This is a genomic window from Maricaulis sp., from assembly GCF_017642925.1.
Lineage (GTDB): Bacteria > Pseudomonadota > Alphaproteobacteria > Caulobacterales > Maricaulaceae > Maricaulis.
In genome coordinates, this window is sequence record NZ_JAEPOL010000002.1 from 229,312 (window position 1) to 286,982 (window position 57,671).

Consider the following 57,671-nt stretch of genomic DNA (forward strand, 5'->3'; position numbering starts at 1 on the left):
GGTCGAGCAGGGCCTCCAGCAGGCTCCGATTGGTCTGGCAGCCCTCGATCCGGAATTCGTGAAGCGCGCTCTTCGCCCGCGCCACCAGGGCCGAAAAGCCGCCGCGCTCGCTGTGGACGATCAGCTTGGCGAGCAAGGTATCGAAGGCAGGGTTCGGCCGGTATCCCGCATGACCGGCCGTATCGATCCGCAGCCCCGGGCCGGTTGGCGGTTCGAACCGGGTAATCTGGCCGGCCGCCGGCCGCACCGCCCCGTCGTCCGATACGATTTCCGCATTGATCCGGGCCTGCAGGGCGGTGCCGCGCAGCGGCAGCGCGCCATCCGCCAGCCCCAGCTCCGCCAGCGTCGCGCCTTGAGCCAGACGCAGCTGTGTCTGGACGAGGTCCAGCCCGGTCACCGCCTCGGTCACGGTATGCTCGACCTGCAGGCGCGGATTGGCCTCGATGAAGGCAAACCGCCCGTCCGGCCGCACAAGGAATTCGAAGGTTGCCAGCCCGAGCACGCCCGACGCTTCGGCCAGGCGCAGCGCGGCGGCGGTCATGGCCTGGCGCTGGTCCGGATCGATTGTCGGGCTCGGGGCGATCTCGACCAGCTTCTGCCGGTTGCGCTGCAGCGTACACTCGCGCTCATGGGCATGGATACAGGCACCGGTGCGGTCGGCCAGGATCTGGATCTCGATATGGCGTGCGTGTTCGACCAGTTCCTCGACATAGAGGTCGGGATTGCCGAAGGAGGCCTGGGCCTCGGCCTGGCACGCCTTGAACGCGGCCTCGATCCCGGCGGCATCGCGCACCGGGCGGGTGCCGCGCCCACCGCCGCCGGCGATCGCCTTGAGCATGACCGCACCGTCCTGGCCCAGTGAGCGAAGGAAGTCGCGGACCGTGGCGGCATCCACCGGACCGCCCAGGCCTTCGGGGACCGGCACACCGTGATCGCGAGCCAGATCGCGGGCGCGGGCCTTGTCGCCCAGCAGGGCGAGTGTGGCCGGCCCTGGCCCGACAAAGATCAGCCCCGCCTGCGCGCAGGCCTGGGAAAACGCCGCGCTTTCGCTGAGAAATCCATAGCCCGGATGGACCGCATCGCAGCCGTGTTCGCTGGCTGCGGCCACCAGGGCCCCTATATCGAGATAGGCCGCCGCGCCCCGCCCCGGCAGAGCATGACGGACATCGCCGAAATCGAGATGACGGGCCGCATCCTCGTCGGACGAATGGACCATGACAATGCGGAGCCCGACTTCGCGCGCGGCGCGGGCGATCCGGATGGCGATTTCGCCACGATTGGCGACGAGCAGACCGGTCATCGGGCCTCCGATTGTTACAGGATCAGTCCTTGTGCATCACGCCGGCGGCCAGGAATCCCCCATCGACGGCCAATACATGGCCATTGATGTAACCGGCTTCGCGACTGGCGAGAAACAGGGCGGCCGCGGAGACTTCCTCCGGCGTGCCGTAGCGATCAGCCGGAATGGCCCGGCGATAGACTTTGCGGGTGGTGTCGCTATGCATGCGGGCCACCAATTCGGTCTCGATGGCGCCCGGCGCCAGTGCATTCACCGTGACGCCGGCTGAGGCCAGCTCGACGGCCAGAACGCGGCTGAGCATGATCACTCCGCCCTTGGCTGCACCATAGGCGGCCCGGCCGGTGCCGCCGGCGACGCCTGCGGTGGATGCCAAATTGACGATGCGACCGTACCCGGCCTCGGCCATGACCCGCCCGGCGGCCCGGTTGATGGCGAACGTCCCCGTGAGGTCGGTGTCGATAATACGCGACCATTCCGCGTCGGTGGTATCCAGAAACGGCCGTTCGATACCGATCCCCGCGCTGTGAACGAGGATGTCCAGACGGCCACCTCCGGCCGCCAGGCATTGCGCCACCACCGCGTCACAACGGGCACTGTCGGTGACGTCGAGTTCGACCCCGTCCACCGGGGTCGACGTCAGGGCGGCAAGTTCGGCGACAGTCTCGCACAGGCGGGTCGCGTCACGGTCGGCTACGATCAGCCGCGCCCCGGCACGGGCGAAGTCGCGCGCGACGGCACGACCGATACCGCTGGCACCGCCAGTGATGAGCGCCGTCTGGCCGGTGAAGTCGGCGATCAGGGTCATGAAACCGGGTCGGCCGCGGGCCGCGGCGTGCCGGCCCGGTACTGCAGCACGGCCGGCACGCTGAGCAGTGCCAGCGCGGACGGGATCAACGCCACCGCGACACGGATCCAGAACAGGGCGCGGTCGGACTGTGCCTCGGCACCGGAGACGAAGCCACCGGTGCTCAGGACCAGTCCGACCACGAGCGGGCCGAGGGCAAGCCCGCCCTTCTCGACGGCCGTCCACACACCGGTAAAGGTTCCGGCGGCATCGCGGCCGTCCTCGCGAGCGTCATGGATGATGTCGGTGAGCATGGCGAAAGGCAGGAGCTGGAGCCCCCCGAAGCCCATGCCGACCACGCCGGTCATGGCGATGACCAGCGTCCAGTCTTCGGGCCCCGCTGCCAGCCAAAGCCCGGCCAGGCCGACGACCGTGATCAGTGCCGCGGCCAGATAGGCAGGCACTTTTCCGGTCAGGCGCGAGATCGCTGCCCAAGCGAACATGGACAGGATGGTGCCGCCCAGCAGGGCGAGGAAGACCGTGGAGATCGCCCCTTCGCTGCGGCCGGCGATCTGGGTGACATAGTAGGGCGTGGAGCCGGTGAACACGCCAAGACCGCCGAGCTGGATGATGTAGGCCAGCGCCAGCATGCGGAAGCGTCCGTCACGCAGCGCGTCCAGGAAATGCGCCTTACGGGCCGCCTTCGGGGCCGGAATGACCGGCGCGCGGGCGGTGCCGAAGAATGCAATCAGCATGGTTGCGGCACAGGCCCCGCCCAGTACCCAGGACATGGCGGCAAAACCGCCCCGTCCTCCGCCGAAGGCCTCCAGCAGCGCCGGCGCTGCGGCCGACCCGGCCAGCACACCGGCCATCGCGAAACTCATCCGGTAGGCCATGATCGAGGCCCGCTCGTCGGGATCCGTGCTCATCTCGGCGGGCATGGACAGATAGGGGACAGCGAACACGGTGTAGGCCGTGGCGCTGAGCACATAGACAATGGTGACATAGAGGAAGTTCCAGCGCTCGCCCGGCAGGTCCGGTGCGCTGAACAGGAAAACGAAGCTGAGCGCGGTCAGGATACCGCCGGCCAGCAGATAGGGGCGCCGGCGCCCCAGCGGGGAGCGGGTCCGGTCGGATACCCACCCCATGAAGGGATCGGTTATCATGTCCCAGACTCGGGGTAGAAAAACCGCCAGACCCGCAAGGGCCGGCGAGACCGAGAGAATTTCGGTCAGATAGTAAAGCAGGAGGACGCCGGGCACGGTGAGATAGATACCGGTGCCGATAGAGCCAATGCTGAAGGCCAGAACTATACGTCGGGGCGTTCTTTGCACTGCGTCCTCCCGGAATGGCCCCGGACGACCGGTGGCCGCTCAAGGTGGGAGAGAACCTTGAATGCGTCCAGACCGGACATCCGCCGCCCCTGTCCATTGACTAAAACTGAAAATGACGCCAACCTCATATTTAGTCAACACGAAGCTTCCGGACAGGATGTGAGCATGAGCGAAGCCGCACGCGAAATCAGCACCTTCTCCCACTTCGCCGCGGGCGACGAGGTCGGAGTTTCCGCCTGGATACCGGTGGAACAGAGCATGATCTCAGACTTCGGACGGGTCACGCTCGACCCCGATCCGATGCACATCGACCCGGACTGGGCCGCGGCCAACGGACCCTATGGCGGCACCATCGCCTTCGGCTTCCTGACCGTCTCCCTGCTCACCCACATGCTGCACGACGCAATGGGCAGCGATCCCCAGCGCGCAACGGGCGAGAACGGCCACTTCCTCAATTACGGCATGGACTACATGCGCCTGCTCTCGCCGGTGAAGGTGGGAAGCCGCGTACGCGGCCGGTTCAAGGTGCTGGAAACGCGGACCGACGCGAAAGGGCGCGACATCGTGAAGTTCGGCTGCGAGATCGAGATCGAGGGGAGCGAGCGCCCCGCACTCGTCGCCGAATGGCTGTCCATCTGGATGCCGCCCGAGGCCGCAGCCTCCGCCTGAGCCCCTCCCTCACGCCATCCGGATATCCACGTCATGACAGCACCCGCCCATCCGCCGCATACGCTTCCGCCGACCTTTCCGCGCATCAGCGACTATGTGGCCCACTACGCTGAGCACACGCCCGACGCCGAGGCCATGGTACTGGACGATGAGCGCATCAGCTATCGCGTCTTCAACGACCGGATCGATGCCCTCGCCAGGGCGCTGATCGCGGCCGGCGTAGAGAGAGGCGACCGGGTGGCGACGCTTTCCACGCCCAGTCCCGACTACTTCCTGGCCTTTCTGGCCACGGCGTCAATCGGCGCGATCTGGGTCGGTATGAACCCCCGCTACCAGCTGGAAGAACTCGCGTATGTCGCCGGAGACAGCGCGCCGGTCGTCCTGCTCGCCCGCTCGCGGATGGACGGACGCGACTATGCCGGCGACCTGCTGGAACTGAAGGCGCGCACGCCCTCGATCCGGCAATTGGTCATCTTCGAACGCGACAGCGATCACATACCGGACGGCGCGGTCGCATTCGGGGACTTCCTGGAGGCGGGCGCGTCGCTTTCAGGTAACGCCCATGTCGCACAACGTAACGCTAGCGGCGGCCGCGATGCCTGCATGATCGTCTACACGTCGGGCTCGACCGGAAAGCCCAAGGGCGCCCTGCTGCATCACGAGGGCATTGTCGGCTTCAGCGTCGAACAGCACGGCATCTGGCCGATCCGACCCATGCGCGCGCTCAACTATTTCCCGATCAACCATATCGGCTGCGTAGTGGACGTCTCGACCCCCACCCTCACCGCCGGCGGTACGATCGTGTTTCTCGAGCACTTCTCACCGCGCCGCTCGCTGGAGCTGATGCAGGACGAGAAGGTCTCCTTCTGGGGCTCGGTGCCCAGCACCTTCCAGCTGCAGTTCGCAGATCCCGATTTCGACACATTCGACCTGTCGTCCGTGCAGATGGTTATGTGGGGCGGCGCGGTCATGCCGCGCGAGCTGATCGAGCGCCTGCTCGGCTACAATGTCCCGCTGGCCACGAATTACGGGCTCACCGAATCCGGCAGCGCCATCACCATCGTACCGCCGAGCCGGGATATCGACCTGTTGTCCGGGACCGTCGGCTATCCCTTCCCCGGCACCGAGGTGCGTCTGGTCGACCCGGAGGGCAATACCGTCGCCGACGGCCAATCGGGCGAGATACTGGCCCACTCGGTCTACAACATGCTGGGCTACTGGAACCGGCCCGAGGCCACGGCGGAGACGCTGCTGCCGGGCGGCTGGCTGGCGACCGGCGATATCGGCCGGCGCAATCCGGACGGCAGCTACTCCATCGTCGGGCGGGTGAAAGAGATGTACAAATCCGGCGGCTACAACGTCTATCCGCGTGAGGTGGAGACCGTTCTGGAAAGCCATCCGGCCGTCGACATGGCCGCGGTGGTCAGCACAGCCGACCCCGTCTGGCAGGAGGTCGGCGTGGCCTACATCCTGCCCGGGGGCGATCTCGACCTGGACGATCTCAAGGCCTTCTGCCGCGGCCGCTTGGCCAATTACAAACAGCCCAAGCGCTTCGTTGTTCTCGACGAACTGCCACTGCTGCCGATCGGCAAGGTCGACAAGGTTGCGCTGAAGAAGCGGGCCGCCAACGACTACCGGCCGGCGGACGAAGGAGCGACGGCATGAGCCCGGTTCTCTACGAGACCGGCGGCCGCGTCGCGCGGATCACGCTGAACCGACCGGCCCGTCTCAACGCCATCAACGGGGCCATGCTGGACGGGCTCAACGCGGCGCTGCAGCAAGCTCATGACGACGCGGAAACAGACATCATCCTGCTCGCCGGATCGGGCACCGCCTTTTGTTCCGGCGACGACCTGGTCGAGCTGGCGTCCAACCCACCCCGGCGGGAAGGGCTGGAAGTCGCGATCGACCGGCTGCAGACCATCACCCGGCTGATCATGTTCGGCCCGAAGACGGTAGTCTGCGCCGTGCGCGGCTGGGCAATCGGCGGCGGCGCCTCCTGGCCGCTCAATGCCGACATGGTCATCTGGAGCGAAACCGCCGGCATCCGCTTTCCCGAAGGCCTGCACGGCCTCTTTCCCAGCGGCGGCGCGACGGTCCTGCTGGAACGCTTCTGTGCGCCGCACCGGGCGAACGAGATCCTGATGCTGGGCCGGCCGCTGAAAGGGCCCGAGCTCGTCCGTGCCGGACTGGCCACCGACCTGGTTCCCGCCGCCGATTTCGACGACCGCGTCTCGGCCTGCCTGCACGGGCTACTGGCCCTGCCGTCCGGCACGCTGGCCCGCTACAAGACGGCCCGCATCGCCTCCTTGCGCGATCCGGTCGAATGCGCGCTTCAGGCGGAAACCCGTCAGCTGGCGGACGCGATCGATGCCCTGATCGCGTCCGGCCATTTCCCGGATATCAAAAGGGCCTGAGACCTACTCGTCCGACCAGGGCCGCATCGGTACGGAGATACGGCTGGCAGCCTCGCCCCCGCGCGCGATCTCGAACACCTCGTCTTCGCCGTTGGAATAGCGCCGGAAATAGGAGGCGTCGGTCCCGGCGATGGCCACGCGCAGCCGGTGGCCGGCCTCGATCCGGGCCGCGACGGGGAAGAGCGCGAACTCCACCGCCATCTGCTCGCCCGGCACGACCGGCAAGGCGTCCTCGCGACGATAGCTGTGCGGCGCCGGGCCCATGTCGTAGGGCAGGGTCTGCGGATCCGCCGGTGCCCGGTGGATGGCGCGGAACTGGCCCTCGGTAAGATAGGTCACGCGGCCGTCCGGCGCGACATCTTCGAGATAGACGTGGAAGACGGGATCGTCGGTCGCGGTGGCGACATGCAGCTCGATCACCGGCGTGCCGGCGACCTCCATGTCCGCCTCGAAGGCCGCGGTATCGAAAGCGATCAGCTTGCCGTCCTCTTCACGCCGGTCCGGATAGGCCGGCGCGGTGCCGAACTGGGTGGACCAGCGGGTGCGGTCGCCTGTCTGCGCCGTGAAGTCGACCTCGTAGACATCGACACCCGCCACGCCCGGCCGGGCGGTGCTGAGCGTGTTGCCGGCGGCGAGGAAAAAGTCCGTATCGGCGACGCCTTCCGGCGGCCAGTCCGCCGTCTCGCGGTATTCGCCCGCGCCCATCACATAGTAGTGGATGATGCGGTCATCGTATCCGCGCTCCATGATACGATTGTAAAAGCCGTCCATCACAGCGAACTGGTCGTCCGGCGCGGGACGGGGGGCCTCGATATCCGGCAGGAAGGGATCGGCCAGCACGCGGTTGGAGTGGTCATTCCCCGTCAGCCAGATCTCCATCGGCACGTCCGGTGCCGAACGCCAGCGCGCCAGCGCAGCCTCAGCGGTGCCGCCATCGACCCAGCTGCCCCAGACCTGGGCCGGCGTCGCCTCGCGGCGGATGCCGTCCAGATGGGCGGCCGGTGCCGACTGGAAGAAGACATAACCGTTGAGCCCGGCATCGTCGTGGAATTCCATCTGGGCGTAATCGTCCGGCGCCCAGCGCTCGCGCCCGGCCAGCGCCTCCCGCAACAGGGCATAGTCGTCATCCCCGTCTACCGGTGCCAGGATCGGCCATAGCGGCGCGCAGTCCTCGGCCCGGGCCAGGCAGTCATAGTCCTCGCCTGGCCGCGGCGAACGGCCCTCGTCGGCGGTCTTGGTCGCCCCACCCCAGTTCTGCAGGAACCACTCATTGGCTACGCCGCCGGGGAAGAAGAGCTGCAGGAAGACGTCGAAGTCCACCTCGCGGATGATCGCCCCCTTCAGCGCCGGCGCTGGCCGGCTGGTGGCGATGTCGGCCGTGTCCGCCATGTAGGACGTGCCCTGCGCAAAGACATTCCCGTCCGACCAGGGCTGGGCGGCGATATGGCCGATCAACACGTCCATATCCTCGATTTCCGCCGGCCCGATATCCACCCGCCGGGGGCCGAAGGAGGAGGTCGAGCCGCGCGTGTCGACCGACGCCAGCACGTAGCCAGCCTCCACGAAGCGTTCGAAGCTGCGGATCATGCCCTCGCGCCCGTAGCGGGTCTGCACCAGGATTGTCGGACGCGGGGTCTCGGGCTCGACCCCGCCGGGATAATAGAGGCTCATCGCCACGCGGACGCCATCCGCCATCTCGACATAATAGGACCGGTCGGAGCGCCGGACCTCGGCCTCGGCGGCCGGTTGCGCCGCGTCTTCAGCGCCCTCGCCTGCCGGCTCCGTGCCCGGGGAACAGGCCGTAAGCAGGAGGACGAGAGCGGTGCCGGCCAGAAGGACGGACGCGCGGCGGGTGCGGGCGTGGATCGGCATGGCTTATCCCCTAGTAGCGCAGGTTCAGGCTGACGCCGACGGTGGCCGGGTCGTTGAGCACGATGAATTTCTGACCGACCACATCCTGACTGGACAGATCAAACAGGCGTTCCTTCACCGTCTCGTCGAAGATATTGCGACCCCACAGATTGATCCGCCAGCGGCCATCCGACGATTCCAGACCGATATTGAGGTTCACCAGAGCGTAGGCGTCGACATGGCCGTCCTCCTGGTTGTCGACGGTGAGATAGCTCTCTCCACGCATCAGCACCTCGCCACCCACGAACCAGTCGGTGCCCGGCGTCAGGGGCGTCCGGTATTCAGCATTCAGATTGGCCGTATAGTCCGGCGCCCGAGGGATGTCGGCAAGCGGTGCACCGTTGGGAAGCGTGCCCTCGTCGAACTCGGCCTCCAGCAGCGCGGCGTTGAAGCCAAGCGTCAGATTGTCGGTCGGCTGGGCAAGGATTTCCAGTTCCAGCCCCTGGCTATGCGCCGCGCCAGCATTGACGATGATCGGATCGTAAACGGGCGTCGCTGGATTGTCGCCTGCGACCTGGATATCACTCCAGTCCATATAGAAGGCCGTGACATTGGCCTGCATCAGTCCGTTGAACAACGTCGTCTTCAGGCCCGCCTCGTAGTTCCACAGGGTTTCCGGGTCGAAAGAGATGCCGTTGGCGTCGCCCAGCGCATCGTTGAAACCGCCGCTCTTGAAGCCGCGGCTGACCGTGGCATAGCCCATGACGTCGGGCGTGAAGCGGAAGCGCACATTGGCACTGGGCGTGAACTCGGCCCAGTCGTCCTCGGCGGAGACGGCGAAGTCGCCGCCCAGCAGGCCGACCGGATCGGACTGGGAATAGTTGATCGACTTTTCCTCGGTCGTGTAGCGACCGCCCAGGGTGAAATCGAGCCGGTCGGAAACGTTCCACGTGCCCGCGCCGAAGACGGCAATGCTGGTCGTGTCCATGGCCGCATCCGAGCCCGCCTGGATACCGGCTAGCGACGGCGCCCCGAGCAGGGTCATCAGATCGCCGCCCAGCTCGATGAAGCTGAGATTGTTAGTCTCCTGCTGGTAATAGTAGAGGCCACCGACCCAGTCGAAATCACCGCTCGACCAGGACAGGCGCAGCTCGTTGGAGAAGCGCGAGACCTCTTCGGGATCCCCGTCATAGGCCCATTCCAGCGCCGACCGGTCGGTGTCGGTGCGGTTGGCATAGTCGTGCGTGCGGTAGGCGGTGATGTTCACCAGCTCCACATCGCCGATCATGGTCATGAAATGGGAGGCCACGCCCCAGGCTTCGGACCGCTCATAGGTGATGTCGTCGGCATAGACATTACGGTCGAACGGATCAGCGTTACGCGGCAGGCCGTACAGATCCAGCACCGTCGCGAAGGTGGTGGCGTCGTTGTAGTTCAGCGTCTCAAAGACCAGCGAATCCTGGTCCACCTCGCGATAGTCGGCGCTCAGCCGCCACTCGGTCTGGTCGCCGATATCAAACAGGAGCTGGCCGCGGGCCGACCAGGAATCCTCGGTGTTCACCTCCTCGTCGAGCACGACATTGTAGGACGTGCCGCCGCGCTGGTTACGCACGAAGGCGAGCCGGCCGGACACACGGTCGCCGATCAGCGGACCGCTGACCCCGCCGCCGATGCGGCGGTGATCGTAATCGCCGATCTCCGCTTCCAGATAAGCCTCGAACTCGTCGGTCGGACGGGCCGTGGTGTAGTGGATGAGCCCGCCGATCGTGTTGCGGCCGAACAGCGTGCCCTGCGGACCGCGCAGGACCTCGATCCGTTCCATGTCGAACAGGTCGATCGTGGCCCCTACCCCCTGACCGAGGAAGACCTCGTCGAGATAGAAGCCGACAGCACCGTCGGCACCGGCCGAACCGGAACCGCCGATCACGCCGCGCAAGGAGGTGGGCGAGAGCTTTTCGTCGCCGTAATTGCCGTAGGCCAGGCCGGGCGTGCGGATCGCGACGTCGGCGATGTCGGTGATGCCGGCCCGTTCGATCATGCCCTCGGTGAAGGCCGTCACCGAGATCGGCGTTTCCTGGATCGACTCCTCGCGCTTGCGGGCGGTGACGACGATCGTCTCGATGCCGCCGCGCACCTGCGTGCCGGCCGCGGCATCGGTGTCCTGCGCCAGGACGGTCCCCGCCGCCGCGGTCAGGGCCAGAACGCTCGCACCCGCGAGTCCCGTTTTATGACAATTCATCCCCTGCCCTCCTCCAAGCATTTTATGAAACTGTCCTCAGTTTCGTATTTTGGGGAGCAGTTTTCCCTGCTGTCAATGGGGGATTTCCAAGCCGCGATTTCGGGCATGAAGATGCGGCCCCGGCGCAACGATGCGCAGGGCAGAAAGACACGTATCAGGGAAGAGTTTACGCTTGGCCGCGTGTCGTCTCTCGCGGCTTGAACTCGAGCGCAGTCAAGGACTTGGCCAGACCTTCCAAGCCGCTCGGCAGGTCGAGGCCAGGGTAGAGGACCCTGAACCAGATGACCGAGAGCGCCTTCGCCAGATCGTCGGCCTCGGGTGCCGCCTTTTCCAGGAAATCGACGAAATCCGTATCCGGATAGACCACGACCCGGCGCATGATCTCGTCCATCATCGAGCCCAGAGCCCAGACTGCGAACAGCGCTGCGCTTGGATCAACCGAACCGTCGGGATGATTCTTCACCACGCTGCGCGCGACGCGCTCGTACCAGGCGCGGTTGGTGGAATGGACCAGACGGCTGAAATCCCCGTCCTCGTCACTCATCTGGAAGACGCTGCGCATCAGGCCGGCATTGGCCCGCACGGTCTCAATCCAGCTGGCATTGGCGTAGTGGATCGAGTCGAAGGGCCCGTGACCGCGGCCGGCCTGATTGGTGCCGACGAGTTGCATACCTTCGAGGAATTCGCGCAGCACGGTCAGCGCCACATCCTTCTTGTCCTTGAAGTACATGTAGAAGGAACCGTCGGACGACTTGGCCGCCTTGGTAATGTCGCTGACCCGCATCGCATGATATCCGGTCCGCTCCAGCACGCGCGCCGTGGCAAGCTTGAAGCGTTCGCGGGTGCGTTCGCCCTTGCGCTTGGGCGGATCGTTCTTCAGGCGCCGCGCGAGCTGCGCCTTGTAGCTTTCGACTGTGGCTTCCATCACTTCCCGCTTGTTCGCCCCGACTGCTCGTCATGCCGCGCGGCGCGGTTGTCGTGGCCGGAACAGGTATCCGGACAGATATGAGGTTCGCTTCATAACCGCTTTCGGCACGTCATGACAAACGGCACATGCGCCGCCACCTCGCCGGCCGGTCAGAACAGCGCGCCTTTGGGATCGTAGGCCGCCACGAAATACAGCATCGCATTGAGCTGCAGCACGTCGCCCGCCCGGAAACGCACCGTATGCGCTGCCACCCGCTCGACGATCGGCAGATAGGCCAGAAGTTCGGCGGCCTGGCGCCGTTTCAGCGTCAGCTCTACCTCCAGCGGCGCCTGCGATAGGGCCGAGACCTCCGCCGACGGCAGGGCCCGCACGGCCTCTTCGGCGGCGGCCCGGATTTTCGCGCGGCCGGCCGCCGGGGTCAGCGACCGGGCGGAACTCGCACCGAAGGCCGCCTTTGTGGTTACCGTGGCGGCGCCCGGCAGGATACGCTGTACATGGCCGGTATAGGCATTGTCGCCGGTGGCCAGCAGGACAGGCACGCCGAAATGCGCGGCGATGGCGGCATTGAGATCGGTTTCCGACCAGCTTTCGCCGTTCACCGTCACATCCGCGATCAGACGCCCGCTCATCGTGTGGGCCAGCACGCCGTCAGACGATCCGGCGCCGGCGTGATGCCCGATGAAGAGCATGCCGTCGAACCGGCCCTGCTCGATGCCCTGCATCATCACCAGCGGGCGCGGCCAGCCCTGGACCAGTTCGACCGCGTCGGGGAAATCCGAAATCAGCAGGTTGCGGCCATTGCCGTGACTGTCGGCGACCACGATCTCGCCGGCCCCGGCGGCCCGTGCGCCCTCGATCGCGGCCAGCACTTCGCCGGTCATCAGGCGCCGCGCTTCGTCATGTCCCGATCCGGACGGCTGGAGCTGGTCGATATCGACCACGCCAGCCACCCCTTCGATATCCGCGCAGATATAGATTCGCATGGCGCTACCCCTCGTCCGCGACTGCGCCGCCACCGGCGGCGCGCAGTTCGAAAATGGCCAGTTTCAGCACCGCCTGGATCATGACCAGGCCGGCATAGAGCGGCAGGATCGCCACGACGATGCCGAGATTCCAGTCCAGCGACTCAGTATGACGGGCCGAAGCCCGCGCCACGAAGCCGAGAGAATTTACCAGCAGCACGCCGAGGAAAACCGCAATGCAGGCGCTGCCCGACCAGGCCCGCAGGCGGCGCAGCCACAGGGGATGCCGATCGGTGACCTGGACCAGCACCGGGTCGGCATCCTGGTGGAACGCCACCACGCCGCCCAGAAGCCCGCTCCACACCATCGCATAGCGCGCGCCCTCCTCGGTCCAGGACGGCGCATCGCTGAACCCGTAACGGCCGACGATCTGGATGAAGACCAGCCCCAGCATCAAGACGAGAAATCCGGCCGCACCGGCCCAGACGACGCGGTTCAGCCCGCCGGCCAGCCGGTCCAGCCCGGCCGCGATCCGGTGTGGGGTGCCGCTCATGCCCGCGTCTCCCGCGCCAGCTCGACAAAGCGCTCGACCGCCTCCGGCGGCGCCATGCGCGGATAGGCGGCGCGCACACGCTCGGCGAAGATGCGGCGCAGGGCCGGGTCCGGTTCGATCACCTCGATATCGATCTCCGCCAGCGCCGCCATTTCCCGCTCCCGGCCATTCAGGGCCCAGTCGCGATTGGCCCGATGCCCAGCCGCCACCGCCCGGTCGACGGCGGCGCGGCGTTCCGGCGTCAACGTCTCCAGCCAGCGCGCCGACAGCATCACGGCCCGGTGGGCGGCGCTCATATTGAGGTCGAGGAAATAGCCGATCTGCGAGCCGTGTCCGAACAGGACCGGCGCCAGCGGCGGGTTGAAATAGCCCTGGGCGATGCCGGTCTGCAGCGCCTGGGGCACCTCCTCCCAGGCCACCTGGACGCCCGACGCGCCCAGAGCCTCTATCATCAGCAGGTCGAGCCGCCCCATCGCCCGCAGGCGCAGGCGTTCCACATCGGCGATCTCGTGGATCGGGGTGCGCGCCGTGAACAGGCCGCTCATCCCGCCCAGCAGGGCGGCGTCGGCAAAGACCAGTCCCGCCGGATCGAGCTCGCTCGCCAGCCAGGTGCGGAAGGCGGGCGCGGCGATGAAACGTTCGAAATGACCGATATCGTCCAACAGGAAGGGCAGGCCCGGCGCGCGATACGCGTCCGAATAGGCGACCAGCTCGGTGATGCCGGCGTCATTGGCATGCAGCAGGCCCAGCCCCGTCATCTCGGTGCGGTCCGGTTCGCTGCCCAGCGCGGAATTGGCCGAGATTTCCACGCTCAGCCCGGCCGCGTCTAGCGTCCGTGCGAAGGCGTCCATCCAGATCCACACGCCGTTGACGGGCGAGTTGGCGGCGCCGGCCAGCGCTGCCAGCACGTCGCGCCGGTGTCCGGGGGCACCGCAGGCCGTCACGGCCAGCGCCCCGCCGGCGGCCAGCACCGCCCGGCGTGTCCGGCCCCGGCTCATGCCAGCCCCAGTGCGCGCGGCAGCGCCAGGGTGAGGTCCGGCGTGAAGGTCAGGAAGAGCAGGATCACGATCTCCAGCAGGATGAAGGGCGCGATCGCCCGCATCAGCCGCCAGTAGGATGCCCCGGTCACCGAGGACACGATCAGCACAGCACCGCCCAGGGGCGGGGTGATGAGGCCCATCGTGATGGCCAGACAGATCATCACGCCCAGATGCACCGGATCGGCGCCGAGCACATAGGCGGCCGGCGCCAGAATGGGCGCGATCAGCACCAGGGCGATCTGGGTGTCCAGTATCATGCCGCTGACCAGGAAGACGCCGACCAGGATCAGCAGGAAAGTGTCGAGCCCGACACCCAGCCCCTCGGTCCAGGCGCGCACCAGTTCCGGCACCCCCATCAGGGAGGCGAGGAAATTCGCGGCGGCCCCGGCGACGAGGAGCGAGAAGATCGCGCCGGTCAGCCGTGTGGCCCCGCCGATGGAGTCGCGCAGCATGGGCCAGTCCAGCGTGCGGTAGACCGCCGCCGCGGCCAGCGCGGCGAGCACGGCCAGCGCCCCGGCCTCGGTCGGCGTGACCAGGCCGAAGACGATGCCCGCTAGGATCACCACCGGCATCAGCAGCGACGGGGCCGCCTGCACGGTGGTTGCGACGGCCGGCGGGCGCCGCTCGGCGGCCGGATGATCGCCCAGCCGCGCGAAGACGGCATTTGCGGCAAACAAGCCGGCAGCGAGCACCAGGCCGGGCACGATCGCCGCGGCAAACAGGGCCGCCACGTCGACGCCCATGATGGCGCCGTAGAAGATCAGGATGATGCTGGGCGGGATGATCGGCCCGATCATGGACGAGGCCGCCGTGATCGCGCCAGCATAGTCAGCCGTATATCCGCGCTCGCGCATGGCCGGGACCAGCGTCGTCGACAGCGCGGCGGCGTCCGCCATAGCCGATCCGGACACGCCGGCGAAGAAGAGCGAGGTGGCGATGTTCACATGCCCCAGCCCGCCGCGGGCACGGCCGACCAGAAGGGCGGAGAAGTCGATCAGCGCCCGGGTGACCCCGCCGCGATTCATCAGCTCGCCCACCAGCACGAAGAGCGGCATCGCCATCAGCGCGAACACGTCGAGCTGGGAAAAGGCACGCCGGGGCAGGGCGGCGAGAAAGGCCTCCTGCCCCAGCGCGGGGAAAGCCAGTATCCCGGCCGCGCCGAGCGCCCAGGCCAGGCCGGCGCCCGCGGCGATCGCGGCCAGGGGCGCCAGAATGGCGAGGGGTTTGAGCACGGGGCTTGGGCTCCCGGGTCTAGAAGCGGCCGCGCAGTTCGACACCCCAGGTCTGCGGGGCGCCGAGCGCCTGGATCTGCTGCCCGGGGATAATCACGCCAGCGCTGCGGCGCACGGCATAGGTCTCGTCGCCGATATTGCGGCCCCACAGCATCACGCTCCACCGATCGTCCTGGAAGGTGAAGCCGGCGCGGGCATTGATCAGCGTCACATCGTCCTGGCTGTAGTCCGGATTGTTCTCCGGGCCGAAGAAGAGCGAGCTGCGATAGCTCAGGTCCGCATGAGCGATGAATTCCATCCCTTCGGCCACCGGCGCGTTGAAGTCGGCGGCGAGGGACAGCGTGTGATCGGGGGCCTGGGGCAGGTCGTTGCCGGAATAGTCGGCGCCGGCCGAGGTGGCGTTGGTGAAGTCCTCGAAGCTCGCATCCAGGAAGCTGTAGGAGCCGGAGAATGACAGCGCGCCGTTGACCTGCCAGAGGCCTTCCAGCTCGATGCCCGACGCTTCGGCAGTCGCGGCATTGGAGGTGGTGAAGGTCGGCACGCCGCCCACATTGATCAGCTGGTTCACCTGCAGGTCGGAATAGTCGAGCCAGAACACCGAGCCGGCCAGATAGACCGCGCCACCGGCCAGCGTGGTCTTCACACCCGCCTCGTAGCTGTTGACGAATTCGGGGTCGTACTCGGCATTGTCGTTCGGCATGATCGAGAAGACGTTGTAGCCGCCCGATTTGTAGCCCCGGCTGTAGGATGCATAGACCAGCCAGGTTGCATTGGGCTCCCAGTTCAACGTGATCGACGGGGTCACCTCAGCGTCGGAGCGCGAGAAGCTGCGCTCGGGCTGGGTCGGGGCGAGAAGCTGGTAAGGATCGCCGATCTGACTGTGTGTGACTTCCTTCTCGTCCCCGGAGTAACGCAGCGCGCCGGTCACGCTGACCGCATCGGAAAAGTGGTACGTGCCCTGTCCGAACACGGCATAGCTGGTGGTCTCCAGATTGCCGAAGATGTCGGCGCTGACCTCGGTGGGATAGATGCCCAGATCCGGACCGATCACCGCGTTGGAGATCGTGTCGAAGGTCTCGTGGCTGAAGAAACCGCCGACGATGTAGTCGAACACGCCGCCGGTATCCGAGGTGAAGCGGATTTCCTGGGAGAACTGTTCGTGATCCTCGCTGATGCCCGAGCGCAGCTGGTTGAGGATGCTGAAATCATTGTCGTTCGAGTTGTACCACTCGAAAGTGCGGAAGGCCGTGAGCGAGGTCAGCACGCCGCTGTCGAAGTCCCAGTCGGCCTGCAGCGAAACGCCCCAGACATCGCGCGTCTGTTCCGAGCCGAAGTCCTGCGCCACCCGCCGGTCTTCCGGATCGGCGTCGGCCAGCGGGCTGCCGGCCAGCACGCCATTGTCGAGGATTTCCGACGCACCGCCATTGGTGTCGTTCGACGCCATGTCGGCGCGGAAGGTCAGCTGCAGCGTCTCGGACGGATCCGCCACGAAGGTCAGGCGTGCGCCGAGCTCGTCCTGGTCGTCCAGCTCGGTGCCGGTGAAGGTATTGTCGGTATAGCCCGCCCGCGTCTGCGAGGACACCGAGATCCGCGCCCGCGCATTCGGCGTGAAGATCACGTCGCCGGCGGCGTAGAGGCTCAGTGCGCTGTAGTTGCCGGCGGAGATGATGCCCTCGAAACTCGGCTCGTCGCCGGGGCCCTGGGTGATCATGTTGAGCGCGCCGGCAATGGTGTTCTTGCCGTACAGCGCGCCCTGCGGACCGCGGATCATCTCGACCCGTTCCAGGTCGTAGAGATTGGTATTGATGGTCGTCGGACGGGCCTGATAGACGCCGTCGACGAACACGCCGACCGACTGTTCCACGCCCGGATTGTTCGGATTGGAGGAGATGCCGCGCACCGTGATGATCGTCGAACGCAGGCCGTTGCCCGTATTGATGTAGACGTTCGGGAAGACCGAGGCGATGTCGTCGAGACGCTCCACGCCCCGCTCCTCCAGTTCCGCCGCGCCGAGCGCGCTGACCGAGGCGGACACGTCGAGGATCGACTGCTCGCGCCGCTGCGCGGTGACGACGATCACGTCGGCCGATACGCTCTCATCGGACTGGGCCTGAGCGGCCGCTGCCGACAGCCCGGCAGCGAGAACCGCGCCCGCGGCGGTCGAGATCAGTTCCTGTTTCCAAATCGTACGGCTCATGGTCAATCCCCCAAGAAAACCTGCTGCGAAACCCGCTTAAACGAAATATGAGATCAGTTTCACTTATTTTGCAAATCTGTCAACAAACTTGCGACCGGCAAAACATCGTCGACCGGCCAGACCGGCCGCTGAAGGTGTTGATAGGGCAGGCTCGCCAAGTCCGGATTCATCGCGGTAGGCGTGCCGACCGACAAGATCCGGTCAGCCAGCGGTGCGAAGGAGGCGCGGAAATGGGTCGAGGATTTCAGGACGATAATCGCGTAGTCCGACGGGTCCGCACCGGTCGCGGTAAACAGGCCCGGCCACAGCGCCTCGCGCCGGCTGCCGCACAGGATGAAATCGGCAAACCCGGTCCTGAACCGGGCCACCGGCCCGACCGGCGGCCCCGCCGCCGCGTCCGCCGGACCCCGCTCGACCCGTTCGGCCAGTCCGGCCACCACCCCGTCGACCCGGATCGGATCGCCGGAGAGCCGGGACATCCGGCCGCCAATATCGAGCGTCAGGCGCGCGCCGGTCCCGGCCTTCAGACACGCGTCCAGCGAGACCGGATCGTTGAACAGGGCCACGCCGATACCCCTGTATCCGGCATCGCGCAGGACCGCGACGAGATGAGTGGCGTCGCCATCGGCGCCCCCGCCCGGATTGTCTGACGCGTCGGCCAGCACGATCCGCTCGCCGGCATGATCGGCGATGCGCGCCAGCCCTTCGGCGATGGATAGCGGCCGTTCCGCCGCCTCTTCCGCGATGGCGGCGAAGTGTTCGGCCAGGGTCAGGGCCGTCCGGCCGGCCAGCTCCCGATCGCCATCCGCATAGACCAGGAGTTTGGCGCCATTGTCGGCACTGTCGCTCCAGGGGAATCCGTGGATCAGCGACACCGAGAGCACACCGCCCGCGCCGGTTTCGGCCTCGCGCATGGCGCGGACGAAGGCACGCATCGGATCGCGCGTCGTCGGAAAGCCGCCCAGGGCCCGGCAGGCCACCACCGCCGCCACGGGTCGCGTTTGCCCCTTCACCAGCGCATGAGCGAGCATGAACAGCTCCCGGCCGCGCTCGGCCACATCGGTATGGGGATACTCCTTGTAAGCATGCAGCAGATCCGCCGCGTTCAGCATAGCGGGGCTAAGCGTGGCGTGCAGGTCCAGTAGGCCGGCCACGACGGTGGCCCGGCCCGCGACCTCGCGGATCGCGGCGAGGAGATCGCCTTCGCAGTCCGGCACGCCATGCGCCGCCATCGCGCCGTGCAGGTCGAGCAGGACAAGGTCGACCGGCAGGCTCGCACTCAGGGCATCGAGGATGTCCCGCTTCAGAGCGGTATAGGCCCCGGCCGTGACAGGCCCGCCGGGCACGGCATAGGCCACGGGTCCGCGGTACACCTCCATCCCGGCTGCCCGTGCCGACTCAATCATGGCGCTACAACCAGGATGGGTCAGGGCGCACACCGGCCCCTCGCCCGCTGCCGAATAGGCACCGGCCCGGAAGTCCGCGAGCGTCGTAGCGCGCGCGACAAAACTGTTCGTTTCCGTCCGCAGAGCGGCGACGTAAGCTCTCATGCCGCAATCCTGACAATTTTATGAGGTTGACGTCAATTTCATTTTTTTTCACTGTTCCGGTCATACAGCCCCTGCTGTCCCCGGACCGGGACAGCGAAAGGAACCGACCCCGTTGTCCATGCCGGAGACCATGAGACCATGAAGACCAGTCACTCCCTGATATCCATCGCCTTGGCCGGCGGCCTTGTCATCACCTCGGCGGCCTGCGCCCAGGACGCGCCCCGGGCCCGCGACATTGGCATTCCGCTGGAAGGCGAGACCGGACCGCTCAATGCCATCACCGATGTGGCAGGCGTCGAGGTCGGCCAGTTCAGCCTGAACGAGGGCGACACCCATACCGGGGTGACAGCGATCTTCCCGCGCGGCCGCACGGCGACCGACGGCGTCCCCGCCGGCATCTTTTCCTTCAACGGCACCGGCGAGATGACCGGCGCGCACCTGATCAACGAGTTCGGCGCCTTTTTCGGTCCGGTCGCGATCACCGGCACACTGGGTGTCGGCGCCGCCCGCGACGGCATCCTGGACTGGACCGCGCAGAATTTCGACGATCCCACCGTGCGCTTCAGCCGCGTGCTGCCGGTCGTGGCGGAAACCTATGACGGCGGGCTGAGCGATGTCTGGAGCATGGCCCTGACCCCCGAGCATGTCGTCGCGGCACTGGATGCCGCCCGGCCGGGACCGGTCGCGGAAGGCGCGGTCGGCGGCGGGACCGGCATGGTCTGCTACTACTTCAAATGCGGGATCGGCACGTCGTCGCGCGTCGTGCACTACGGCGAGGACATCGCCTTTACCGTCGGCGTGCTCGTCCAGGCCAATCATGGCGGGCGCGACCAGTTGCGCATCGCCGGCACGCCGGCCGGCCAGGAGATCGACGACCTGATGCCGCGTCGCGCCAGCCAGGCCGATGCGGCCGGCGAGGGCGACGGTTCGATCATCATCGTGATCGCCACCGATGCACCGCTGCTGCCCGACCAGCTGCGCCGCCTGGCGCGCCGCGCCACGATCGGCATGGGCCGCACCGGCGGACAGGGCGATTCCAGCTCGGGCGACATCTTCCTCGCCTTCACCACCGCCAATCCGGTGACGCTCGGCGCGGGCGCGCCGCTCGACTATCAGAGCATTCCCGGCGAAGCGCTCGACCCGCTGTTCGACGGTGTCGTGCAGGCCACCGAAGAAGCCATTCTCAACGCGCTCGTCGCCGGCAGCGACACGACCGGGCGGGGCAATTCGCACGTCTACGGTCTGCCGCATGACCGGGTTCGCGAAATTCTCGCCCGCTACGGCCGACTCGAAGACTGATCCACACACAAGGACACACGCCATGATCCAGAGACTTGCCCTGCCGGCCGCCATGACGGCCCTCGCCGCCGCCGGCAGCCTGCTCGCCGGCTGCGCCACCGCGCAGCCCGCAGCCGACCCTCAGACCGCCGCCATCGACGCCCTGGTCGCCGACGCCCAGTCGTCGGCGCCCTATCCGGGCCTGGCGGTATCCGTGCGCCGCGGCGACACCCTCATCTACGAGGCTGCCTATGGCGAAGCGGACCTGGAACAGCACGCCGCGGCCACGCCCGACACCGTGTTCCAGATCGGCTCCATCACGAAGTCCTTCACCGCCCTCATGATCGCCCAGCTGGCGGCCGAGGGCCGGATCGACATCGAGGCGCCGATCTCCACCTATCTGCCGGACTATTCCGGGCCGGCCCGCGACGTGCCGGTGCGCGACCTGATGAACCACACGGCCGGGCTGGTGAACTACACCGCCCTGCCCGACTTCCCCCAGGGCAGCCAACGCACCGTCACGCGCGAGATCATGCGCGACTATTTCGAGGATGCCGACCTGCTGTTCGAACCGGGCACGGCCTTCTCCTATTCCAATTCGGGCACCTATACGCTCGGCCTGATCATCGAGGCGGTGACCGGACAGACCTATGACGCCGCACTCGCCGAACGCGTGCTGGAACCGCTCGGCCTCGACCGCACCTATTATGCCGGCTACGAGCGCGTCATCGAGGGCAGGGCCGAGGGCTATGTCGTCGGCGAGGACGGTTTCCTCAACGCGCCCCAGCTCGATCCGCTGGTGCCCTTCTCGGCCGGTGCCCTTCTGTCCACCGTCCAGGACATCCAGGACTATATCGACCAGGTGCAACGCCAGAACGTGTTCGGCGACGCGGTCCGCGACATGCTCTACGAACAGGTCGAACTTGGTGGCGATACGCTGGCCTATGCCCTCGGCGCGCTGGTGATCCGCGACTGGGAAGGCCATCGCAAGATCGCCCATGCCGGCGATATCGACGGGTTCGCGGCCTACATGTCCTACTATCCCGACGAGGATCTTTCGATCATGGTGATGGGCAGCACGCGCGACGTCGCGCCCACGCCGGTGGGCCTTGAACAGAAGATCGCCCGCATCGTCTTCGACCAGCCGCGCCCGACGCCGTCGATCGATCCGCTGGCCGACAGCGAGATCGCGGCGATAGCCGGAAACTATGATGCCAGCTACATGCGGATCGGCATCGACCGTATCGGCATTCTGCCGCGCGAGGGCGGGATCGCCTTCCGCATCGGCGGTGTCGATGCCCAGGGCCCGGCCATCCCGCTGCTTCACCTGGAAGGCCGTACCTTCCTGGCTGCCCATGACGACGAGATGGTGTTCAGCTTCTCGCCCGAGGACGGCGGCACGCCGGAAGACCTGACCGTCGACTGGCTGGGCGGCGGCATTCCCTTCGTCCGCGCAGCCGGGGAGTAGGCGGGATGATCGACGACGACGCGAAGGCAGACTACGCACGCGACGGTGTCTGCGTGCTGCGCGGCGCCTTCGCGCCGGCGTGGATCGAGACCGTGGCCGAGGGGGTTCGCCAGGCGCTCGACGCGCCCGGCCCCCACGGCGAACGCTACGGCCCCGCCGGGGCGGAGCGCTTCTTCGGCGATCTGGACATGTGGACGCGCCTGGACCCGTTCCGGGACTTCGTCATGAACTCGCCCGCCGCCGAGATCGCCGGCCGGACGATGGGGTCGTCCACGGCGACCTTTCTCTACGACCAGATGCTGGTGAAGGAACCGGGCAGCCAGCAGCGCACGCCCTGGCATCAGGACCAGCCCTATTGGGCCGTCAGCGGTTTCCAGGTCTGCTCGATCTGGATGCCGCTGGATCCGGTGCCCCGCGAAGTGTCGCTGGAATTCGTGCGCGGCAGCCATCGCTGGGACCAGGCCTTCAATCCCACCCATTTCGCAGACGGCACTCCCTATGCCGGCACCGGCCTGCCCAGCCTGCCCGATATCGAGGCTGACCGGTCGGCCTATGACATCGTGTCCTGGGATCTGGAACCCGGCGATTGCGTGGTGTTCCAGGCGATGCTGGTGCATGGCGCGCCGGCCAATCCCAGCGCCGGGCGCCGGCGGGTCCTGTCGACGCGCTGGCTGGGCGACGATGCCCGCTTCTGGCGGCGTCCCGGCGAGATCGCCGTACCGACCACCCTGCCCGATCTGGAAGACGGCGCACCCTTTTCTGGACCGCTGCATCCGACTGTCTGGCGCCGCGAGGCCGGCTAGCTCCAGAGTACAGGCTAGCCCCAAAGCACGGGCCGGGGCGGGTCGACCCGACCGGCGTCGAATGTGAGCCCGTTCGGCCAATCGTGCGCAAGAAGCAGCGGCCCATCGATGTCCACGAAATCGCACAAGCACCCCAGGACGAAACTCGGCGCCATCGCCAGCGAGGTCCCCATCATGTTGCCGACCATCAGACCGAGGCCCGCCTCCCGCGCCATGCGGGCCAGGCGCATCGCCTCGGTCAGCCCGCCGGTCTTGTCGAGCTTGATATTGATGCGCTGGTAACGGCCGCGCACGGCGTCCAGCTCGCCCGAATGCAGGCAGCTTTCGTCGGCGCACAGGGGCACCGGCGAGACATATCCGTCCAGTGCCGCATCCTGGCCGCGCGGCAGGGGCTGTTCGAGCATTTCCACGCGCAGGCGCGCCATGGCGGGCGCCACGTCGCGAAGCTGTTCGATCGTCCAGCCTTCATTCACATCGACAACCAGGACCGCGTCGGGCCGCACGGCGCGGATCGCCTCGATCCGCTCGACCGGGCGGTCGGCATTCAGCTTCACCTTGAGCACCGGAACCGGGCCGGCCCGCCGGGCCGTGTCCGCCATCATCTCCGGGTCCGGCTCCAGACCGATGGTGACGGCAGTGGTCAACCGCCGCGGCTCGACGCCGATCAGCGCCCAGATCGACCGTCCGCTCCGCTTCGCATCCAGATCCCAAAGGGCGCAGTCGACAGCATTGCGCGCGCCGCCCGGCGGCAGGACAGTCTGCAGCACATCGCGCGTGATGCCGTCCGGGTACGCAGCGATGAAGGCCCGCACTTCCTCGAGAATGCTCCGCGCCGTCTCGCCGCAATAGAAGACGCCCTCGGCCTCGCCCCGGCCGCGATGGCGACCCTCCTCGGCCGTGACGATGAGCGCATGGGTGGCATCGAAGACGGCGCTTGCAATACGGAACGGGGCCTTCAGCGAAAACCGGTGGAGCTCGACGGTCAGGCGCATTACGCCTCGCCCCTGCCCTGCAGTAGCCGATCGGCGATCGCACCGCCGCCGGTGCGGACCGGATCGATGACCGGCAGACCCAACCGAGCCGCAGTCTCCGCGATCAGCGCCTCTGCCGCCGCAGCGTCCAGGCCCGCGGTGTTCAGACTGACCCCTGCGCAGTAACAGTCCGGACTGGTCAGCCGGGCCGCCTCCAGATTACGGGCGATCGCGGTCTCCAGCGCCGGCGTGGGATAACCGTCGAAGAATGCGATCTTGTCGCGGCCCGCCTGGTGGCAGAGCACGACGGCTTCCGGTTGGGCGCCGTGTAGCAGACCGAGCGACACGCCTGCATAGGCGGGATGAAAGAGCGAGCCCTGCCCCTCGATCACGTCCCAGTGATCCGCTCCGGCCGCCGGCGCCAGCACTTCGGCGGCCCCGGACATGAAGTCACCGATCACCGAGTCGATGGCAAAGCCGCGGCCGGAGATCAGCACGCCGGTCTGGCCCGTCGCACAAAAATCCGCTTCAACGCCCCGTTCGCGCAGGGCCCGCCAGAGGGCGAGGGCCGTATACTTCTTGCCCACAGCGCAGTCCGTACCGACAGTCAGCACACGATGCCCCGGACGCGGCAGTCCGCTGCCGATCGGCAGACCCGGCGGCGGGTCGCGTAGGTCCGTGAGCTTACACCCCGTCGCGTCGGCCAGAGCACGCAGCGCGCCGAGTGCGTTGAGCCGGATGTGCAAGCCCGCGGCAATATCCAGACCAGCCTCGAGCGCGGCACGGAACACATCGAGCCAGCGGTCGTCCATCGCACCGCCCGGGCTGGCTGTGCCCACCACGAGCGTTTTCACGCCCGCCGCCCGCGCGGCCTCGATCGTCATGTCGGGCAGGCCGAGATCGACAGCCCCGGCGCTCAGGCGCAGCTGACCCGCACAGCGTTCCGGCGCCCAGTCGGCGATCCCCGCCCCGGTCTTGGCGATCAGGCGGTCCGGCGCATCACCGAGAAAGATGAGATAGGGTGGAAGGACCTTCATGCTCGCAATCGCTTTGCAATCTACGCCCGCAAACGGGCCATTTTAATAAATACGATATCAGTTTCATTTTTTCAGACAAGGCCGTAAAGTGCTTGCACGACACGTCCCTTGCAAGCGAACGCTGCAAACGCCTGCACAGCAGAAACTCTCAGGATCGAAAGCCATCCGTCACACCGGCGGCGTCACGGCACTTGCCGCGCCGTCGGTCGGTCTTCGCAATGCCAGGGAATAGTAGCTGCTGTCATATGAGCGTGGGCGGGGCTCGCAGGGCCTAGCGTCTGTACGACGATTTCGCGAAGATCGGCTCGAACGGGTTCCACCGGAACCGTACCATCGCGCCCGCCCCTTAAGGTCAGTGTTCGTGCCGCGACCTGCATGGCGGCCATGGGAAAGGCCCGGCGCCTATCTCGCAGAGCCCCCGGTCGCCGCAGGCGCACAAGCTCTGCGACGTCTGATTGCGTTGAGCGCTCGACACCTGACTGAATTGGAGCGATCAGCCCGCCGTGGCCTTCAGGGCCTCAGAGAACACATCCAGACCCTCGTCGAGTTGCTCCATGGGGATCGTCAGCGGCGCCAGGAAGCGGATGACATTTCCCCGCACACCGCAGGACAACAAGAGCAGGCCGCGCTTTCGGGCTTCGGCCACCAGCGCAGCGGTTCTCGCGGCATCCGGCACATCCGCATCACCGTCCACGACAAGCTCCACCGCCGTCATGGCCCCCAGCGTCCGGACTTCGCCGACACCCCGGTCGGACTGACGCAGGGCCTCGCAATGGCGCACAATCCGGTCACCGATCTCGATCGCGCGCTGACACAGGTCTTCCCGTTCGATGGTCTCCAGCACGGCGAGGCCGGCTGCACACCCCAGCGGCGAACCGCCATAGGTACCGCCCAGCCCACCCGGCCCGGCAGCATCCATGATCGCTGCCTTGCCGATGACGCCGGAAATCGGAAAGCCGCCGGCCATCGCCTTGGCGACCGTCATGAGATCCGGCTCGATGCCGGCGTGCTCCACGGCGAACATCGCCCCGGTGCGCGCAAAACCGGTCTGGATTTCATCGGCGATCAGGAGGATGCCATGCGTGTCACAGAGGCCGCGAAGAGCCTGCATGAAGGCCGGCGATGCCGCATAGAAACCGCCCTCGCCCTGCACAGGCTCGATGATGATTGCCGCGACCCGCGAGGCTTCGATGTCGGACTTGAACAGGCGCGCGATCGCATCCAGCGAGGCGGCTTCGGAAATGCCCAGATAAGGCGCCGGGAAAGGCACGTGGTATATGTCTGACGGGAAGGGACCGAAACCGGTCTTGTAAGGCACCACCTTGCCGGTCAGCGCCATGCCCATCATCGTGCGGCCATGAAAACCGCCGGAAAAGGCGATCACGCCCGGCCGCCCCGTTGCCGCACGCGCAATCTTGATCGCGTTCTCGACCGCCTCGGCGCCCGTGGTCAGGAAGATGGTCTTTTTCGGCGTCTCGCCGGGGGCCAGCGCATTGAGCTTTTCGGCCAGCGCCACATAGGGCTCATACGGCGTCACCTGGGCGCACACATGGGAGAAATTGTCCAGCTGGGCAGCCACGGCGGCCTTGATGGCCGGGTGATTATGCCCGGTATTGGTCACGGCAATGCCGGCCGCAAAATCGATATAGCGGCGGCCTTCCGCGTCCCATATCTCGGCATTGCTGGCGCGTGTCGCGAAGACCGGGTGCATCATGCCAAGACCGCGCGGAATGGCGACCTCACGGCGTTTCCAGAGCGTTTCGTTGTTCATACGTGTGTGCCGCCGGATTAAGCCGACAGGCCTCCCATCAAGGTGTATTTCATATCCAGATAGTCATCGAGGCCATGGCGCGATCCCTCGCGGCCAAAACCGGATTGCTTGACGCCGCCGAACGGCGCGGCGGCCGACGACAGGATGCCCTCATTGACACCGACCATGCCGTAGTCGAGCGCGTCGCTGACCCGCCAGGCCCGGCCCAGATCGCGGGTATACAGATAAGCGGCCAGACCATATTCGGTGTCATTGGCCATGGCGATAACGTCCGCCTCGTCATCGAAGCCGATCAGCGGCGCCACCGGGCCGAAGATCTCCTCCTGCATCACGGACATGTCCGGCGTCACGCCATCCACCACGGTTGGCGCATAGAAGAGCTCCCCGGCGGCATGCTTGGCTCCGCCTGTCACCAGCCGCCCGCCCTTGGCCAGGACATCCGCGACCAGGCGTTCGGTCTTGGCAAAGGCCGCCTCGCTGATCAGCGGACCGATCTCCACACCCGCCTCGTCACCACGTCCGACCTTGAGCGCCCTCACCCGCTCCGCCAGACGTTCGGCAAAGGCCGGCCGGATGGCATTGTGGACGAAGACCCGGTTGGCACAGACGCAGGTCTGACCGGCATTGCGGAACTTGGATGCCATCAGTCCTTCGATTGCAGCGTCCAGATCGGCATCGTCGAACACAATGAAGGGCGCATTTCCGCCCAGCTCCATCGACAGGCGTTTTACCGTCGGCGCGCATTGGGCAATGAGCTTGCGGCCCACCGCGGTCGAGCCCGTGAAAGAGAGTTTGCGAACCGTTGCGCTGGTCGTCAGCACGCCGCCGATCGCCGCCGCATCGGTGCCGGTGACAACATTGAAAACGCCAGCCGGGATGCCGGCTTCCACGCTCAGCCGGGCGGCCAGTAGCGCCGACAGCGGTGTTTCCGCCGCCGGTTTGGCGACCAGCGTGCAGCCAGCCGCCAGCGCGGCCGCGGCCTTGCGCATCAGCATGGCATTGGGAAAATTCCACGGCGTGATCGCCGCACACACGCCAACCGGCTTGCGGGTCACCAGGATGCGCTTGCTTTCGGACGGGGCGGGAATGATCTCGCCATAGACCCGGCGGGCCTCCTCGGCGAACCAGTCCAGATAGGAGGCGCCGTAGAGTATTTCGCCGCGCGCCTCGGCCAGCGGCTTGCCGTTCTCAAGGGACAGCACCCGCGCGAGGTCGTCCGCCTGTTCCACCATCAGATCGCGCCAGTGCCGCAGGCGCGCCGCCCTCTGGTCCGCGGGAAGAGCGGACCAGGCTGCAAGCGCCGCGGCGGCGGCATGGATTGCTGCCTGCGTTTCCGCCTCGCCGCAATCGGCGACGGACGCGATCACACGTCCGGTGGCCGGATCATGCACATCGAACCGGCGTGCCGAAGCCGCATTACACCATTTGCCGTCGATGAAGGCCTGCGTCGGCCAGTCCGGACCCACATCCAGCATGGAACCATCCCCTGTCACTGTTATGGGGCCAGATTGCCGGTTTGCTCACTCGCGTAATAGGGCCAGTTAGGCGCGATCCGTCGAACCAGTTTCCAGGTCCTGCCCGCGGGCCTGTCCTCGCGCCTCATCGAGGCACCGCGCCGGCCAGAGCATGAAGACCAGGCTGAGGAACAGGCCAAGGATGGCGATATTGACCAGCATGCCGAAGCCCGCCCCGCCACCCAGAATGGTGCCCGCGATCATCGGGCCGGACGCCAGTCCCATTTTGGAGATAAAGCCGGCGAAGGCTGAGGCCCGCCCTGCGGCATCGAACTCGGCCGTCATGCCGAACAGGTAGGCGATGACGAAACCCCAGGTAATGCCGGTTCCGCAATTGGCGATCATGTAGGCAGCCGGATGACCGCTGAAATGGAACAGCGCCGTGCCGGCAAAGGTCAGAAGCATGGACACCCCCAGCAACCAGAACCGGCCAAAGCGCAGACCGCATACCATTACAAGGAGGGGCCCCGCCAACGCGACCCAGGTCGCCAGGCCCAGGGCGGTCGACACGTAGGACCGGTCCAGGCCGTAGTCGATGCCCAGGCGGATGATGTAGGCGAGCAAGCCCATATTGGCCGCCTGGAACAGGAAGATCGCCACATAGGTCAGCGCGAGCGGCGGCCAGTCGATGCGGCTGTTCGCGTGCTTGGCAGTCTCGCGCGGCGGGTATTCAGCCAGAAAGGGCAGCATCACCAGCGTTGCGGCGCTGAACAGGGCCAGGGCGATGAACAAGGCCTGCGTTCCAAAGACCGGTGCCAGCGGCGGCAGAACCATCACGGCCAGCCCGCCCAGACCGAACTGGACGAAAAGCAGCATGCCGAAGGTCCGGTCCGGGTTTGCGGTCCGGGCGATAACGGCGAAAGCCGTACCCGTGAGCACTCCCCCGACAACCCCATGGGCAAGGCGCACCGGCAACAGCACCTCGAAACCGGCAATCCAGATCGAGGCTATGTCCACGGCAATCAGGATGACAAGACATATCCAGGCCATACGCCGCCACGGCCAGCGCTTCACCAGGAACACGGCCGCCAGAGCCCCGATGGCAGCACCGTAGATATTCGCCGACCCGATTTGACCGGCCTGCTCGTCAGACAGACCAAGACCACTGACGAGACCGTCGACGATGGCGGCCATGATGTTGACGTAAAACAAGCCCGCCGTTGCCAGAAAGGCCAGCATGACCGCCGCAATCAGCCCGTCGGGCGCGGCCGTGAAATGCGAAAAAGGCATGCGCGGCGTCTGGCTGTGAGCGGTCATCTTGCGTCCTCGCAATAGGGTTGGATGGCATGGGATGCGACGGCTGCGCGCCGCCAGGCGAACTCGCGGCCGTCGCTGACATAGGCATAGACCTGGCCATTGGGGATCAGCGCGAGGGTTATGCCGCCATAGCCGGAAAGCGCCGGGATCCACACGTCCGACGCACAGCCCAGCGCCGGACCGGCATTCCAGGCCCAGAATCCGTTCTGATAGCGTTGGACATCACTTCCGGCGGCCAGACCCCGATCGGCCGGATCGCGCTGCAGCGCTGCGGCCAGCATGGCCGGATCGGCCCACGCATCCCCTCCGACCTGACCGCCCTCCTGCAGGAAGCGGCCCAGCCGCATCATGTCGTCCAGCGTGAGGGTCAGCCCCCAGCCGCTAACCGGTTGGCGGACCCCGTCATAGGAACGCCGGGTCGTATCCATCAACCGCGACAGGTTCAGTTCCCGCCAGAGCGGGACCAGGAGATCGTCATAGAAATCGGCATCGGCGCGGCCGGTCTGCGCCCGCCAGAAGGCCTGCATGGCTGTGCCCAGAACATAAGTATCGGTCGTGTGGTACACCCAGCGCGCGCCGGGCTCGGACTGGCGCGGGTGCTGATTGCAGGCCAGGTCGATGCGTTCGGCGTGGGTCGAGCGGGACATGAATTCCCAAAGCTCCGGCGCGCCTTCATCCGCATCGAACTCTGCCGACGTGTAAAGCCCGGTGGCCATATCCAGGGCGTGCTCGAAAGTGACACCGGCCCAGCGCTCTGCGTCGCACGCATCGACATAGTCGGAAACCAGCGACGCGCTCGCGCCGGGATAGAGATGTTCCAGGCGCATCAGCGCCAGGCCGGCGACGACAGATTTGGCCAATGAATAGGATGGCAGGGCGAGGCCCGCACAGAAGGGATCCGGGCCGAAGCGCGTCTGGCAACCGCCCGCGTAGACAACGTCATCGATCAACACGCCGAATACACTCATCGCCTCCGGCGACACTTCGAGCGGCGAACCGAAACCGGCCGGATCGGCACCTTCGAAACCTTCGGCGAGCGCTGCGATGTGCCGTCGCTCGAACGGCTGATCCTCGCGCGGCAGATCGGCCGGCAATTCAATCGGCTCGACCGAAACACTCAGCCGGCTCCAGAGATCGAACTGGTGGTAGGCACACGTCTCCGCCCCTATCTGCAACACGCCCTGCGCGTCTTCTCCGGACGCATCGGCCCCGATGGCCAGCCAGCCGGTGTGAAGACAATTGGCATTGCGTTCCTGCAGGGCCACGGGGAAACGGACCTGCCAACCTCCCGCTACCAGCCAGACGTGCCCAGGCTGGACAACCCATTCCCAGTACGGGCTGTCCCCGGGCTGCGGTCCCCGCTGCAACGGCCAGGCCCGCCCGTCCCGGCCGACCCAATCCACCTGCAAAGGTGGAATGGCCGTGATGCCGGGTTCGCCTGCATAGTCGAACTCGTCGTGGACAACCCGGAAACCGTCGGGGGTCTCCCGTCCGCCCAGCCGGATTTTAAAGGACATCACCGTTTCGGGCACTACTGCACCGGCCGGCATGGAAAAAGCCTGCGCCGCCAGAGGGGCCGACAAGGGTCCAGAGCCTTCCGGGATCTCCTGCGCCAGCTCTGCAGCAGGCCTGGACCAGCCCACCCGCAGGCCATCAGCCCAGCAGGTATCATTGCTGGCATTGCCATCAATACGCACGCGAACGGCAATCCACGGACGCCCGGCAGCGTCCGGCACATCTGCCCCCACGCGATGCAGGCTGACCGCATCATCCAGCCCGTCGCCGATCTCCCCCGCCAGGCGCCACGTCTGGCCGTCGATCGAGGTTTCCAGCCGGCAGGTGTCCGTGCCTTCCAGATCATCCGCGGCAAAACTGGCGGCCACGCGAACCTGAACCGCGTTCTCGGGCAAAGCGACCACTGTCGCAGCCCAGGCATTGCGCTGCAGCCGCAGGGAGTGATTGCCGGCATATTCGGTAAGACGGATATCGCCGCGCCCCGCGTCACCGCGCCAGCGCTCTCCCAGCCCGGACTCGAAGTCGTCCTCGAAGCCCCCTTGCGCCCACGCGGCCGTGCCACCGAGAAGAACCAGAGCCGCAGCAGCGAGCGACACCGTTCTCATGAGACACCCAATTGGCGGGCCAGCGGCGCAAGCTGCTCGGCATAACGCCGCCATAGCCCGACCGAGCTGCTGTAGAGCGGCTGACGCACCTGCGCGGCGCTGTGCGTGGCCGATGGGCTGGCATTGCGATGAAAGTCGAGGCAGGCCGGTTCAAACGCCACACCGACTGCGTCGAGCAGCCGCCGCGTCTCGCCGTCCTGATCGGCGATGATGTCCTCGTAGCGCACATCATGGACGCGGCCGGGCAGAACGGCATGCCAATGCGTCATCAGCCGGTCCTTGGCCTGCATGTAGGCGGCCAGATCGGCGAAGTCGTAGGAATAGGGGTAGCCCATTCGGAACAACGCCTTGTAGAGCGATTAGGCATTATCCATCGGGTCGCGATGGACATGGATGATGCGGGCGCCGGGCAGGGCGGCCGCGATCAGTCCGATATAGAGAAAGTTCGCCGGCGCCTTGTCGACGAAGAAGCGGGCATCGCCCCGCCTTCCGGCAAGACGCTCAAGATAGGCCGTCCCCAGTACCGCCGGATCCAGCGCTGCCGCGGCGTCGATCAGCTGCGCCTTTCCGCCAGCCTGCCGGCACAGCCCGGTCAGGGCGAGCGGAAAGTCATTGAGTTCACCCAGGCTCTCGATCTCGCTGTGAGCACTCAGGATACGGTCCGTCAACGTGCTGCCGCTGCGCGGCAGGCCCAGGATGAAGACCGGACCTTCGGTTTCAACGCCGGTCCCGGCTCCGTCCAGCCACGTCCGGTCGAACCGTTTTGCAAGCGCGTCCATGATCGCGACGTCGCCACGGACGTCATAGCGCATCATGGCGCGCCGGGCGTCCGCCCCGGCCTTCAGGGCTTCAAAGCTTTCGGTGTCACGGCCGAGATCCTCCAGCTCCTTGGCGAGGGCGAAATTCAGCTGCACGGGCGCCAGCGCGGTACGGTGCGGCACCCGGAGCATTCGGCGCAATTCATCGACATGATTGCGGGCGGGCGTCTGCGTTCGCAACGTCGAACGGTTATAGTAGGCGTCATAATCATGAGGCGCGCGCCGGATAGCCGTATCGAAAGCCTGTTCAGCCTCGTCGAGCCGGCCCACGGCGATGAGATGCGTGGCGCGCGCATAGTGCAGCTCCGCGGCCCCTGGCTTCAGCGCCAGCGCCTGGTCAAAACAGTCCAGGGCTGCCTCCGGAAGACCGCACTGACCCAGACCTTCCCCTATCCTGGCAAGCCAGTTGGCGTCGTCATCTGCATCGGCTCGCATGTCCCGGAAGGCCGACGCCGCTTCTTTCACCCGCCCGAGGTGAACGAGGGCCTCGGCATCCATCAACCGCGCCAGGGGAGAGGCCGGGTCAAGCTTCAGGGCCGCCCCCAGCGCCTCGCGCATCCCGGCATGATCGCCGGCCATCTGGAGGCAGCGGGCAAGTGCCAGCCAGCCATCGATATAGTCGGGAAACTCGGATGTCAGCGCACGCGCTTCGGGCAAGCCGGCATCCACCCGGCGGGTTCGCAGGGCCTGGTCAATCCGGGCGAGCCGGGCTTTCGGGTCGGCAGGAGAAATGGCGGCATCCATGATGAAAAATCGGGGCAGCCCGGCCGGACCGCCCCGATCCTATCCGATCAGAAGGAATAGCGCAGCGTCGCGCCCAGGGTGCGCGGCAAGGCAATCATTTCCTTGTTGCCATTGCCGAAATAGCCCTCACCCGGAGCCGTGCCCATATAGGCTTCGGTAAACACGCCGGTGACGCCTTCCTCATTGGTGATGTTCTTCACCCACAGCGACAGGTCGAGGTTATCGCGCGTCAGCGTGGTGGTCAGGTTCCAGATCGAGAACCCGTCCAGCGGCACGTTGAAGGTCGGCGACGTCGACACTGCATTGCGGGTCTCGGACTGGTAGTAACCGTCCAGCCGGGTGAAGGAGACCCAGTCACCCAGGTCGCGGGTGTAGTCCAGTGACCAGTTCAACTGATGCTCCGGCGTTCCCGGCAGCATGGCACCGTCCAGGGCGATCGGCAGGGCCGGTGCCGGACGATCAGGGGCGTGGAAGTCGGCACTGAGCTGTGCGTCGATGTAGGCATAACCGAGCGCGTAGTGCCAGGCGTCACCGACAAAGCCCTCGAGAGACGCTTCAAGACCGTAGGTTCGGGCGGCATCACCGTTCTGGACCGCGAAGAAACCCCAGTTGGTCGTCGAGGTATTGAATTGCGGATCCGACCAGTCGACGTAGAACAGGCTGACATCATAGATGAAATTGCCCCGGTCTCCCTTGATGCCGATCTCGTAGTTGATCACCGAGTCAGACCCATACATCTGCCAGGCCGGATCCTCGGCATAATAGCCGGACAGCGGCACGGCATTGGCGCCCCCCCGGCGATAGCCCTCCGAGATGGTGGCATAGAGCATGTCCTCCTCGGAGAAACGCCAGGCACCGTTCAGCTTGAACAGGATGTCGTCTTCGGAGGTTTCGAAATTGGCGTTCACGTCCGGGAAGAGGCCGGCCCACAAGGGCAGCGCCATATAGGTGTCGTTCTCGGACTCATTGTCGAAATAGCGGCCGCCGAAGGTGATATCGAGATCGTCAGCGGCATGCCAGGTCAGTTCGCCGAACAGGGCTGTTTCGGTGAAATGCTCGGTCTGGCGATAGTCCCAGTCCTGATCACCGCTGACTGCACCGGCCGCTCCCGGAAGCAGGGTATCCCACCAGTTCTTGAAGCCGACCAGATAGCTCTGCTGAGTCATTTCGCGTTGCTGGCTGCGATAGAATGCGCCCACGACGTAGTCGAAATTGCCGCCATCATCCGACACCAGACGCACTTCCTGGATCACCGCCTCGTCGGCATAGGAGCGCACGGCCTGGGCCATCGGACGCGGATAATTATAGTAGAAACCCAGCCAGCCTGCCTGGGCATAGAAGCCGGTATTCTCGCTGATGCTGTCACCGGAATGGTCGTAATGGGAGGTCGAGGAGGTCAGGGTCGCAAAACCCAGATCCATTTCGGCCTCCAGCGAGGTCATGTTGATGTCGCGACTGGACGGCTCGAGCTGGATCGAGCCGTTCTCATACTCGTCATAGGCATTGCCAAAACCGTCAAAGCCAACGGTTTGCTGCCGGCGGCCACCGACGTCATCCGACTGACGCGCATGCACGATGCGGATCGACGCATTGTCGGTCGGCTCCAGCAGCAGCGTTGCACGGCCCATCCAGGTATCGAACGTGTCTGCGTCTTCCTCGACACGATACGAAGCAGCCGGGTCCAGCACGCCATTGGGTGCGACCGGCACCCCATTGGCGTCGAGTTCATAAAGGTTCACATAGTCGGTGATGCCAGGATAGTCGCCGAAACTGCCCACAAGACGCAGCGCCGCGCGTTCGCCCAGCGGAAGGTTCAGCACCGCATCGGCCGCGATACCGAAATCGTCCGACCCGTTGACGTGGGACAGCGAGCCGGTAACCGAGCCGCCGAACTCACCCAGTTCCGGGTCACGCGTGATGTAGCGGATCGTGCCGCCCAGGGCGCCGGACCCGTAGAGCGTGCCCTGCGGACCGCGCAGCACTTCCACACGCTCGAGGTCGCGCAGCGCGAAGTTGGCGAAGATCGGTGTGTCATTGACATAGGTCGAGACCGAGGCGACCGACGAGACGGCATAATCGCCCAGCGCATTGCCATCCACGGCGAGCCCCCGGATACGGGCCGCGTTCATTGTGCCGGAATTGCGGGCGCCACGGTCCACCACGGTCACCCCCGGGATCGAGCGGAGCAATTCCGCCTCATCCAGGATTTTGCCGGCTTCGATCGCCTCACCGCCGACGGCGGAAATATTGTAAGGAACGTCCGACACGGTTTCCTCACGGCGCGTCGCCGTCACCGTGATCACGTCGCGCACGGTGGCGCCTTCCTGAGCCAGAGCGACACCGCCCAGCCCGGTAGTGGCGAGCGCTGTTCCGCCCATCAGCAGGGCCATCAGCCCGCCTTGTGTCGAGATCTTCATATTTGTCTTGCCCATGATGCTCCTCCGGCCCGAGCCGGTCCCCTTTTGTCTCCGCGGCCCTGTCCGGCCGCCCGTCACTAATCGATGATCGTCAGCCTGGGCTTGCGATCCGCGCCCTCGTCCGCAGCGTCTTCGGTTGGTTCTTTGCGTTCTTTTTCCGGCATTTCGAGCGGACCCATCGCTTGCATGACCTGGCGCCGGGCGCCCACGGTTTCGTGCAACGGGAAACGCACATCGCTGTCGCGGAAGCTCTTGAGCACCTGGCCCAGCCCCTGCCAGCCCCGATGGCGCATGCGGCTGACCTGGTCGAGATCAAGGTCGAGGGCGATAATTTCGCGGCCGGCGCCGGTTTCGCAGATCACATCGCCACCCGGACCGTAGACGGCCGACCGGCCCACACCGAGATCGCCCGCCAGGTTCACATCGACGAAGTAGCACTGGTTGATCGCGGCGTTGGCCCGCGCGATCGACAATTCCACATCGCGATCGATCGTGTTGGTCATGGTCGGCAGGAGGATGACTTCGGCCCCCATGCCAGCCAGCGTCCGGATCATTTCCGGGAACCACATGTCATAGCAGATGGCGATGCCGACCCGCCCCGCGCCGGGAATGTCGAACACGACATAGTCGCGGCCCGGCTCAACCCCCGCCTCGTACGGCAGAAACGGAAACATCTTGTCGTAGCGGGCCACGACCTCGCCGGACGGATTAAAGACCGGGGTTGTATTGAAGATCGCGTCACCCCGGCGTTCATAAAGTGAGCCGGGCACCAGCCAGAGACCTGTCTCCACTGCGAGCGCGGCCAAGCGTTGTTCGGTCTCGCCGCCCGCAGGCTCGGCGAGATCCACGCTGGCCCCATGTATTGCAAGCTCTCCGATGACAACCAGGTCGAGCCAGGGGAACCGCTTGGCCACGGCCCGCACTTCACGCTCCACCAGTTCCAGATTGCCTGTCGAACCAGCGGCCAGTTGCAGAGCAGCGACGCCGAGTGATGCCATGAATCCGTTTCCTCCCGCGGCCTCCCGGAAGCAGGCCCTGTCCATTCAGTGACGGGAGCATGACAGTCAGGCCAGGCCGCGGTTAGAACCAGTTGATCGCGGGGTATAGGGCCAGATCCGGCGCAGAACTCGCTTCTGATGAGGCCAGGTCAGACCGTTGAGGGCGCCGACGCCAGCACGGCCTGATCGACGACATGCCCTGCCTGGTCGAGCCAGAGCAACAGATCGCCCTCGATCGCGACGGAGAACCCGAGCACTTCCCCGAAGGCCCAGTTTCGCCACTGGCGGACCCATTGGTCTCCGTCCACCCACCAGCGGCCTGCATCGCGATCCTCTCCGGCATAGCCGGCCTGGCCTGTCATCCGGCCGTCCGCGTGCAACTCGATCGTGCAGGGATCGCCGTAGACCGTCTTGTAGAGCAGGGTCGCACCGGCAAGACGGTCGTGCAGCTCCGAGGCTGCAAGCACGTGGAAGGATGGATGATCGTCAGAACCCGCTTCAGCCAGAGCCCGCATCGCCATCGACAGTTCCGCAATACCCTTGCGGATCGCCGGCGCGGCCAGCGATGTGACGCCCAGCCGGAACATGGTTTGTGCCTTGGGTGCCTCGGCAAACCAGTGGTCGGCTGGCTCGATCAGAATGCCGCGGGCTTCCGCGGCACGGATCACCGCCTGTGCATCCATGCCTTCGGGGCCGCGGACCCAGTAGGAGGTTCCTCCTTCCACTGGTGCGACGGCTATGGACAAGGGGCGGTAGTGGTTCAGCGCGTCGCGCAAGGCGATCAGCCGCTCAGCGCAAACCCGGGTCAGGCGCCGCATCATGGCATCATAGTGTCCAAGCGACAGGAAGAAGGCAGCCGCGCGCTGATTGTTGGGGGAGGGCCGTCGCGTGGTGAGATCACGCAGCCTGCGGGCCTCGGCGATGATCTCGGGCGCTGCCACCATATAGCCAAGCCGCACGCCGGGCGCGAGCACCTTGGAGAGAGACGCGACGTAGACCACCCGCTCCCCGCCGTCGAGACTGCGCAATGCAGGCACAGCGCCGCCCAGATAATTCATCTCGCACTCGAAATCGTCTTCCAGGACCAGAAAATCCCGGGCTTCGGCCATGTCCAGCAGAGCCCGGCGACGATCCGCCGACAAGGTGACGCCGGTCGGACGTTGACGGCTCGCGGATACGCAGACGAGTTCACAGCCTTCGAGGCTCGAATCGACAAGAATTCCCTTGTCATCCACGGGTTGATGGACCAACTCCGCTTCTCGCATGGCCAGCAAGGCGCGCAGTTCCGGAAGGCCGGGCTCCTCGACAGCGACACGGCTTGCCTTGTTGACCAGCAGCTGGATGGCCAGGAACAGCGCCTGCTGTTCGCCGACCGTGATCAGCAACTCGTCCGGTCGCGCCGTAATTCCGCGTCTCGGCAGCAATTTGGTCCGGATTTCTTCGACAAGCGCCGGATCATCGACCTCGCCATTGTCCAGGGACCACTGATCCACCTCCGAAGCCGCCAGGGCCAGCCGGCTGGCTTCGCGCCATTCGGCGATGGGAAACAGTGAGCGGTCATACCGGCCTTCAATGAAGGGGTAGCGGAATTTCTGCCAGTCAGGCGGGCACTGAAACCCCGGAGAACCGCCCGTCCGCTGCGGCAAGCGCCGCGCGATCGCGCCGGAAAGGGCCGGCGCCCGCGTCTTGTTCGATTGTGACGGGGCGACCAGGCGACGGGCCTGGGCGGCCTCCGGCACATACAATCCGGATCGCTCGCGCGCTTCGATATGTCCTTCCGCGATCAGCTGTTGATAGGCCAGGAACACTGTATTGCGCGACACACCCAGTTCGCTCGCCAGCTTGCGGGACGAGGGCAACCGCTTTCCGGGCGGAAACACCTCCGCATAGATCGCTTCGATCACCCGGCGCCGGATCTGCTCCTGCATCGACATCTGGCTTCGCTTGTCGATCCGGAAGAGCGGAGCAAGTGATTGGGAGTGTTTGGCCACGGCACGTCCGGTCCATCCAAGATCGACCTCATCTCACAAGAGAACCTTCTGACCAGCAAGCCTGTTCCTGCACCCCGGCAGTCGCGGCGCGCCTTTCCATGCAATCGGAGCGCGGGTGACTTGCCGATCACGCCCGGTGGCGAGGGCGAATTTCACATACCGCGAACCAAGCGCGATTGAGCTGCCAGCTCTCCATACTAGCCCGCTTCGGTCTGAGCGAAATGGCTGCACTGTCAGACAATGGCGGACGGGTCTCGAAGCGGTCGCGACCGGCGGACATGGCTAAAGTGCGCGGTTCGGCCTTGCCGTCCGAAAGGCCGTTGACGCAGGTCAAACCCTTGCGGGGCCGGCGCTGCAATACTGCTGCCGCAGAGCAGGAGCGAGCGATGAGCGGGTATGAAAAGCAGCGCGCTGCGATGGTAGAACGGCAGGTCCGCAGTCGCGGCGTGCGCGATCCCCGGGTGCTCGCGGCCATGATGCGTCTGCCGCGCGAACGCTTCCTCGCGCCGTCGGACGCCGCGATCGCCTATGAGGATATTCCGCTTCCCATCGGCCATGGACAGACCGCCACCCCGCCCAGGCTTGTCGCCTTCATGGCGGAAGCACTGGATTTGTCCGAAGACGAAACCGCGCTCGAAGTCGGCGGCGGATCAGGCTACACCGCTGCCGTCCTTGCCGATCTTTGCCGGCATGTCTCGGTGGTGGAGCGGATCGATGCGCTGGCCGATCATTGCAGGACGGTCTTCCACCAGTTGGGTATAACCAATATCGATGTGCATTGCGGCGATGGACGCAAGGGCTGGCCGCGCCGGGCCCCGTTCGACGCAATCCTGGTCTCCATGACCGTCGCCGATATCCCGCAGGCCCTGCTGAGCCAGCTCGCACCCGGCGGGCGGCTCGTCGCACCGGTGGGCGCGACCCCGGCCGGTCAGGAACTGGTCCGCATAACCCGGACCGGAGAGGACAGCTTCATCCGGGAGGATATTGCCGATATTCGCTATGTGGCGCCATTGGGCGGCGCGGACGAAAGGGAGGAGCCGCCCTCCCCGGACACCTCGCCGTCCTGGTCGCCGCGCCTCATCGAACGGCGCCCCGTGACCGACCTGTCGACGGTGAGCGTGATCGCGGCCCATGGCGAGACCGCGGCAGCACCGGAGGCGATCGACATCCGGCCCCTGCTCGACCGCATCGGCGACGCACGGGTTGTCCTGATCGGCGAGGCCACACATGGCACGCATGAATTCTATGCCTTGCGGGCGCGCATCAGCCGGGCGCTCATCGCAGAGCGCGGGTTTGACTTCGTGGCCGCCGAGGCTGACTGGCCGGATGCGGCCCGGATCGATCACTATGTCCGCCACAAGGAGGCCGTGCCGGCCGAGTGGACCGCCTTCGCCCGTTTCCCGACCTGGATGTGGCGCAATGAAGAAACCCGCGATTTTGCCGACTGGCTGCACAGCTGGAACAAGGAAAGAGAGCCGGATCGCCGGGCCGGCTTTCACGGTCTCGATCTCTATTCGCTCTATCTCTCGGCCCAGCAGGTCCTCAATCACCTCGACACGGTCGGCCCCGATATCGCCGCCGTTGCGCGGCAGCGCTATGCCTGCCTGACGCCATGGGAAACAGACCCGGCCGCTTACGGCCATGCGGCCCTCACGGGCGCCTACCGGGATTGCGAGCAGGATGTGCTGAACGTCCTGGTCGACCTCCTGCGCAGCCGCAGCGCATGGCAGGCGATGGCAGAAGGCGCCTTTTTCGACGCCGAGCGCAATGCGCGGCTGGTCGCAAGCGCCGAGCGCTATTACCGCACGATGTATTACGGATCGCGCGCGTCCTGGAATCTGCGCGACACCCATATGTTCGAAACGCTGGAAAGCCTCCTGGACCACTACGGTCCGCGCTCCCGCGGGATCGTGTGGGCTCACAACTCCCATCTCGGGGACTCGGCTGCGACGGAGATGTCGGCCCGCGGCGAATTCAATATCGGGCGCCTCGCCCGGGCAAGATGGGGGTCGAAAGTCTATTCGATCGGTTTCGGTACCGATCACGGCCGGGTCGCTGCGGCAAGCGACTGGGACGGCCCGCTACAATACAAGACGATCCGTCCGGCACACCCACAGAGTTATGAACGCCTCTTTCACCTGAGCAATCAGCCCTGCCTGCTTCTGCCCTTGCGCAAGGGCAAGGCTGTTGTTCGCGAACGCTTGTCGTCACCGCGGCTGGAACGCGCGATCGGCGTCATCTACCGGCCGGAAAGCGAACGGTTCAGCCACTATTTCGAAGCCGATCTGACGCGCCAGTTCGATGAATATGTCTGGATCGACGAAACGAGCCCGATCCGGCCGCTGGACACCCGCGCGCGCGAGGGCCTGCCCGACACCTACCCCTTCGGCCTGTAGGGCGGCTGGCAATTGACAAAGGTCAACGCCGGGCCGGACCGGCCATCATATCCTTGCCAACGCTGCTACCGGCCTCCGGCCGGCTACTGGAAGAGAGGTATGAGACCATGAGAATGCAATCCCTCCTGAACCCGCTCAGCCTGCGCCGCCAGAATGCGGAATCGCGACTCTGGCCCGCTGAAATGCGCCGGATTCACGATGAAGTGGACCGCGTCTTCGGCGATCTCTTCGCCAACACGCAATTGCCGCTGACGAATGGCGACGGGACCGAAGCCTTTTTTGCCGACATGGATGTCTGCGAGAGCGACGATGCCGTGGAGGTCGCGCTGGACGTGCCCGGCCTCAAGCGGGAAGAGATCGAGATCGACCTAGCTGGAGACCGTCTCACCGTCTCCGGCAAGCGCGAATGGAAAGAGGAAAAGAAGGACAGGAATTATTACCGGGCCGAACGCGGACATGGTGAATTCTCCCGCTCCGTCCGCCTGCCCGACGAAGTCGATCCTGCCAAGATCAAGGCTGACCTCAAGGACGGGGTGCTCCGGATTCACCTGCCCAAGGCGCCCCAGGCCAAGCAGACCCGCAAGAAAATCGAGATCCACACCAGCTGACCGGAAAGCACCGAACTCCTAGAAAGGAGGTACACCATGCAGGTCAAGGATATCATGACGCCCAATGCGACGACCATCCAGACCGGCGCGTCGCTGACACGGGCGGCCCACCTGATGCGCGATGCCAATATCGGCTTTGTTCCCGTCGTCGACGGCAAGCGTCTCGTGGGAATTCTCACTGACCGGGACATCGTCATCCGGGCAGTTGCCGACAACCGGCCGGCCACGGAACAAACCGTCGGCGACTTCATGAGCGACAGACCGGTCTGCTGCCAGGAAGATGACGATGTGAATGATGTCGTTCGCAAGATGGAGAAATACCGGATCCGCCGCCTTCCGGTCATCGATGACAATCACACGATCGTCGGCGTGGTCGCCCTCGGCGACATCGCCCAGCGCATGTCACACGCGGTGTCGGGAGAGGTCCTGAGCACGGTTTCCCGCCACGGCGACCTGGTAGCCTAGACTTCGCTTCGCCCGAGAAGTCGCCCGGGAGGCGGGACCGGTCCCGCCTCTCGTTTCATGGGTTCATATTCCGCTACTCCCCACCGCCTTCGCCGCCCCATTCACGCCAATGGGTCGGATCGACATCGATGCGCTGGCCGGTCGATGCATCGTGCCAGCCGGCACTGCCGCGGCGGCACGGAAAGACAAGCGGATGCGCCTCCCCTCCATCAATCACCGCGAGCTCGATGTCCCGATCGTCCGGAGCCGTCCCGATTTCACGCCACATACAATATATTTCCATAATCCATAATAAAGATACGGTTTCTATCCCGAACCCCATACCAGTCCAGAATCCGGAGCAGATAGCGGGCTGCTACAGGTAACTGCGTTCGCCACACTGGCAGCAGGCCGGACACGGACGCCCGGAAAGATAGGTCACGAAGCGCGCTTTCCAAGCCGTCGCAGCATCCACGCACGGCATGGGCAACGTCTTGACCGGACGGTCCTCACGGCCCGGTCGGGCCAGGATGCAGAAGTCCGGCCGTGCGTCGGCCAACAAGTTTTCGATGAAAGCAGTCAGCTCTTTAAAGAGACATGCATGGATGCCGCCCTTGGTGGCCAATGTCATCATGTCATCAGCCGGAGCGGGACCGGACTTGGGAGCTATGCCGACGTCCTTGGCGCCAGCCTCCCGAGCTTTAGAAAACCTATAGCACAATTCCTGAAGCGGGATCGACAGAGATTCCGCCCGGCAGGACAGATCGCTCATCTCCATCGGCCAGCCTCCCTGCTCCCGAAGCGACCGATACGCGTTCAGATACGGCGCGCCACTTCAGGCCACAACGCGCGCAACGGGACCGGCAGATGGTCGATCACTTTGCCGATCTCACCGGCATCAACCCTTGTGGCAAGCGTGGCGAAAACACCTCGTGCGACTGTCTGCGCATCCATGGGAAAGTGCGGCGGCAATTCATGACCGACATGCTCGCAGAAAGAATCGATGGAGCGTTCGCCCGTCGGCTTGCCCGCCAGGCGCCACCCCTCGAAGAACAGCCCCCGGATCAGCATGGGCAGCTGCGCGCCGAAATGCACCGCCCGCTCCGGCGGCAAACGATCGCGCAGGGCATGTAGCGTGGCACGCAGAGCGGAGTAGGCATGCCGCATCTCGTCCATGTGCAATTCGCCGGCGACCGCTTTGAGCCAGAGGTTTCCTTCCTGCAGGGTGTGATCGAACGTAGGATGGCTCATGTATCGCTCCATGGCAGATGTTCATCCGTCAATTTCGACTTCCGTCGGCCACCGGGCATTGATGCAGGTCAATGCCGCGCGCTTCAGGCTGTGGTGAGATGATCATGTCGTACCGGGGAGGTGAGACCGGAGAAGCAAGGCCGTGAAACGTCGCCAGGCGCGGATCGGACCGAAGCGACGGACCGGCCCGCCGCAGAACCGGTACGAACGGGCCCGCGGTCAGGCGCGTTGGTCGCTCAGGAGGAGACTCTCGAGTTGAAAACCGCCGCCGCGGGCATCGTTCGCCCACATTTGGACCCTGTGGTTGGTTGAAAAGGCCGCCGGACCTCGCAGTTCGGCGGCCTCTTTTTGTCCGGCGTTTCAACCCGCGCGCTCGGAGGTATCTGTCCGGGCCCGCGCAGCCGCCAGCAATCCAGCGACCTCATCATCACTGACCTGGTGGAAGTCGGCATAGTGAAGGCTGAGCGCCCGGAGGAACGCTGGCTGATCAAGGCAGACAATATCGTCGACAAGTGGACGCAGGGCCTCGACCGTCTCGGGCGGGGCAACCGGCGTCGCCAGCACGATGGCCGCCGGGTTGCGCTGGCGGATCCCCCTGATGGCAGCCCTTGTCGTTGCGCCCGTAGCGATACCGTCATCGACAAGGATGACCGTGCGCCCCGTCACCGGAACGGGCGTTTGTCCCGCCAGATAACGCTGTCTGCGCCGCTCGAGTTCATCGAGCGCCTTGTTGTAGGCGCGGCTGAAGTCGGCCGGCGTTACGCGAGCAAAGCGGATCACATCCTCGTTGCGCACGGCGATCGGATGAACGCCATCGATCACCGCCCCCATTGCCAGCTCGGCATGCCCCGGAACGCCGATCTTGCGCACCAGCAGCAGATCCAGCGGCGCATCGAGATGCCGGGCCACTTCTGCGGCAACCGGGACACCACCACGCGGCAGAGCAAGAACGACAATTTTCTGATCCCGATAATCCTTCAGGGCCAGGGCGAGCAGGCGCCCGGCCTCGTTGCGATCGCGAAATACCATCAGCCAGATCCTTTCCGGTCTTGAGGTCTTGTGCAGAAACGCCGGAACCAGACGGTCGCCGCATTGATGACCATGTCCAGCGTGCCGGGTTCGGAAAACAGGTGCGAGGCACCCGGAATGACCTGCAACCGCTTGGGCTCCCGGAGCCGGGCGTGGGCCATCTGGTTGAGCCGGAGCACTTCGCCGTCGCGGCTGCCGACGAGAAGCAGGGTCGGGGCCTGGACCTTGTCCAGTACCGCCATCGCGAGATCGGGGCGTCCGCCACGCGACACGATCGCGGCCACGGCATCAGGGCGCTCGGCCGCCGCGGTCAGTGCAGCCGCACTGCCCGTGCTGGCCCCGAACAGGCCGATCGGCAGCCCGGCCATCGGCACCGCAGCGACAGCCCAGTCGATGGCATGACAGACGCGACGGGCCAGAACCGGGATGTCGAAGACATTGCGCCGGTCCGCCTCCTCACCGGGCGACAGGAGATCGAACAGCAAGGTGGCAAAGCCGGCACGGCCAAGGGCTTCGGCCACGTAATTGTTGCGTGGACTGAAACGGCTGGATCCGCTGCCATGAGCGAAGATGATCAGCCCGGTCGCCGTTTCGGGCATCCGCAATATCCCCGGCAAGTCCAGCGGCGGAATGCTGACATCAACACGACGATGCGCGGGACCTTCTGCGTCCGTGGCGGACAGGGTTGGCGCAATCATGAGGTCTGCCTCCTTCGTCGACACGAAACCCGTTCGGGCGGCAATCGGCATTGACGTGCGTCAATGCCGGACCTTCGTCCGGCGCCGATGCTGTCCGGGTTCGCAGCATGAAAGGAGTAACCGCCATGGCCATGCTCAAGGTAATCGAGGTTCTTGCGGAGTCGTCCGAAGGCTGGGAAGACGCCGCCCGGCAGGCTGTTGCCGAGGCCGTGTCCAGCGTGCGGAATGTGAAGTCGATCTATATCGAGAACTTCGAGGCAACCGTCGAGGACGATGCCATTTCGAGTTTCCGGGTGAACGCCAAGATCAGCTTTGTCCTCGACGGCCGGGACTGAGATCGTGGAAACGCCGCTTCAGGTCGATTTCCAGGGCATGGCCGCCGAGCCGAAATGGCAGGATGTCATCGCCGAGCGCATGGCCGAACTGGAAACCCGCTTCGGACGGATAACGGCCGGTCGGATCGTCGTGCGCGCGCCCGGCGGCCATCACGCCACAGGCGGGCTCTACGAGGTGCGCATCCACCTGGACCTCCCCGAAGGCCGCTCGGTCGAGGTAAGCCGCACACCGACGCCCGACGAGCGCCACGGACAACTGGCCTTCGCGATCAATGACGCCTTCAAGCGCGCCCGCCGGCAGCTGCAGGCCAAGGCGCAACAGATGCGCCCCCATGCCGGCGATCGCGAGCACCCGCCCATCGGCACCGTCATCGCCATCGACGGGTCCGGAGAATTCGGCTTTCTCGAGTCGGTGGACGGCCGCCGGATCTATTTTCATGCCAACAGCCTGCTCGGCATGGACATCGATGACCTGGCCCCTGGCGAGCGCGTCGTGTTTCACGAAGAACGCGGCGATGAGGGCCCCCAGGCCAGTACCGTGAAACCCCTGGGCAAGCACGCCCTGCGCTGAATGCCGGCCCAGCTGTCGGCCTCAAATGGAAAGCCCCGGCCCTTGCGGCCGGGGCTTGTCATGCGAACGGGCGAGGGCTTGAAGGGACCGTTCACAGACCTTTGCAATACTTGCGGGCTCAGGCGAAGAGCCTGTCATGTGCGCCGAGGCACACGCGCCGGGCCCCCTCCAGCCGGATCGCGCCTTCACTGCGCAACTGGGTAATCGTGCGGGACACGGTCTCGATATTCAGGCCAAGATGATCGGCGATATCCTGGCGGGACATCGGGATCTCCACCACGCCCCGGCTGTTGAGACGATCGGCGGTCATGCGGAAGAAGGCGAGAACCCGGTCGGCGGCATTGGCCCGGCCCAGCAGGAATAGCTGCTCATGCATACGGTGCAGCGCGTCACAGGATGATCGCCACAGCGCATTTGCCAGCTCGCCATCCCTCCGCGCTCTGGCGAGCAGCTGCGCCCGGCCGACGATGCTGACCCGGCAATCGGTAACCGCTTCGGCGCACGCGGAACGACGCGAGCCGTATTCCAGTCCGAATACGTCACCGGAAAAGTGGAATTCGCCGATCTGGCGGCGGCCATCCTCGGTGAACTTGCAGATGCGTACGACACCTTCGGTCACCCGGTAGACCGCATCCGCGGCCTCTTCCTCGGCGAAGATCTCGTCATTGGCCCGGAAGCGCGCCGTTGCTCCGTCGTTCTCGAACAGCTTGGCAAGGGGACCCCTCGCCTCGGCAGCGATCCAGGGCAATCCGGACACGGCACAATGCCGTGTGTCCGTCGGAAGAGTGGCATTCAGCATGGCAACCCCCGAATTGACAGGACAGGCCTCATCCCTAGCGCGCACCCTGTCGGGGCGATATTCGGATATTGTCCCTAAGGGAAATTGCGTAATCCGGATCCGGTCACGCGAGCGGCGTCAGAGGTCCGGACCGCGCGCGACGAAGGCGATACGGACAACATCGGAGAGGCTGGACGCATCCAGCTTGCTCATCACATTGGCCCGGTAGATCTCGACCGTACGGGCGCTTATGCCCAGATCGTGAGCAATCACCTTGTTGGGCCGCCCGGCAACCAGGCCGTCGAACACCTGCCGCTCGCGGGCTGTGAGCGCCTCGATCAGCCCGGCGGCGGCCTCACGACTGTGCTTGCGGCGCTCCGCATCGCTACGGTAGGCCAGTGCATCGCGCACAGTCTGGATCATCTTGCTGTCGTCGAAGGGCTTTTCGATAAAATCGAAGGCACCGGCCTTGAGCGCCTTGACGGCCATCGGAACATCGGAATGCCCCGTGATCACAATAACCGGCAAGGTGTCGTCGATCTCCTGCAAGCGAAGCAGCAAGTCGATGCCGGACAGGCCGGGCATGCGGGCATCGGTGACCACACAACCCGGAGGCGTGTCGGGCAGCTCCTCCAGAAAGCCTTCCGCGGACGCGTGCCCGGTCACGTCCAGCGACGCAGCGCCCAGCAGAAAGGCCAGCGAATCCCGCATCGCTTCATCGTCATCAATGACATGAACGCGTTGCCGGTCACTCATCGCGACCCTCCGGGTCTATAGTTCCTAGCGTGAACACGAACACTGTACCGCCCCCCGTATTGGGCTCAACCCAGATACGGCCTCCATGCGCTTCTACAATCGTGCGGCAAATCGACAATCCTACGCCCATGCCATGGGGTTTGGAGGTAACGAAAGGCTGGAAGAGTTTCGACGCGATGTATTCGCTCAATCCCGGCCCCGTGTCGCTGACCCGGAATTCGATGTACTCGTCGGCGCGCAACCGTGTGGACACGGTGAGCGCCCTGCGCTCGCTGCCTTCCATCGCCTCCAGCGCATTGCGCATCAGATTGAGCAGGACTTGCTGGATCTGGATCCGGTCGGCCAGGACATGGCTGGCGCGCGGATCGAGATCGAACCGCACCTGGACGCCCTGGTCCTGCGCGCCGACGAGCGCGAGGGCTCCCGCTTCCTCCACCAGCTTGCCGACCCGCTCGACCCGGCGCTCGCTTTCGCCATGCGCCACGAATTCACGCAGCCGGTTCACGATCTGGCCGGCACGCATGGCCTGGTCGGCCGCCCGGTCGAGGGCCTGCACCAGGACCGCGGTGTCCGTGGCATCCCCCTGCTCTATCAGCCGCCGACATCCCTTGAGATAGTTGGTGACCGCCGCCAGCGGCTGGTTCAGCTCGTGTGCGAGGCTCGACGCCATTTCGCCCAGGGCGGTCAGTCGCGAAATGTGGGTCAGCTCGGACTGGAGCTCCTGCATGCGGACCTCCGCCTTCCTGCGCTCGGTAAGATCACGGATGAAACCGGTAAAATAGCGCTGCTCGCCGGCTCTCGTTTCCCCGATATTGAGCTCCATGGGAAAGGTCCCGCCATCCTTTCGCTCGCCCGTCACCACCCGCCCGATACCGATGACCCGTTTCTCGCCCGTTGCGAGGTAGCGGGCGAGATAGCCATCATGTTCTTCGCGATAGGGCGCCGGCATCAGGATCGACACATTGAGCCCGACGACCTCGTTTGCGGCATAGCCGAACTGGCGTTCCGCATTCCTGGAAAAGGCGCGGATGATGCCGCTCTCATCGATCGTGACCACGGCCGCGGGTACCGCCTCGACGACGGCGCTGAGATGCGCTTCGCGCAGACGCAGCACATCGACGGCCGCATCGATATCCGCCCGGTCACAGACCAGTTTGACGAAGCCGTTCAGCCCGCCATCGGCCTTTCGTACGGGCATGGTCATGACGGTCGCAAGGAACCGGTTGCCATCCCGTGTCATCCGGTCGCCATGGTCCTCGTGATAGCCCACCTTGGCAGCATCCGAGAGATGCGCGTCCAGCCGGGCGTCCGCCGATGTATCGGGCGGGTAGAGGAGCGAGGCGCGCCGGCCGACAATCTCGGCCGGGGACCATCCGGTAATGCGCTCGAAGGGCATGCTGACGCCTGTGATCCGGCCGGCCACATCAAGCGCGAGAATGCCGCATCGCCTCGCTGCATCCCCCAGTTCGCGAGGATCGACTGGCTCGCGCTGCAGGAAAGAGGGAATGTTGCTGACCATTTTTGCCCGTTGCCCCGGCCCGTTTTGCCGCGGGGCCGGTGTCCGGAGCATCCGCGAGCCCGTCTTGTCGGACATCATCCTAGATCAGGAACAACCCAGCGGTCCAATTGCAACAGATTGCACGGTAAAGGCCAAGTATGGCAAAACTCTTCAGGCAGCGAGCGGCTCGGGTTGCTCCAGGCAGGCTGCCAGTTCCGTCAGGAAGCGGCCTGCGCCAGCCCCGTCGACAGCACGATGGTCATAGGTCAGCGCGAGAGGCAGACGCAGACACGACGCGATCCCCCCGGCCTCGGGCACGATCCGGCGAGACGCCCGCGCAATACCCAGAATGGCTGTTTCCGGCGGAAAGACGAGAGGCGTGAACCCGGTCCCGCCGATCCGGCCAAGGCTGGTGACGGAAAAGGACGCGCCTTCCATGTCTGAAAAGGGCAGCCGTCCATCGCGCGCGGCCCCGGACAAGGCTGCAAGCCGCCGGGCGATGTCCAGCCAGCCCAGATCCGCCACACCCTTGATCACCGGTCGCATGAGGCCGGCGGGCGTATCCACGGCGACGCCCAGATTCACATACCGTTTGAGGATCAGCGCCCCGGCCTGCGCATCGAAGGCCGCATTGAGAGCCGGGTGCGAAACCAGCGTCCGGGCGCAGGCCTTGAGTATGAAGGGCAGCCAGGTCAGTCTCACTCCGGCTTCGCCCGCCTCGTCTGCCAAGCGTTGCCGGAGACGTTCGAGCGGCTCCAGATCGATCTCGTCGAACTGGGTGACCTGCGGGATGTCACGCCAGCTTGCCGCCATGCGTTCTGCCACGACGCGGCGCACCGGCGTGAGGGGGGCGCGGTCGACCGCGCCAAAGAGCGCGGCCTCCGTCTCGACGGCGGATGAGGGCGTGTCCGGCTGGGCCATCAGTGCAGCTCGACACCGCCGTCCACATTGAACGCCTGGCCCGTGACATGCGGTGCCGTCGCAAAAAAGACGGCCAGCTGGCCCATGTCCTGCGGCGTCTGGGCGATGCCCTGGGGGATAATCGTGTCGATATGCCGGGCCCAGGAGTCCTCGACCCCCTCCTGCGGCGCACGCCACTCCTCGGAGAGATAGTCCCACATCCAGGTGCGCACGATGCCGGGGCAGATCGCGTTCACCGTGATGCCGTCGCGGGCAAGTTCCTTGGCCAGCGTGTTGGTGAAACCGACCACGGCGAACTTGGACGCGCAATAGTGCGCCAGCGTCGTGAAGCCGTTCTTGCCGGCGATCGAGGCGACATTGATGATCCGCCCGTCGCCGCAGGCCTTCATGTGCGGGATGACGGCCTTGGAACACAGGAAGGGGCCCTTGGCATTGACCGCCATGATCCGGTCCCACTCGGCCTCCTCGAGTTCCTCGACCGGAGCCGCGCTGAGCACGCCGGCATTGTTGACGAGAATGTCGACCGCACCGAGCGCTTCGATAGTCCGGTCGATCATGAAGGCGACCTGGTCGGCCTTCGAGACATCCGCCTCGATCTCGACCGCTTCACGCCCCAACGCTTGTATGTCCGACAGGGTTTTCTGGGCATCCGTTCCCAGCCGGGCATCGGCAATGGCAATATCCGCACCCTCGCGGGCAAGTTCCAGGGCGATGCCGCGCCCGATACCGCGACTGCCTCCCGTGATCAGTGCTGTCTTCCCGCTCAGTTTCATCGGCCTGTCCTTTCCTGTCGCCGGCGCTGTCACGCCTTCTTCTGCGGTTGATAGTTCTTGATGAAAGCCGACACGTCGGCCTCCGATGCCTTGCCCGTCACAATCACCCCGATCAGGGCTCCGACGGGGAGTTCGACCCCGGTCCCGACGACAATCCGCGACAGCACGCCGCCGGCCGGCGCCTCGCACTCATTCGCGCTCTTTGATGTCTCGACGTCGAACAGGTGTTCGCCCGTCCTCACCGTCTCGCCCTCCTTGCGGAGCCAGCGGCTGACCGAGCCGGTTTCCATGGTCAGCCCCAGCTTGGGCAGGGTGATCGGTACCAGCCCCTCAGGCATCGGCCCGCTCTTTGACAATCGCGCGCACCGCCTGCTCGATATCGTCCGGACCGGGGATGTAGGCGTCCTCGAGTTCCGGGGCGAAGGGGACGGGGCAATGCGGCGGCGTGACCTTGCGGATGGGCGCCGTGAGACTGTTGAATGCCTCTTCGGCGACGAGGCTGGCGATGTCGGCCGCCATGCCGCAGCGCGGATGCGCCTCGTCGATGACGACCAGCCGGCCGGTGCTGCGCACGCTCGCCAGTATCGTCCCGGTATCCAGCGGCGAAGTGGTGCGCGGATCGATCACGGTACACTGGATACCGTCCTTGGCGAGCCGGTCGGCGGCCGTCTTCGCGAACCCGACCATGCGGCCCAGGGCTACCAGCGTGACGTCCCCGCCCTCGCAGACGATACGGGCCTCACCGAAGGGAATCGCGTAGGGCTTGTCCGGCACCTCCCCGGTGTCGTCGAACATCGCCTTGTGTTCGAAGAAGATCACCGGATCGTCGTCGCGGATAGCCTGGGTCAGAAGCCCTTTCGCCTCGTAAGGGGAAGACGGAACGGCCACTTTCAGGCCCGGAAAGTGCGTGAAAACCGGGTAGAGCATCTGGCTGTGCTGACTTGCAGCCCGCACGCCGGCCCCGCACAGGGTACGGATCACCACCGGGGTCTTCGCCGTGCCGCCGAACATGTAGCGGAACTTGGCGATCTGGTTGAAGATCTGGTCGCCGCACACGCCAAAAAAGTCGACGAACATCAGCTGGGCCACAGGCCGCAGGCCGGTTACAGCCGCGCCGCCGGCCGCACCGATGAAGGCGCTTTCGCTGATCGGCGTGTCGAACACCCGGCCGCGGCCGAATTCGTTGAGCAGGCCCTTGGTGGCGCCGAGCACGCCGCCCCAGGCATCCTGGGCACCGCGCGCGCCCATGCCTCCGGCGATATCCTCGCCCAGAAGCACGACCTTGGGATCGCGGTGCATTTCGTCGCGCAGGGCCTCATTGATGGCCTGGCGGAAGGATTTCACGGACATCGCATTTCTCCCCTCAATAGGCGGCGTAGACGTGGGTCGTCAGGGTTTCCGGCGCGGGCGGCGGAGCCGCCCTGGCCTGGGCCACCGCATTCTCGACCAATGCGCGCACCTCGACATCGATGGCGTCGAGTTCGGCAGTGTCGAGCTGGCCGCCCTGGGTGGTGCGGGCCCGGAAGAAAGCCAGGCAATCCAGGAAGCTGCGCTCCTCCTCCACCTCGCCGGGCGGACGATAGGTCATGGCATCGCCCTCGAAATGTCCGTAGTAGCGGGTGAATTCGATGTGGATGAAGCGCGGTCCGGCGCCATTGCGGATTGCTTCCAGTGCTTCCTGTGCGGCGCGGTAGACGGCGAAGAAATCATGCCCGTCCACCTTCTCGCCCTTGATGCCGAAGCCTTCGGCACGGCGGACCGGATCGTTGCCGCCGATCGACCAGTCGCTCGACGTGCTCTCGGCATAGCCATTGTCTTCCAGCACAAAAAGAACCGGCAGGTCGTAGACCCGGGCGAAGTTCAGCGATTCCAGCGTCGTGCCCTGGTTGAAGGCACCATCGCCGAAGAAGGCGACAGCCACCCCGCCATTGTCGAGCACGCGTGCCGACAGCGCCGCGCCGCAGGCCAGCGGCGGACCGCCGCCGACAATGCCATTGGCGCCCAGCATGCCCTTGGAGATATCGGCGATATGCATCGAGCCGCCCTTGCCATGGCATAGCCCGTCCGCACGGCCGAAGATCTCCTTCATCATGGCCGTCACATCGCAATCCTTGGCGATGGAATGACCATGGCCGCGATGGGTCGAGGTGATCTGGTCTCCCGGCTGCAGATTTTCGCACACGGCCACGGCCGCGGTTTCCTCGCCGGCATACAGGTGTACGAAGCCGGGAATGCCGCCGCTCGCGAACTCCCGGTGCACCCGCTCCTCGAACTCCCGGATGGTGCACATGCGGCGATAGGCGCGCAACAGGTCTTCACGCTCTAGTCTCATGACCGGATCTCCCCGACAGCTTGGTATCGGAGCGATCCTGAAGGGCAGGACCGCTGCACGCTTTGACATTCGTCAAGTCGGTGGCGGGAAACCGCTATCAGCTCATCTGGACATAGCTGCCCGGGGCCGGCTTGAGGGGCGCATAGCCCTGCTCCGGCGCGCCCATCCGGGGCGGGGCGACACGGCCTGGTGAACCGCGCTCGGCCAGCCATCCGGCCCAGGCCGTCCACCAAGACCCCTCCTGCGGCTCGACGCTCGCCTTCCAGCGCTCCGGACTGAGATAGTCGTCTTCCCGCTGGCGCGTCGCAATGCGGAAGGACCGGCCGGCATGACCCGGTTCGGAGACGATGCCCGCATTGTGTCCGCCGCTTGTGAGCACGAAGGTGATCGGCGCCCGAGCAAAGAGATTCAGCTTGTAGACCGAAGCCCAGGGCGCGATATGGTCCTTCTCGGTCCCGACCAGGAAGATCGGCGCGTCGATATCGGACAGCGCCACTACCCGTCCCTCCACCGCGAACCGTCCCGCCGTCAGCCGGTTCTCCAGGAACAGGCCACGCAGATATTCCGAATGCATCCGGGCCGGCATGCGGGTCTGGTCGGAGTTCCAGATCGACAGGTCGAAGGGCTTGTCGCGTTCGCCGAGAAAATACTCCCGTGCCGCCTTCGACCAGAGGAGTTCGTCAGCCCGCAGCAGGGTGAAGGCGCCCGACATCTGATGGCCTTCCAGCACGCCCTGGTCCCACATCATGTCTTCCAGGCACGCGATCTGTGCATCGTCGACGAAGAGCAGGAGGTCGCCGGCCTCGGCAAAGTCGACCTGGGCGGCGAGCAAGGTGATGGTGGCAAGCCGGTCGTCCTGGCGCCGCGCCATTTCCGAGGCAGCGATGGCAAGCAGCGTGCCGCCAAGGCAATACCCGCAGGCATGAACCTTCGCGCCGGGCTGGACAGCACCGATCGTGTCGAGCGCGTCCATGATCCCGAAGGTGCGATAGTCGTCGAGCGACAGGTCGCGGTCCTCCGGTCCCGGATTGATCCAGGAGATCATGTAGACCGTGAAGCCCTGGCGGGTCAGCCAGCCGACCAGCGAGTTCTCGGGCGACAAGTCGAGGATATAGTATTTCATGATCCAGGCCGGCACGATCAGGATCGGTTCGGCATGCACGCTCCCGGTCTGCGGCACGTACTGGATGAGCTCCATCAACCCGTTACGGTAGATCACCTCTCCCGGCGTCGTGGCCAGGCTGTGACCGACCGCTTCCCGGGCGGCCCGATCATGTCCTTTGCCGCGGGTGACGCTGACCATGTCCTCCAGGAAATTGGCGGCGCCCTGCCAGAGATTCCGGCCGCCCGTTTCCGCCGTGCGGCGCCATATGGCGGGATTTAGCATTGGGTTGTTGGCCGGACACACGGCGTCCATCGCGAAATCGGCCATGACGCCCGTGCGCCGGACATTGCGTTCGTGCATGCCGCGGACGGGGCCGGTCGCCGCGTGCCACCAGCTGTCTGCGGCGGCCCAGGACTGGGCGTAAAGATCGAAGGGCAGGTCGCGCCAGCCCGGATCGGCGAAACGGCGATCCCTGCCCGTTTCGGGAAACGGCGGCTCGACATCGGACAGGCCCGCCAGACGCTGCAGCGCATAACTGCCCAGCGCCCAGCCATCGGCCATGGCCTTCAGCCCCAAGGCTGAGCGGTGCGTAGGCGCCGCGGCCAGATTGATCGCCCAGTCGGCCCAGGGTGCCAGAACGGCGGACGGTGAAACACCCCCGGTCAGGCGCGCCATGGCCGCGCGGGCTGCACGGTCAGGTGTGCGCGGATCCTCCAGAGCACCCCCACCGACCGGGCGGGGCGCCGGATCGGCATCGGCTTCAGGGCCCGCGCCGCTCTCAGGCCGGCCCGTTTCCCGCCGGGTCTTTTCCATCGCGCTTCCCTCCCGCCGGTGCCGGCAGGGCTCAGCGCTTGGAGGCGCCGCCCTTGCCCGCATCCGGCAGTCCCGACATGGCGATCTGGGACAGGCGCCCGAACTCGTCCATATAATCCTGGAAGGCTGTTTGCGCCGCGCGTGTCGCGACCTCGCCGGCATCAACCGGCGACTGGCAGGACGCCAGTTCGTCGAAATACTCCCGGTAGTGCCCGGCCCTTACGCTGGCGAGCCGAGCGGCTTCGCCATTGAAGGCCATCGCCCGCTGCCAGAAGCCATTGGTCGCGGCTTCCACGACCGTCTTGATGTTCGAGGCGGCTTCGTCGACGGCGGCCGCAGCTGCCTCCGCCCGGCCATCGGCCTTGATGGCCGCGGGTGCCTTGTCTCTACCGGTCGAGGTCCTGGTTTCGGTCTGGTTCGTGGTTGTGGTTGTCATGGTCGAAGCTCCGTGACTGGAAGCGCTTTGCTGTGCTGTGACAGGCCTGCGGACGCATTGGCCCTGTATTCTATTGAGCCGTTCCGGACCCCTTCGCCGCAACCCCGCAATTCTACGTAGCTGGCCCGGTTTCGCTTGGAGAGAGGCCTGTCAGACCGCTAAATTGCCACCATGTTCCACTGGCCTGCCGCGATTTCCCGGCGTGTCTGGGAAGACAAGTATCGTCACACCGATGCCGATCCGGCCGAGACCGCACCGGACGATAGCTGGCGGCGTGTCGCAAACGCCCTCGCAGCGGCGGAAACGCAGGACAGTGAGACATGGGCAGGTCGCTTTTTCGGCGCGATGTCCGATTTCCGATTCCTGCCGGGCGGCCGCATACTGGCGGGTGCAGGCACAGGGCGCGATGTCACCCTGTTCAACTGCTTTGTCATGGGCACGCTGGAGGACTCGGTCGCGGGCATATTTCGCGCCCTGGAGGAGAGCGCCCGGACCATGCAGCAGGGCGGCGGCATCGGGATCGACTTCTCTCCGCTGCGTCCCCGCGGCATGCCGGCACGCCGGACCGGAAACATCGCAACCGGACCGGTTTCCTTCATGCGGATATGGGATGCCGTGTGCGTCACCATCCTGTCCGCCGGCGCCCGCCGCGGCGCCATGATGGCAACCCTGCGCTGCGACCACCCCGACATCGAGGCGTTCATCGATGCCAAGCGCGAACCCGGGCAATTGCGTCATTTCAACCTGTCGGTCCTGATCACCGATACCTTCATGGAGGCCGTGCGCACGGACGGCGACTGGCCGCTCGTCTTCCCCGCGCCCGGCGAAAAGGCCGGTCGGGGGCCGTGCCACATCCTGCGCCGGATCCGGGCCCGCGAGCTCTGGGCAAGGATCACCGAAACCGCCTACGACACCGCCGAACCGGGCGTACTTTTTGTCGACCGGATCAACCGGCTCAACAATCTGGCCTATTGCGAATGCATCACGGCGACCAACCCGTGCGGCGAAATACCGCTGCCGCCCTATGGCGCCTGCGCTCTCGGCTCCATCAATCTGACCCGCTTCGTGCAACATCCTTTTACGCCCCGGGCCCGGCTCGACACCGGCGCTATCGAAGCGACCGTGCCGGTCGCGGTACGCCTGCTCGACAACGTCTTGGACGTCTCCCGCTTCCCGCTAGACGCCCAGGCCGAAATGGCCCGACAGACCCGGCGCATCGGACTGGGAATGACCGGTCTGGCCGATACCCTTCTCATGCTGGGCCTGGATTATGGTGAAGACACCGCCAGGCAATTGGCTGCCGAAACCATGCGCCGCATCTGCCACGCCGCCTATCGCGCCTCCATCGCACTCGCCCGGGACAAGGGCCCCTTTCCCCGTTTCGAGCGCGATGCCTATCTGGCGGGCGGCTTTGTCTCGGCCCTGCCTGCCGATATCCGCGATGCCATCGCCGCATACGGCATCCGCAACAGCCATCTTGTCGCCATCGCACCGACCGGCAGTATCAGCCTCCTGGCCGGCAATGTCTCCAGCGGGCTGGAACCGATTTTCGCCGGGCGGGTCCGGCGACGTGTCATCGGTCCGGAGGGCGAGCCGGTCTCGCTGGATCTGACCGATTACGCGCTGGCAGTGTGGCGCGGAATGGTGCGTCGCGAAGACGGCGTGCCCGACGCTTTCGTGACCGCCACCGACCTGCCGGCTGAGGCCCATCTCGACATGCAGGCTGCGCTGCAGCCCCATGTCGACAATGCCATCTCAAAAACCGTCAACGTTCCGGCCGACTGTACGCGCGAGGCCTTCGCGAGCCTGTACGAACGTGCTTTCGCCCTGGGTCTCAAGGGGTGCACCGTATTCCGGCCCAATCCCGTGACCGGCGCAGTCCTGACCCGAGAGGACGGACCGGAGGACCAGCATTGCTGCCGGATCGAGGCGTGACGAATTGGCCGCTGCGCCCTGCCGTGTCCGGCGTATAGGATAACTGCAGCCGCCAGCGCAGGGGGATGACCGATCATGCAGCTGCCCGTCGACGAAAGGCTTGGCGGAGAGACCGCCCCGCCTGCGCCCAGCCCCGACTGGCATGCCCTGCCGGTCGAACAGGTGTTCGATCGGCTGACGACCGGTCCGCAGGGCCTTTCCGGTGATGCGGCCCGCGACCGGCTCGACCGCTACGGTACAAACCGCCTGGACGATCGCCGCCGGATCGGCTGGCCCCACCTGGTGGTGCGACAGTTCCAGAACGTGCTGATCCTTATCCTGGTGGTCGCCGTTGCGATCTCCCTGGCAATCGGCGAACGTGTCGATGCCGCGGCAGTTGCTGCCATCATCCTGCTCAACGCCGCCCTCGGCTTCATCCAGGAATGGCGCGCTGAGCGGGCGCTCGATGCCCTGCGCCGGATGCTGGCGCCGACCTCCACCGTGATACGCGACGGTCGCCGCCAGGAGATCGATCGCGGCGACCTCGTGCCCGGCGACATCGTCTGCCTGAAGCGCGGCGACCGGACCCCGGCGGATATCCGTCTCATCGAGACCGTCGATCTGCGCGCCGACGAGGCTGCCCTGACCGGCGAAGCGGCGCCGGTGAGCAAGCATCCCGCACCGACATCTCCGGAGGTGCACCTTGCCGCGCGCACGTGCATGAGCTGGATGGGCACGGATATCGTGGCGGGACAGGGCCAGGGCGTGGT

49 protein-coding genes and 1 pseudogene (2 of these 50 only partly in view) are annotated in these 57,671 nt (G+C 65.7%); 13 read left to right on the forward strand and 37 right to left on the reverse strand.

All coding sequences use genetic code 11. From position 1 onward, the window contains the following. The 3 genes in view from JJ918_RS02630 to JJ918_RS02640 are tightly spaced (at most 22 nt apart) and all read right to left on the reverse strand, a layout consistent with a single transcriptional unit that may run on beyond the window. Window positions 1-1,300, reverse strand: partial view of a carboxyl transferase domain-containing protein gene (locus JJ918_RS02630; protein WP_291882857.1) — the beginning only. It extends 1,943 nt beyond the left edge of the window; the window shows 1,300 of its 3,243 coding nt (coding positions 1-1,300); it begins with the start codon at window positions 1,298-1,300; its stop codon lies beyond the left edge, outside the window. A 22-nt stretch (window positions 1,301-1,322) separates the two neighbouring features. Continuing rightward, window positions 1,323-2,105 carry an SDR family NAD(P)-dependent oxidoreductase gene (locus JJ918_RS02635; RefSeq protein ID WP_291882859.1) on the reverse strand — a complete coding sequence of 261 codons (783 nt, stop codon included), beginning with the start codon at window positions 2,103-2,105 and terminating at the stop codon, window positions 1,323-1,325. Further along, complete coding sequence (locus tag JJ918_RS02640) at window positions 2,102-3,418, reverse strand: MFS transporter (RefSeq protein ID WP_291882862.1); 1,317 nt, start codon at window positions 3,416-3,418, stop codon at window positions 2,102-2,104. The genes JJ918_RS02635 and JJ918_RS02640 overlap by 4 nt, the downstream gene beginning before the upstream one ends. A gap of 165 nt (window positions 3,419-3,583) precedes the next feature. Here JJ918_RS02640 and JJ918_RS02645 point away from each other — a divergent pair, with 165 nt between their 5' ends. The 3 genes from JJ918_RS02645 to JJ918_RS02655 are packed head-to-tail and all read left to right on the forward strand — an operon-like array spanning window position 3,584 to window position 6,504. Then, the gene (locus JJ918_RS02645) at window positions 3,584-4,087 is read left to right on the forward strand and encodes a MaoC family dehydratase (RefSeq protein WP_291882864.1); all 504 of its coding nucleotides are present in this window, start codon (window positions 3,584-3,586) and stop codon (window positions 4,085-4,087) included. A gap of 33 nt (window positions 4,088-4,120) precedes the next feature. Then, window positions 4,121-5,752, forward strand: coding sequence for a class I adenylate-forming enzyme family protein (locus JJ918_RS02650; protein WP_291882867.1), 1,632 nt, complete (start codon window positions 4,121-4,123; stop codon window positions 5,750-5,752). Beyond that, complete coding sequence (locus JJ918_RS02655) at window positions 5,749-6,504, forward strand: enoyl-CoA hydratase/isomerase family protein (RefSeq protein ID WP_291882869.1); 756 nt, start codon at window positions 5,749-5,751, stop codon at window positions 6,502-6,504. Before JJ918_RS02650 ends, JJ918_RS02655 begins: the two co-directional genes overlap by 4 nt. Window positions 6,505-6,507: 3 nt before the next feature. Here the strand turns inward: JJ918_RS02655 and JJ918_RS02660 are convergent, their stop codons facing one another. The 9 genes from JJ918_RS02660 to JJ918_RS02700 form a co-directional block, all read right to left on the reverse strand. Continuing rightward, window positions 6,508-8,376 carry a CocE/NonD family hydrolase gene (locus tag JJ918_RS02660; RefSeq protein ID WP_291882872.1) on the reverse strand — a complete coding sequence of 623 codons (1,869 nt, stop codon included), beginning with the start codon at window positions 8,374-8,376 and terminating at the stop codon, window positions 6,508-6,510. A 10-nt stretch (window positions 8,377-8,386) separates the two neighbouring features. Continuing rightward, the gene (locus JJ918_RS02665; RefSeq protein WP_291882874.1) at window positions 8,387-10,594 is read right to left on the reverse strand and encodes a TonB-dependent receptor; all 2,208 of its coding nucleotides are present in this window, start codon (window positions 10,592-10,594) and stop codon (window positions 8,387-8,389) included. A 166-nt stretch (window positions 10,595-10,760) separates the two neighbouring features. Next, the gene (locus JJ918_RS02670; protein WP_291882877.1) at window positions 10,761-11,519 is read right to left on the reverse strand and encodes a TetR/AcrR family transcriptional regulator; all 759 of its coding nucleotides are present in this window, start codon (window positions 11,517-11,519) and stop codon (window positions 10,761-10,763) included. A 152-nt stretch (window positions 11,520-11,671) separates the two neighbouring features. Further along, on the reverse strand, window positions 11,672-12,505 hold the full coding sequence (locus JJ918_RS02675) for a M55 family metallopeptidase (RefSeq protein ID WP_291882880.1): 834 nt from the start codon (window positions 12,503-12,505) through the stop codon (window positions 11,672-11,674). Window positions 12,506-12,509: 4 nt separating this feature from the next. Then, a complete protein-coding gene (locus JJ918_RS02680; RefSeq protein WP_291882883.1) occupies window positions 12,510-13,037 on the reverse strand; it encodes a TRAP transporter small permease in 528 nt (175 codons plus the stop codon). Beyond that, window positions 13,034-14,035 carry a TRAP transporter substrate-binding protein gene (locus JJ918_RS02685; RefSeq protein ID WP_291882886.1) on the reverse strand — a complete coding sequence of 334 codons (1,002 nt, stop codon included), beginning with the start codon at window positions 14,033-14,035 and terminating at the stop codon, window positions 13,034-13,036. The genes JJ918_RS02680 and JJ918_RS02685 overlap by 4 nt, the downstream gene beginning before the upstream one ends. Next, complete coding sequence (locus JJ918_RS02690; RefSeq protein WP_291882889.1) at window positions 14,032-15,309, reverse strand: TRAP transporter large permease; 1,278 nt, start codon at window positions 15,307-15,309, stop codon at window positions 14,032-14,034. Before JJ918_RS02690 ends, JJ918_RS02685 begins: the two co-directional genes overlap by 4 nt. A 19-nt stretch (window positions 15,310-15,328) precedes the next feature. Continuing rightward, window positions 15,329-17,506: a TonB-dependent receptor gene (locus JJ918_RS02695; RefSeq protein WP_291882891.1), complete on the reverse strand. Its 2,178-nt coding sequence runs from the start codon at window positions 17,504-17,506 to the stop codon at window positions 15,329-15,331. Window positions 17,507-17,565: 59 nt separating this feature from the next. Then, window positions 17,566-19,056, reverse strand: a complete 1,491-nt coding sequence (locus JJ918_RS02700; protein ID WP_291882894.1) for a M81 family metallopeptidase — start codon at window positions 19,054-19,056, stop codon at window positions 17,566-17,568. A gap of 138 nt (window positions 19,057-19,194) precedes the next feature. Between JJ918_RS02700 and JJ918_RS02705 the strand changes: the two genes are divergently transcribed. Genes JJ918_RS02705 through JJ918_RS02715 form a run of 3 tightly spaced genes read left to right on the forward strand, consistent with a single transcriptional unit; the run spans window position 19,195 to window position 22,605 of the window. Beyond that, the gene (locus JJ918_RS02705) at window positions 19,195-20,355 is read left to right on the forward strand and encodes a P1 family peptidase (protein ID WP_291882897.1); all 1,161 of its coding nucleotides are present in this window, start codon (window positions 19,195-19,197) and stop codon (window positions 20,353-20,355) included. 22 nt (window positions 20,356-20,377) lie between these two features. After that, entirely contained in the window at window positions 20,378-21,802 is a 1,425-nt protein-coding gene (locus JJ918_RS02710; RefSeq protein ID WP_291882900.1) for a serine hydrolase, read from the forward strand. A gap of 5 nt (window positions 21,803-21,807) precedes the next feature. Further along, the gene (locus JJ918_RS02715) at window positions 21,808-22,605 is read left to right on the forward strand and encodes a phytanoyl-CoA dioxygenase family protein (RefSeq protein WP_291882902.1); all 798 of its coding nucleotides are present in this window, start codon (window positions 21,808-21,810) and stop codon (window positions 22,603-22,605) included. Between the two features lie 14 nt (window positions 22,606-22,619). On the opposite strand, the gene dgcA is transcribed toward JJ918_RS02715, so the two are convergent. The 10 genes and pseudogenes from dgcA to JJ918_RS02765 all read right to left on the reverse strand — a co-directional run bounded on the left by dgcA (window position 22,620) and on the right by JJ918_RS02765 (window position 38,243). Further along, window positions 22,620-23,597, reverse strand: coding sequence for an N-acetyl-D-Glu racemase DgcA (gene dgcA, locus JJ918_RS02720; RefSeq protein ID WP_291882905.1), 978 nt, complete (start codon window positions 23,595-23,597; stop codon window positions 22,620-22,622). Further along, window positions 23,597-24,613, reverse strand: a complete 1,017-nt coding sequence (locus JJ918_RS02725; protein WP_291882908.1) for a DUF1611 domain-containing protein — start codon at window positions 24,611-24,613, stop codon at window positions 23,597-23,599. Before JJ918_RS02725 ends, dgcA begins: the two co-directional genes overlap by 1 nt. Window positions 24,614-25,106: 493 nt before the next feature. Then, window positions 25,107-26,384 carry a 4-aminobutyrate--2-oxoglutarate transaminase gene (gabT, locus tag JJ918_RS02730; RefSeq protein WP_291882910.1) on the reverse strand — a complete coding sequence of 426 codons (1,278 nt, stop codon included), beginning with the start codon at window positions 26,382-26,384 and terminating at the stop codon, window positions 25,107-25,109. 17 nt (window positions 26,385-26,401) lie between these two features. Further along, a complete protein-coding gene (locus tag JJ918_RS02735; protein ID WP_291882913.1) occupies window positions 26,402-27,859 on the reverse strand; it encodes an NAD-dependent succinate-semialdehyde dehydrogenase in 1,458 nt (485 codons plus the stop codon). Window positions 27,860-27,925: 66 nt separating this feature from the next. Further along, window positions 27,926-29,155 carry an MFS transporter gene (locus JJ918_RS02740; RefSeq protein ID WP_291882916.1) on the reverse strand — a complete coding sequence of 410 codons (1,230 nt, stop codon included), beginning with the start codon at window positions 29,153-29,155 and terminating at the stop codon, window positions 27,926-27,928. Further along, the gene (locus JJ918_RS02745; protein ID WP_291882918.1) at window positions 29,152-31,275 is read right to left on the reverse strand and encodes a serine hydrolase; all 2,124 of its coding nucleotides are present in this window, start codon (window positions 31,273-31,275) and stop codon (window positions 29,152-29,154) included. The genes JJ918_RS02740 and JJ918_RS02745 overlap by 4 nt, the downstream gene beginning before the upstream one ends. Beyond that, a pseudogene (locus JJ918_RS02750) lies at window positions 31,272-32,837 on the reverse strand (sulfotransferase). The gene JJ918_RS02745 and the pseudogene JJ918_RS02750 overlap by 4 nt, the downstream one beginning before the upstream one ends. A 47-nt stretch (window positions 32,838-32,884) precedes the next feature. Next, window positions 32,885-35,269 carry a TonB-dependent receptor gene (locus JJ918_RS02755; RefSeq protein WP_291882921.1) on the reverse strand — a complete coding sequence of 795 codons (2,385 nt, stop codon included), beginning with the start codon at window positions 35,267-35,269 and terminating at the stop codon, window positions 32,885-32,887. A gap of 62 nt (window positions 35,270-35,331) precedes the next feature. After that, window positions 35,332-36,252, reverse strand: coding sequence for a carbon-nitrogen hydrolase family protein (locus tag JJ918_RS02760; protein ID WP_291882924.1), 921 nt, complete (start codon window positions 36,250-36,252; stop codon window positions 35,332-35,334). A 149-nt stretch (window positions 36,253-36,401) separates the two neighbouring features. Further along, a complete protein-coding gene (locus JJ918_RS02765; protein ID WP_291882927.1) occupies window positions 36,402-38,243 on the reverse strand; it encodes a PLP-dependent aminotransferase family protein in 1,842 nt (613 codons plus the stop codon). Window positions 38,244-38,629: 386 nt separating this feature from the next. On the opposite strand from JJ918_RS02765, the gene JJ918_RS02770 reads away from it, so the two are divergent. The 3 genes from JJ918_RS02770 (at window position 38,630) to JJ918_RS02780 (ending at window position 41,712) form a co-directional block, all read left to right on the forward strand. Beyond that, window positions 38,630-40,639 carry a protein-L-isoaspartate(D-aspartate) O-methyltransferase gene (locus JJ918_RS02770; protein WP_291882930.1) on the forward strand — a complete coding sequence of 670 codons (2,010 nt, stop codon included), beginning with the start codon at window positions 38,630-38,632 and terminating at the stop codon, window positions 40,637-40,639. A gap of 107 nt (window positions 40,640-40,746) precedes the next feature. Then, window positions 40,747-41,247, forward strand: a complete 501-nt coding sequence (locus JJ918_RS02775) for an Hsp20/alpha crystallin family protein (protein ID WP_291882933.1) — start codon at window positions 40,747-40,749, stop codon at window positions 41,245-41,247. 36 nt (window positions 41,248-41,283) lie between these two features. Next, on the forward strand, window positions 41,284-41,712 hold the full coding sequence (locus tag JJ918_RS02780) for a CBS domain-containing protein (protein ID WP_291882935.1): 429 nt from the start codon (window positions 41,284-41,286) through the stop codon (window positions 41,710-41,712). A 73-nt stretch (window positions 41,713-41,785) separates the two neighbouring features. Here JJ918_RS02780 and JJ918_RS02785 read toward each other — a convergent pair whose 3' ends face one another. The 5 genes from JJ918_RS02785 to JJ918_RS02805 all read right to left on the reverse strand — a co-directional run bounded on the left by JJ918_RS02785 (window position 41,786) and on the right by JJ918_RS02805 (window position 44,570). Next, window positions 41,786-41,980: a hypothetical protein gene (locus tag JJ918_RS02785; RefSeq protein ID WP_291882937.1), complete on the reverse strand. Its 195-nt coding sequence runs from the start codon at window positions 41,978-41,980 to the stop codon at window positions 41,786-41,788. Window positions 41,981-42,067: 87 nt separating this feature from the next. Then, window positions 42,068-42,469, reverse strand: a complete 402-nt coding sequence (locus tag JJ918_RS02790; RefSeq protein WP_291882940.1) for a hypothetical protein — start codon at window positions 42,467-42,469, stop codon at window positions 42,068-42,070. Window positions 42,470-42,507: 38 nt separating this feature from the next. Continuing rightward, complete coding sequence (locus JJ918_RS02795; RefSeq protein WP_291882943.1) at window positions 42,508-42,942, reverse strand: DUF2267 domain-containing protein; 435 nt, start codon at window positions 42,940-42,942, stop codon at window positions 42,508-42,510. A 360-nt stretch (window positions 42,943-43,302) separates the two neighbouring features. Beyond that, window positions 43,303-43,971 carry a phosphoribosyltransferase gene (locus JJ918_RS02800; RefSeq protein ID WP_291882945.1) on the reverse strand — a complete coding sequence of 223 codons (669 nt, stop codon included), beginning with the start codon at window positions 43,969-43,971 and terminating at the stop codon, window positions 43,303-43,305. After that, a complete protein-coding gene (locus JJ918_RS02805) occupies window positions 43,971-44,570 on the reverse strand; it encodes an alpha/beta fold hydrolase (RefSeq protein ID WP_291882948.1) in 600 nt (199 codons plus the stop codon). The genes JJ918_RS02800 and JJ918_RS02805 overlap by 1 nt, the downstream gene beginning before the upstream one ends. A 224-nt stretch (window positions 44,571-44,794) precedes the next feature. On the opposite strand from JJ918_RS02805, the gene JJ918_RS02810 reads away from it, so the two are divergent. Then, window positions 44,795-45,004 carry a dodecin family protein gene (locus JJ918_RS02810; protein ID WP_291882950.1) on the forward strand — a complete coding sequence of 70 codons (210 nt, stop codon included), beginning with the start codon at window positions 44,795-44,797 and terminating at the stop codon, window positions 45,002-45,004. A gap of 4 nt (window positions 45,005-45,008) precedes the next feature. After that, the gene (locus tag JJ918_RS02815; protein ID WP_291882953.1) at window positions 45,009-45,575 is read left to right on the forward strand and encodes an HPF/RaiA family ribosome-associated protein; all 567 of its coding nucleotides are present in this window, start codon (window positions 45,009-45,011) and stop codon (window positions 45,573-45,575) included. A gap of 118 nt (window positions 45,576-45,693) precedes the next feature. Here the strand turns inward: JJ918_RS02815 and JJ918_RS02820 are convergent, their stop codons facing one another. The 10 genes from JJ918_RS02820 to JJ918_RS02865 form a co-directional block, all read right to left on the reverse strand. Beyond that, window positions 45,694-46,374, reverse strand: coding sequence for a cyclic nucleotide-binding domain-containing protein (locus tag JJ918_RS02820; RefSeq protein WP_291882956.1), 681 nt, complete (start codon window positions 46,372-46,374; stop codon window positions 45,694-45,696). Between the two features lie 117 nt (window positions 46,375-46,491). Then, on the reverse strand, window positions 46,492-47,109 hold the full coding sequence (fixJ, locus tag JJ918_RS02825; protein WP_291882959.1) for a response regulator FixJ: 618 nt from the start codon (window positions 47,107-47,109) through the stop codon (window positions 46,492-46,494). Next, window positions 47,102-48,628, reverse strand: coding sequence for a PAS domain S-box protein (locus JJ918_RS02830; protein WP_291882962.1), 1,527 nt, complete (start codon window positions 48,626-48,628; stop codon window positions 47,102-47,104). The genes fixJ and JJ918_RS02830 overlap by 8 nt, the downstream gene beginning before the upstream one ends. A gap of 150 nt (window positions 48,629-48,778) precedes the next feature. Next, window positions 48,779-49,528, reverse strand: a complete 750-nt coding sequence (locus JJ918_RS02835) for a 2-oxo acid dehydrogenase subunit E2 (RefSeq protein WP_291882965.1) — start codon at window positions 49,526-49,528, stop codon at window positions 48,779-48,781. Then, window positions 49,528-50,301, reverse strand: a complete 774-nt coding sequence (locus JJ918_RS02840) for an SDR family NAD(P)-dependent oxidoreductase (protein ID WP_291882968.1) — start codon at window positions 50,299-50,301, stop codon at window positions 49,528-49,530. The genes JJ918_RS02835 and JJ918_RS02840 overlap by 1 nt, the downstream gene beginning before the upstream one ends. Window positions 50,302-50,330: 29 nt before the next feature. Beyond that, window positions 50,331-50,639 (reverse strand): biotin/lipoyl-containing protein, encoded by a 309-nt coding sequence (locus JJ918_RS02845; protein ID WP_291882971.1) that lies wholly within the window; start codon window positions 50,637-50,639, stop codon window positions 50,331-50,333. Next, entirely contained in the window at window positions 50,632-51,651 is a 1,020-nt protein-coding gene (locus JJ918_RS02850) for an alpha-ketoacid dehydrogenase subunit beta (protein WP_291882972.1), read from the reverse strand. Before JJ918_RS02850 ends, JJ918_RS02845 begins: the two co-directional genes overlap by 8 nt. Window positions 51,652-51,664: 13 nt before the next feature. Continuing rightward, window positions 51,665-52,633: a thiamine pyrophosphate-dependent dehydrogenase E1 component subunit alpha gene (locus tag JJ918_RS02855; RefSeq protein WP_291882974.1), complete on the reverse strand. Its 969-nt coding sequence runs from the start codon at window positions 52,631-52,633 to the stop codon at window positions 51,665-51,667. Between the two features lie 97 nt (window positions 52,634-52,730). Further along, window positions 52,731-54,551, reverse strand: coding sequence for an alpha/beta fold hydrolase (locus JJ918_RS02860; RefSeq protein ID WP_291882977.1), 1,821 nt, complete (start codon window positions 54,549-54,551; stop codon window positions 52,731-52,733). A gap of 31 nt (window positions 54,552-54,582) precedes the next feature. Continuing rightward, window positions 54,583-54,987 (reverse strand): hypothetical protein, encoded by a 405-nt coding sequence (locus JJ918_RS02865; protein ID WP_291882980.1) that lies wholly within the window; start codon window positions 54,985-54,987, stop codon window positions 54,583-54,585. A 171-nt stretch (window positions 54,988-55,158) separates the two neighbouring features. On the opposite strand from JJ918_RS02865, the gene JJ918_RS02870 reads away from it, so the two are divergent. Both JJ918_RS02870 and JJ918_RS02875 read left to right on the forward strand, forming a co-directional pair. After that, window positions 55,159-56,922, forward strand: coding sequence for an adenosylcobalamin-dependent ribonucleoside-diphosphate reductase (locus tag JJ918_RS02870; RefSeq protein ID WP_291882982.1), 1,764 nt, complete (start codon window positions 55,159-55,161; stop codon window positions 56,920-56,922). Window positions 56,923-56,997: 75 nt separating this feature from the next. Continuing rightward, window positions 56,998-57,671 carry the 5' end (the start) of a cation-transporting P-type ATPase gene (locus JJ918_RS02875; RefSeq protein WP_291882985.1) on the forward strand. It continues 2,065 nt past the right edge of the window, so only the first 674 of its 2,739 coding nucleotides appear in the window; it begins with the start codon at window positions 56,998-57,000; its stop codon lies beyond the right edge, outside the window.

Coding starts and splice junctions, on each gene's coding strand:
- JJ918_RS02635 (WP_291882859.1), bottom strand. CDS start 2,105: ATGACCCTGATCGCCGACTTCACCGGCCAGACGGCGCTCATCACTGGC.
- JJ918_RS02645 (WP_291882864.1), top strand. CDS start 3,584: ATGAGCGAAGCCGCACGCGAAATCAGCACCTTCTCCCACTTCGCCGCG.
- JJ918_RS02650 (WP_291882867.1), top strand. CDS start 4,121: ATGACAGCACCCGCCCATCCGCCGCATACGCTTCCGCCGACCTTTCCG.
- JJ918_RS02655 (WP_291882869.1), top strand. CDS start 5,749: ATGAGCCCGGTTCTCTACGAGACCGGCGGCCGCGTCGCGCGGATCACG.
- JJ918_RS02660 (WP_291882872.1), bottom strand. CDS start 8,376: ATGCCGATCCACGCCCGCACCCGCCGCGCGTCCGTCCTTCTGGCCGGC.
- JJ918_RS02665 (WP_291882874.1), bottom strand. CDS start 10,594: ATGAATTGTCATAAAACGGGACTCGCGGGTGCGAGCGTTCTGGCCCTG.
- JJ918_RS02670 (WP_291882877.1), bottom strand. CDS start 11,519: ATGGAAGCCACAGTCGAAAGCTACAAGGCGCAGCTCGCGCGGCGCCTG.
- JJ918_RS02675 (WP_291882880.1), bottom strand. CDS start 12,505: ATGCGAATCTATATCTGCGCGGATATCGAAGGGGTGGCTGGCGTGGTC.
- JJ918_RS02680 (WP_291882883.1), bottom strand. CDS start 13,037: ATGAGCGGCACCCCACACCGGATCGCGGCCGGGCTGGACCGGCTGGCC.
- JJ918_RS02685 (WP_291882886.1), bottom strand. CDS start 14,035: ATGAGCCGGGGCCGGACACGCCGGGCGGTGCTGGCCGCCGGCGGGGCG.
- JJ918_RS02695 (WP_291882891.1), bottom strand. CDS start 17,506: ATGAGCCGTACGATTTGGAAACAGGAACTGATCTCGACCGCCGCGGGC.
- JJ918_RS02700 (WP_291882894.1), bottom strand. CDS start 19,056: ATGAGAGCTTACGTCGCCGCTCTGCGGACGGAAACGAACAGTTTTGTC.
- JJ918_RS02705 (WP_291882897.1), top strand. CDS start 19,195: ATGAAGACCAGTCACTCCCTGATATCCATCGCCTTGGCCGGCGGCCTT.
- JJ918_RS02710 (WP_291882900.1), top strand. CDS start 20,378: ATGATCCAGAGACTTGCCCTGCCGGCCGCCATGACGGCCCTCGCCGCC.
- JJ918_RS02715 (WP_291882902.1), top strand. CDS start 21,808: ATGATCGACGACGACGCGAAGGCAGACTACGCACGCGACGGTGTCTGC.
- dgcA (WP_291882905.1), bottom strand. CDS start 23,597: ATGCGCCTGACCGTCGAGCTCCACCGGTTTTCGCTGAAGGCCCCGTTC.
- JJ918_RS02725 (WP_291882908.1), bottom strand. CDS start 24,613: ATGAAGGTCCTTCCACCCTATCTCATCTTTCTCGGTGATGCGCCGGAC.
- gabT (WP_291882910.1), bottom strand. CDS start 26,384: ATGAACAACGAAACGCTCTGGAAACGCCGTGAGGTCGCCATTCCGCGC.
- JJ918_RS02735 (WP_291882913.1), bottom strand. CDS start 27,859: ATGCTGGATGTGGGTCCGGACTGGCCGACGCAGGCCTTCATCGACGGC.
- JJ918_RS02740 (WP_291882916.1), bottom strand. CDS start 29,155: ATGACCGCTCACAGCCAGACGCCGCGCATGCCTTTTTCGCATTTCACG.
- JJ918_RS02745 (WP_291882918.1), bottom strand. CDS start 31,275: ATGAGAACGGTGTCGCTCGCTGCTGCGGCTCTGGTTCTTCTCGGTGGC.
- JJ918_RS02755 (WP_291882921.1), bottom strand. CDS start 35,269: ATGGGCAAGACAAATATGAAGATCTCGACACAAGGCGGGCTGATGGCC.
- JJ918_RS02760 (WP_291882924.1), bottom strand. CDS start 36,252: ATGGCATCACTCGGCGTCGCTGCTCTGCAACTGGCCGCTGGTTCGACA.
- JJ918_RS02770 (WP_291882930.1), top strand. CDS start 38,630: ATGAGCGGGTATGAAAAGCAGCGCGCTGCGATGGTAGAACGGCAGGTC.
- JJ918_RS02775 (WP_291882933.1), top strand. CDS start 40,747: ATGAGAATGCAATCCCTCCTGAACCCGCTCAGCCTGCGCCGCCAGAAT.
- JJ918_RS02780 (WP_291882935.1), top strand. CDS start 41,284: ATGCAGGTCAAGGATATCATGACGCCCAATGCGACGACCATCCAGACC.
- JJ918_RS02785 (WP_291882937.1), bottom strand. CDS start 41,980: ATGTGGCGTGAAATCGGGACGGCTCCGGACGATCGGGACATCGAGCTC.
- JJ918_RS02790 (WP_291882940.1), bottom strand. CDS start 42,469: ATGGAGATGAGCGATCTGTCCTGCCGGGCGGAATCTCTGTCGATCCCG.
- JJ918_RS02795 (WP_291882943.1), bottom strand. CDS start 42,942: ATGAGCCATCCTACGTTCGATCACACCCTGCAGGAAGGAAACCTCTGG.
- JJ918_RS02800 (WP_291882945.1), bottom strand. CDS start 43,971: ATGGTATTTCGCGATCGCAACGAGGCCGGGCGCCTGCTCGCCCTGGCC.
- JJ918_RS02805 (WP_291882948.1), bottom strand. CDS start 44,570: ATGCCCGAAACGGCGACCGGGCTGATCATCTTCGCTCATGGCAGCGGA.
- JJ918_RS02810 (WP_291882950.1), top strand. CDS start 44,795: ATGGCCATGCTCAAGGTAATCGAGGTTCTTGCGGAGTCGTCCGAAGGC.
- JJ918_RS02820 (WP_291882956.1), bottom strand. CDS start 46,374: ATGCTGAATGCCACTCTTCCGACGGACACACGGCATTGTGCCGTGTCC.
- fixJ (WP_291882959.1), bottom strand. CDS start 47,109: ATGAGTGACCGGCAACGCGTTCATGTCATTGATGACGATGAAGCGATG.
- JJ918_RS02830 (WP_291882962.1), bottom strand. CDS start 48,628: ATGGTCAGCAACATTCCCTCTTTCCTGCAGCGCGAGCCAGTCGATCCT.
- JJ918_RS02835 (WP_291882965.1), bottom strand. CDS start 49,528: ATGGCCCAGCCGGACACGCCCTCATCCGCCGTCGAGACGGAGGCCGCG.
- JJ918_RS02840 (WP_291882968.1), bottom strand. CDS start 50,301: ATGAAACTGAGCGGGAAGACAGCACTGATCACGGGAGGCAGTCGCGGT.
- JJ918_RS02845 (WP_291882971.1), bottom strand. CDS start 50,639: ATGCCTGAGGGGCTGGTACCGATCACCCTGCCCAAGCTGGGGCTGACC.
- JJ918_RS02850 (WP_291882972.1), bottom strand. CDS start 51,651: ATGTCCGTGAAATCCTTCCGCCAGGCCATCAATGAGGCCCTGCGCGAC.
- JJ918_RS02855 (WP_291882974.1), bottom strand. CDS start 52,633: ATGAGACTAGAGCGTGAAGACCTGTTGCGCGCCTATCGCCGCATGTGC.
- JJ918_RS02860 (WP_291882977.1), bottom strand. CDS start 54,551: ATGGAAAAGACCCGGCGGGAAACGGGCCGGCCTGAGAGCGGCGCGGGC.
- JJ918_RS02865 (WP_291882980.1), bottom strand. CDS start 54,987: ATGACAACCACAACCACGAACCAGACCGAAACCAGGACCTCGACCGGT.
- JJ918_RS02870 (WP_291882982.1), top strand. CDS start 55,159: ATGTTCCACTGGCCTGCCGCGATTTCCCGGCGTGTCTGGGAAGACAAG.